At 46.4% G+C, this 57,671-nt stretch carries 52 protein-coding genes (2 of these 52 running past the window's edge); 32 read left to right on the plus strand and 20 right to left on the minus strand.

The window, feature by feature from the left end; translation table 11 throughout:
• The 4 genes in view from topA to Q320_RS0103395 are tightly spaced (at most 53 nt apart) and all read right to left on the minus strand, a layout consistent with a single transcriptional unit that may run on beyond the window.
• Positions 1 to 195: the 5' portion of a type I DNA topoisomerase gene (gene topA / locus Q320_RS0103380; RefSeq protein ID WP_027467839.1), read on the minus strand. Its footprint begins 2,106 nt before the window's first position; the window shows 195 of its 2,301 coding nt (coding positions 1-195); its start codon is at positions 193 to 195; the stop codon falls past the left edge of the window.
• A gap of 53 nt (positions 196 to 248) precedes the next feature.
• A complete protein-coding gene (locus Q320_RS0103385; RefSeq protein WP_027467840.1) occupies positions 249 to 707 on the minus strand; it encodes a DUF494 family protein in 459 nt (152 codons plus the stop codon).
• 8 nt (positions 708 to 715) lie between these two features.
• Positions 716 to 1,825, minus strand: coding sequence for a DNA-processing protein DprA (gene dprA, locus Q320_RS0103390; RefSeq protein WP_211251160.1), 1,110 nt, complete (start codon positions 1,823 to 1,825; stop codon positions 716 to 718).
• A 2-nt stretch (positions 1,826 to 1,827) separates the two neighbouring features.
• Positions 1,828 to 2,901 (minus strand): LysM peptidoglycan-binding domain-containing protein, encoded by a 1,074-nt coding sequence (locus Q320_RS0103395; protein ID WP_027467842.1) that lies wholly within the window; start codon positions 2,899 to 2,901, stop codon positions 1,828 to 1,830.
• Positions 2,902 to 3,069: 168 nt separating this feature from the next.
• On the opposite strand from Q320_RS0103395, the gene def reads away from it, so the two are divergent.
• From def to Q320_RS21465, 8 genes are all read left to right on the plus strand, one after another.
• A complete protein-coding gene (def, locus tag Q320_RS0103400; RefSeq protein ID WP_027467843.1) occupies positions 3,070 to 3,573 on the plus strand; it encodes a peptide deformylase in 504 nt (167 codons plus the stop codon).
• Between the two features lie 146 nt (positions 3,574 to 3,719).
• Positions 3,720 to 4,646 (plus strand): methionyl-tRNA formyltransferase, encoded by a 927-nt coding sequence (gene fmt / locus Q320_RS0103405; protein WP_027467844.1) that lies wholly within the window; start codon positions 3,720 to 3,722, stop codon positions 4,644 to 4,646.
• 35 nt (positions 4,647 to 4,681) lie between these two features.
• A complete protein-coding gene (gene htpX, locus Q320_RS0103410) occupies positions 4,682 to 5,533 on the plus strand; it encodes a zinc metalloprotease HtpX (protein WP_027467845.1) in 852 nt (283 codons plus the stop codon).
• Positions 5,534 to 5,633: 100 nt separating this feature from the next.
• Positions 5,634 to 6,932 (plus strand): 16S rRNA (cytosine(967)-C(5))-methyltransferase RsmB, encoded by a 1,299-nt coding sequence (gene rsmB / locus Q320_RS0103415; protein ID WP_027467846.1) that lies wholly within the window; start codon positions 5,634 to 5,636, stop codon positions 6,930 to 6,932.
• Positions 6,922 to 8,451 carry a tyrosine-type recombinase/integrase gene (locus Q320_RS0103420; protein ID WP_027467847.1) on the plus strand — a complete coding sequence of 510 codons (1,530 nt, stop codon included), beginning with the start codon at positions 6,922 to 6,924 and terminating at the stop codon, positions 8,449 to 8,451. The genes rsmB and Q320_RS0103420 overlap by 11 nt, the downstream gene beginning before the upstream one ends.
• 183 nt (positions 8,452 to 8,634) lie before the next feature.
• Positions 8,635 to 8,973, plus strand: coding sequence for a hypothetical protein (locus Q320_RS0103425; protein WP_027467848.1), 339 nt, complete (start codon positions 8,635 to 8,637; stop codon positions 8,971 to 8,973).
• 210 nt (positions 8,974 to 9,183) lie between these two features.
• Complete coding sequence (locus Q320_RS21780) at positions 9,184 to 9,558, plus strand: hypothetical protein (RefSeq protein WP_027467849.1); 375 nt, start codon at positions 9,184 to 9,186, stop codon at positions 9,556 to 9,558.
• A 184-nt stretch (positions 9,559 to 9,742) separates the two neighbouring features.
• On the plus strand, positions 9,743 to 10,087 hold the full coding sequence (locus Q320_RS21465; RefSeq protein ID WP_156938965.1) for a hypothetical protein: 345 nt from the start codon (positions 9,743 to 9,745) through the stop codon (positions 10,085 to 10,087).
• A gap of 241 nt (positions 10,088 to 10,328) precedes the next feature.
• Here Q320_RS21465 and Q320_RS0103435 read toward each other — a convergent pair whose 3' ends face one another.
• The 3 genes from Q320_RS0103435 to Q320_RS0103445 all read right to left on the minus strand — a co-directional run bounded on the left by Q320_RS0103435 (position 10,329) and on the right by Q320_RS0103445 (position 12,432).
• Complete coding sequence (locus Q320_RS0103435; protein WP_027467850.1) at positions 10,329 to 11,207, minus strand: hypothetical protein; 879 nt, start codon at positions 11,205 to 11,207, stop codon at positions 10,329 to 10,331.
• Positions 11,204 to 11,566 carry a hypothetical protein gene (locus Q320_RS0103440; protein WP_156938966.1) on the minus strand — a complete coding sequence of 121 codons (363 nt, stop codon included), beginning with the start codon at positions 11,564 to 11,566 and terminating at the stop codon, positions 11,204 to 11,206. Before Q320_RS0103440 ends, Q320_RS0103435 begins: the two co-directional genes overlap by 4 nt.
• Before the next feature lie 278 nt (positions 11,567 to 11,844).
• A complete protein-coding gene (locus tag Q320_RS0103445; protein ID WP_035852054.1) occupies positions 11,845 to 12,432 on the minus strand; it encodes a recombinase family protein in 588 nt (195 codons plus the stop codon).
• Between the two features lie 484 nt (positions 12,433 to 12,916).
• Between Q320_RS0103445 and Q320_RS18275 the strand changes: the two genes are divergently transcribed.
• The 6 genes from Q320_RS18275 (at position 12,917) to Q320_RS0103475 (ending at position 20,583) form a co-directional block, all read left to right on the plus strand.
• A complete protein-coding gene (locus Q320_RS18275; protein ID WP_051534426.1) occupies positions 12,917 to 13,528 on the plus strand; it encodes a DUF4390 domain-containing protein in 612 nt (203 codons plus the stop codon).
• Positions 13,525 to 15,651: a sensor histidine kinase gene (locus Q320_RS0103455; RefSeq protein ID WP_027467853.1), complete on the plus strand. Its 2,127-nt coding sequence runs from the start codon at positions 13,525 to 13,527 to the stop codon at positions 15,649 to 15,651. The genes Q320_RS18275 and Q320_RS0103455 overlap by 4 nt, the downstream gene beginning before the upstream one ends.
• Positions 15,644 to 16,945: a sigma-54-dependent transcriptional regulator gene (locus Q320_RS0103460; RefSeq protein ID WP_027467854.1), complete on the plus strand. Its 1,302-nt coding sequence runs from the start codon at positions 15,644 to 15,646 to the stop codon at positions 16,943 to 16,945. The genes Q320_RS0103455 and Q320_RS0103460 overlap by 8 nt, the downstream gene beginning before the upstream one ends.
• A gap of 86 nt (positions 16,946 to 17,031) precedes the next feature.
• Positions 17,032 to 18,408, plus strand: coding sequence for a Trk system potassium transporter TrkA (gene trkA, locus Q320_RS0103465; RefSeq protein ID WP_027467855.1), 1,377 nt, complete (start codon positions 17,032 to 17,034; stop codon positions 18,406 to 18,408).
• Positions 18,409 to 19,878, plus strand: a complete 1,470-nt coding sequence (locus tag Q320_RS0103470; protein ID WP_035852057.1) for a TrkH family potassium uptake protein — start codon at positions 18,409 to 18,411, stop codon at positions 19,876 to 19,878.
• A gap of 60 nt (positions 19,879 to 19,938) precedes the next feature.
• Positions 19,939 to 20,583, plus strand: coding sequence for a LysE family translocator (locus Q320_RS0103475; RefSeq protein ID WP_027467857.1), 645 nt, complete (start codon positions 19,939 to 19,941; stop codon positions 20,581 to 20,583).
• Between the two features lie 59 nt (positions 20,584 to 20,642).
• On the opposite strand, the gene Q320_RS0103480 is transcribed toward Q320_RS0103475, so the two are convergent.
• Positions 20,643 to 21,614 (minus strand): GGDEF domain-containing protein, encoded by a 972-nt coding sequence (locus Q320_RS0103480; protein WP_027467858.1) that lies wholly within the window; start codon positions 21,612 to 21,614, stop codon positions 20,643 to 20,645.
• Positions 21,615 to 21,860: 246 nt separating this feature from the next.
• Here Q320_RS0103480 and mpl point away from each other — a divergent pair, with 246 nt between their 5' ends.
• Positions 21,861 to 23,249 carry a UDP-N-acetylmuramate:L-alanyl-gamma-D-glutamyl-meso-diaminopimelate ligase gene (gene mpl / locus Q320_RS0103485; protein ID WP_027467859.1) on the plus strand — a complete coding sequence of 463 codons (1,389 nt, stop codon included), beginning with the start codon at positions 21,861 to 21,863 and terminating at the stop codon, positions 23,247 to 23,249.
• Positions 23,250 to 23,321: 72 nt separating this feature from the next.
• Here mpl and murB read toward each other — a convergent pair whose 3' ends face one another.
• From murB to ppc, 3 genes are all read right to left on the minus strand, one after another.
• Complete coding sequence (gene murB, locus Q320_RS0103490; protein WP_027467860.1) at positions 23,322 to 24,338, minus strand: UDP-N-acetylmuramate dehydrogenase; 1,017 nt, start codon at positions 24,336 to 24,338, stop codon at positions 23,322 to 23,324.
• Positions 24,339 to 25,301: 963 nt separating this feature from the next.
• On the minus strand, positions 25,302 to 25,805 hold the full coding sequence (locus Q320_RS0103495) for a hypothetical protein (RefSeq protein WP_156938967.1): 504 nt from the start codon (positions 25,803 to 25,805) through the stop codon (positions 25,302 to 25,304).
• A gap of 230 nt (positions 25,806 to 26,035) precedes the next feature.
• The gene (ppc, locus tag Q320_RS0103500; RefSeq protein WP_027467862.1) at positions 26,036 to 28,798 is read right to left on the minus strand and encodes a phosphoenolpyruvate carboxylase; all 2,763 of its coding nucleotides are present in this window, start codon (positions 28,796 to 28,798) and stop codon (positions 26,036 to 26,038) included.
• 111 nt (positions 28,799 to 28,909) lie between these two features.
• Here ppc and Q320_RS0103505 point away from each other — a divergent pair, with 111 nt between their 5' ends.
• The 3 genes from Q320_RS0103505 to Q320_RS20575 all read left to right on the plus strand — a co-directional run bounded on the left by Q320_RS0103505 (position 28,910) and on the right by Q320_RS20575 (position 32,244).
• Positions 28,910 to 29,752 (plus strand): PhzF family phenazine biosynthesis protein, encoded by an 843-nt coding sequence (locus Q320_RS0103505; RefSeq protein WP_035852062.1) that lies wholly within the window; start codon positions 28,910 to 28,912, stop codon positions 29,750 to 29,752.
• Positions 29,753 to 29,811: 59 nt separating this feature from the next.
• Positions 29,812 to 31,434: a methyl-accepting chemotaxis protein gene (locus Q320_RS0103510; RefSeq protein ID WP_027467864.1), complete on the plus strand. Its 1,623-nt coding sequence runs from the start codon at positions 29,812 to 29,814 to the stop codon at positions 31,432 to 31,434.
• 138 nt (positions 31,435 to 31,572) lie between these two features.
• Positions 31,573 to 32,244 carry an outer membrane lipoprotein gene (locus tag Q320_RS20575; protein WP_051534427.1) on the plus strand — a complete coding sequence of 224 codons (672 nt, stop codon included), beginning with the start codon at positions 31,573 to 31,575 and terminating at the stop codon, positions 32,242 to 32,244.
• 61 nt (positions 32,245 to 32,305) lie between these two features.
• Here the strand turns inward: Q320_RS20575 and Q320_RS18285 are convergent, their stop codons facing one another.
• Together Q320_RS18285 and Q320_RS0103525 are read right to left on the minus strand one after the other, a co-directional pair.
• Positions 32,306 to 33,403 carry an AI-2E family transporter gene (locus tag Q320_RS18285; protein ID WP_051534428.1) on the minus strand — a complete coding sequence of 366 codons (1,098 nt, stop codon included), beginning with the start codon at positions 33,401 to 33,403 and terminating at the stop codon, positions 32,306 to 32,308.
• Positions 33,404 to 33,542: 139 nt separating this feature from the next.
• Positions 33,543 to 33,842 (minus strand): hypothetical protein, encoded by a 300-nt coding sequence (locus Q320_RS0103525; RefSeq protein ID WP_027467865.1) that lies wholly within the window; start codon positions 33,840 to 33,842, stop codon positions 33,543 to 33,545.
• Positions 33,843 to 34,128: 286 nt separating this feature from the next.
• Between Q320_RS0103525 and glmS the strand changes: the two genes are divergently transcribed.
• Entirely contained in the window at positions 34,129 to 35,952 is a 1,824-nt protein-coding gene (gene glmS, locus Q320_RS0103530) for a glutamine--fructose-6-phosphate transaminase (isomerizing) (protein ID WP_027467866.1), read from the plus strand.
• Positions 35,953 to 36,212: 260 nt separating this feature from the next.
• Here glmS and Q320_RS0103535 read toward each other — a convergent pair whose 3' ends face one another.
• Positions 36,213 to 36,902, minus strand: a complete 690-nt coding sequence (locus Q320_RS0103535; RefSeq protein WP_027467867.1) for an NUDIX hydrolase — start codon at positions 36,900 to 36,902, stop codon at positions 36,213 to 36,215.
• A 208-nt stretch (positions 36,903 to 37,110) separates the two neighbouring features.
• Between Q320_RS0103535 and prs the strand changes: the two genes are divergently transcribed.
• From prs to Q320_RS0103550, 3 genes are all read left to right on the plus strand, one after another.
• A complete protein-coding gene (prs, locus tag Q320_RS18290; RefSeq protein WP_051534429.1) occupies positions 37,111 to 37,977 on the plus strand; it encodes a ribose-phosphate diphosphokinase in 867 nt (288 codons plus the stop codon).
• Entirely contained in the window at positions 37,974 to 39,443 is a 1,470-nt protein-coding gene (locus tag Q320_RS0103545) for a nicotinate phosphoribosyltransferase (protein ID WP_027467868.1), read from the plus strand. Before prs ends, Q320_RS0103545 begins: the two co-directional genes overlap by 4 nt.
• A 203-nt stretch (positions 39,444 to 39,646) precedes the next feature.
• Positions 39,647 to 40,093, plus strand: a complete 447-nt coding sequence (locus Q320_RS0103550; RefSeq protein ID WP_027467869.1) for a 5' nucleotidase, NT5C type — start codon at positions 39,647 to 39,649, stop codon at positions 40,091 to 40,093.
• A gap of 238 nt (positions 40,094 to 40,331) precedes the next feature.
• Here the strand turns inward: Q320_RS0103550 and Q320_RS18295 are convergent, their stop codons facing one another.
• From Q320_RS18295 to Q320_RS0103575, 4 genes are all read right to left on the minus strand, one after another.
• Complete coding sequence (locus Q320_RS18295; RefSeq protein WP_084282327.1) at positions 40,332 to 41,267, minus strand: tetratricopeptide repeat protein; 936 nt, start codon at positions 41,265 to 41,267, stop codon at positions 40,332 to 40,334.
• Between the two features lie 295 nt (positions 41,268 to 41,562).
• Positions 41,563 to 41,970 (minus strand): MAPEG family protein, encoded by a 408-nt coding sequence (locus Q320_RS0103560; protein WP_027467870.1) that lies wholly within the window; start codon positions 41,968 to 41,970, stop codon positions 41,563 to 41,565.
• A gap of 533 nt (positions 41,971 to 42,503) precedes the next feature.
• Complete coding sequence (locus Q320_RS21170; protein ID WP_084282329.1) at positions 42,504 to 42,758, minus strand: hypothetical protein; 255 nt, start codon at positions 42,756 to 42,758, stop codon at positions 42,504 to 42,506.
• 507 nt (positions 42,759 to 43,265) lie between these two features.
• Positions 43,266 to 43,835 (minus strand): hypothetical protein, encoded by a 570-nt coding sequence (locus Q320_RS0103575; protein WP_027467872.1) that lies wholly within the window; start codon positions 43,833 to 43,835, stop codon positions 43,266 to 43,268.
• A gap of 582 nt (positions 43,836 to 44,417) precedes the next feature.
• On the opposite strand from Q320_RS0103575, the gene Q320_RS0103585 reads away from it, so the two are divergent.
• The 7 genes from Q320_RS0103585 (at position 44,418) to Q320_RS22080 (ending at position 50,531) form a co-directional block, all read left to right on the plus strand.
• Positions 44,418 to 45,080 carry a hypothetical protein gene (locus tag Q320_RS0103585; RefSeq protein WP_027467874.1) on the plus strand — a complete coding sequence of 221 codons (663 nt, stop codon included), beginning with the start codon at positions 44,418 to 44,420 and terminating at the stop codon, positions 45,078 to 45,080.
• A 284-nt stretch (positions 45,081 to 45,364) separates the two neighbouring features.
• A complete protein-coding gene (locus Q320_RS0103590; RefSeq protein WP_027467875.1) occupies positions 45,365 to 46,801 on the plus strand; it encodes an RNA-directed DNA polymerase in 1,437 nt (478 codons plus the stop codon).
• A gap of 207 nt (positions 46,802 to 47,008) precedes the next feature.
• Entirely contained in the window at positions 47,009 to 47,635 is a 627-nt protein-coding gene (locus Q320_RS0103595; protein WP_156938968.1) for an SLATT domain-containing protein, read from the plus strand.
• A gap of 80 nt (positions 47,636 to 47,715) precedes the next feature.
• Positions 47,716 to 48,864: an XRE family transcriptional regulator gene (locus Q320_RS0103600; protein ID WP_035852066.1), complete on the plus strand. Its 1,149-nt coding sequence runs from the start codon at positions 47,716 to 47,718 to the stop codon at positions 48,862 to 48,864.
• Positions 48,861 to 49,355 (plus strand): DUF4411 family protein, encoded by a 495-nt coding sequence (locus Q320_RS0103605; RefSeq protein ID WP_027467878.1) that lies wholly within the window; start codon positions 48,861 to 48,863, stop codon positions 49,353 to 49,355. The genes Q320_RS0103600 and Q320_RS0103605 overlap by 4 nt, the downstream gene beginning before the upstream one ends.
• Positions 49,356 to 49,487: 132 nt before the next feature.
• The gene (locus Q320_RS0103610) at positions 49,488 to 50,018 is read left to right on the plus strand and encodes a hypothetical protein (protein WP_027467879.1); all 531 of its coding nucleotides are present in this window, start codon (positions 49,488 to 49,490) and stop codon (positions 50,016 to 50,018) included.
• A gap of 381 nt (positions 50,019 to 50,399) precedes the next feature.
• A complete protein-coding gene (locus Q320_RS22080) occupies positions 50,400 to 50,531 on the plus strand; it encodes a hypothetical protein (protein WP_281174222.1) in 132 nt (43 codons plus the stop codon).
• Between the two features lie 515 nt (positions 50,532 to 51,046).
• Here the strand turns inward: Q320_RS22080 and Q320_RS0103620 are convergent.
• Both Q320_RS0103620 and Q320_RS21175 read right to left on the minus strand, forming a co-directional pair.
• Positions 51,047 to 52,480, minus strand: coding sequence for a TniQ family protein (locus Q320_RS0103620; RefSeq protein WP_084282331.1), 1,434 nt, complete (start codon positions 52,478 to 52,480; stop codon positions 51,047 to 51,049).
• Positions 52,481 to 52,759: 279 nt separating this feature from the next.
• On the minus strand, positions 52,760 to 54,493 hold the full coding sequence (locus Q320_RS21175; protein ID WP_027467881.1) for a TnsD family Tn7-like transposition protein: 1,734 nt from the start codon (positions 54,491 to 54,493) through the stop codon (positions 52,760 to 52,762).
• Positions 54,494 to 54,668: 175 nt separating this feature from the next.
• On the opposite strand from Q320_RS21175, the gene Q320_RS18305 reads away from it, so the two are divergent.
• The 3 genes from Q320_RS18305 to Q320_RS20580 all read left to right on the plus strand — a co-directional run.
• A complete protein-coding gene (locus Q320_RS18305) occupies positions 54,669 to 54,905 on the plus strand; it encodes a helix-turn-helix domain-containing protein (protein WP_035852072.1) in 237 nt (78 codons plus the stop codon).
• A gap of 307 nt (positions 54,906 to 55,212) precedes the next feature.
• Positions 55,213 to 56,187 (plus strand): PDDEXK family nuclease, encoded by a 975-nt coding sequence (locus tag Q320_RS0103635; RefSeq protein ID WP_027467882.1) that lies wholly within the window; start codon positions 55,213 to 55,215, stop codon positions 56,185 to 56,187.
• 1 nt (position 56,188) lies between these two features.
• Positions 56,189 to 57,671, plus strand: the 5' portion of a protein-coding gene (locus Q320_RS20580; protein ID WP_051534430.1) for a TnsB C-terminal domain-containing protein. 536 nt of this gene lie beyond the right edge of the window; only the first 1,483 of its 2,019 coding nucleotides appear in the window; its start codon is at positions 56,189 to 56,191; its stop codon lies off the right edge, out of view.

Genomic DNA, 57,671 nt, shown 5'->3' on the forward strand with positions numbered 1-57,671 from the left:
ATCGACGTGCTTTTTGTTTTTATCGATAACCTGGTACTTCATTTTGAAGTCTTTCTCAGGATCAACCGAACCCGACTTGCGAACTAATCCGCGCACGTGTCCGTAAGAGGCAAGGATTTGAAAATCCTTGCCTAAGTATTTTTGCAGAGTTTTCGCTTTCGAAGGCGACTCAACGATAAGTAGATTGGCCGGCATGGTTCCCCAAGGCAGCAGAGATTCGAAAACTGGAGTGTGTGGCGCAGCTCACCTTAGTGTAAGGCAAACCCTTCGCGACCAAACAACAACTCCTCGATAAGGAGATTGGTTAAAGCATCACGCTTTTGCCAAATCACCATTAAAACTATTAATTTAATCCGCTCCAGCACGACCTCACCATCCGGTTCACGCCAAAGTCGATCTAGCACCAACTCACGCTCACCTGCACTTAACACTCGCGTGGCATCCAAAGAGTGTAAGAAAGCAGCAGCCTCTTCACTGAGGCGCTCTAATTCAATCGGATGCAAAGAGCGAAAGCCCAACTCTTTAGAATCCAACATTTGATACGGCGTGATATCGATTTGCTTTAATTCAGATAACCAAGTCAAAGCGTCGTGAATATCTTCACCCTCAAAGCCCGCCAAAGATAGTTTTTTGGCCAGCAAAGACATATCTGGCAAGCCATCTGCGTTGTAAAACTGCTCAAAAAGGTAAGCAAGGACTTCTAACATAATCTAATTTAAACCCCACCGCCAATGCGTTGATAGCGTCCGCCAGGCAAAGAAGCCAGCTTCCCTTCTAATTCCAAACCCAACAGAATCTCGCACAGCGCCGCATTCGTCAAGCCAGTCTTTTCAATTAACGTTTCTAAATCGATCGGATCCCAGCCTAATACATCCCATATTGCTAAATCACTACCGCTCTGTTCGACCTGATTTTTGGCTACTGTTGGTACAGTAAATAAATCATTCCCAAAACATAATTCAGCCAAAATATCATCCGCCGACTCGACTAACTTGGCTCCATTTTTAATTAAAGCATGGCAGCCCTTCGCTAACGGAGAATGAATTGATCCAGGAATAGCGAACACTTCACGCCCAATATCGACTGCCTGACGGGCGGTGATTAAAGAGCCGCTCCCCAGAGCGGCCTCCACCACCAAACAACCCAAACCCAGTGCCGCAATAATCCGATTACGCTGCGGAAAATGCCCAGCTAGCGGCGGCGAACCCAGCGCAAACTCAGATAGAATCAAGCCTTCTTTAGCCAGTTGGTGCGCTAAGTCACGGTTGCTGGCAGGATAAATTCGATCCAAGCCAGTGCCAATGACAGCAATGCTCGATCCCTGCCCTACCAAACCACCACGATGCGCTGCGGCATCAATCCCGCTGGCCAAACCACTGACAATACACAAACCACCACCCGATAAATGCTGAGCAAACGCTTGTGCATTCGTAACGCCTTGCGGGGTGGAGTTACGACTTCCTACAATACTGAGTGCGGGCTTTTTCAATAAATTCAAGTCACCTTTCGCATACAGCAGCGTTGGCGGATCAGGTAAAGACAATAGTTGAGAAGGATATCGGACATCATTCAAAGTCAACAGGACGTGATTTTCATCTTCCAACCAATCCATTGTTGCTTTAAGTTCTGGGTAATCAAGGCGCTGAGCCGCATTAATAATTGCATCACCCAGCACGGGCGAGACCAATCCTTTCAACTCCGCGCGTGATGCAGCAAAAATAGCTGCGGGCTCACCCAGAGCCCGCAACAATAACAATTGGCTACGAACTCCCAAACCTGAAATTAGGGAGAAGCGTAGCCAAGTTTCTAATTCAGCATCAAACAATATTATTCTGCTTCTACCGCCGCCTCAGCCCGAACTTCATCACCAATATTCACTGGCAAGGTGCTATCAAGCACCAGCGCATAAGAGACTTTTGGGAAAACGCGGTAAACAAATAAATTCCCACTCCGAATTGGCGGTGTGAACCGAGTTGGCTCAGAACTAACTTCTTTTTTGATTTCACGCGGTGCTTTATAGCTAAATAAAACAGTCCCCACATCCACGCCGTGCAAGGCGCCACGATTCAGAACAACGGTCGTTAAGGAGCCTGCTTCAGTCACACCGCCATAAGTTGAAATCACTTTTCCGGAAATCGCCTGCGCTGGCAGGTGAGGGACATAATTAATAAATTGCTTTTCCGGCGCACGAATTAAACGATCACCGACAGTGATTTCTTGGCGGCTGCTCACAACCACTAAAGTTGAAACATCGCCTTCGCGTGTCACACGCACATCGCCCAAATAGTTCACTTCGATACCGATGACTTCTTTCGGATCATCCGGATTAATTAATTCTTTACCTTTACGAAACACCTGCCAAGTTTCCCCAGCAGCCGCATCCATAAAATCTACCGAATAAATTTGCTCACCCGGACCAAACAACAAGCGGTTATCTGGGCCCGCAGCAATGCGCGGCGCAGCCGTGAAGTCCTCAACGCTCATCACCAGTGGCTTCGATAAAAACGGCTCAATCGACGTGTATGGGATACTCGCAATAGCGCCACCCGAATTTGGGATTTCACGAATTCGTGGGCTCAGTTTGCCTGTGCCACTACGTCCGTCCACTTTCTGGTTTTTAAGTAGCTTTAAACGTGGCTGCCCGCTGGATGTATCCAGCACGATGACATCACCAGGGTAAATCCAGTGCGGATTTTTAATGTCTTCTTTATTGAGTTGCCAGATTTCCGGCCAGCGCCAAGGCTGGTTTAAGAATTTCCCAGAAATTCCCCATAAAGTATCACCCTTCACCACGACATAGCGGTCAGGGGCATTCTTAGCCAATTTAAGTTCATCAGCCAATAGTGGAGCAGAAAGAAAACCTGCCACGAGAAGTAGCGATACAATGGATTTACGCATCATGATTTGAGCCCAGTTCTTGCGGTTAATCGATCCACAAGCAAAAATTCAAAAGAAGTTGATTGATATGGCCTTGATATCACAACCAAATCAACCCATATCCAATATAATATATTCTATAGCTTATCTATTATTAATTCTGCATATAAACTTTTGGTCTAGCAAGCAAACATGGCAATCTTAAACATTCTGCACTATCCCGACGAGCGCTTACATACAATTGCGCAGCCTGTGACTGTTTTTGACACAGTCCTGCAACGTCAAATCGACGACATGGCAGAAACCATGTACGCCGCACCAGGTATAGGCTTGGCCGCGTCACAAGTCGACTTTCATCAGCGATTGGTCGTTATAGACATTTCTGAAGAGAAAAACGAACTACTGGTTCTGATCAATCCACAAATTATCAGTGCTGACGGTCATACCACATACGAAGAAGGCTGTTTGTCGGTGCCTGGTATTTATGAAGAGGTTGAGCGCGCCGAAACGCTCACGGTGCAAGCCTTGGATCGCCACGGAAAACCTTTCACCTTGCATGCAGAAGGTCTACTGGCCATTTGCATTCAACACGAAATCGATCATTTAGACGGTAAGATTTTTGTCGAAAAACTCTCTCGCCTCAAGCTCAGTCGTATTGTGCAAAAAATCAAAAAAAATCAAAAAAAAACCATGTGAGTTGCGATAGCAGTCGCTCAGTCTAACGTAACAAACTATCGCAAACACTGGGCAACTTATAGAAACAGGTTCTCAAACGGACTTTTAGCACCACGCAAATCCCTTGCTGACTTGTCCACACCTCACACTTTGATACCGCACATACGATGAAAATTATTTTCGCAGGAACTCCCGATTTTGCGGCTCAAGCACTCAGTGCGCTGATCGCTGCGGGGCATGAAATCGTCATGGTGCTCACTCAGCCTGATCGCCCGAGTGGCCGTGGCATGAAGCTCACGCCTTCTGCCGTGAAAAATGTCGCTCTAGAGCAGCAAATCCCAGTGTACCAGCCTGAAAAATTACGCAGCGCAGAGCAACAAGCACCTTTAATGGGTATAGACGCCGATGTCATGGTGGTTGCTGCTTACGGCCTGATACTACCGCAAATTATTTTAGATTTACCGCGCTTTGGTTGCCTGAATATTCATGCTTCATTGCTGCCGCGCTGGCGCGGTGCTGCACCGATTCAGCGCGCGATTTTGGCTGGTGATCAAGCCACCGGCATCACCATTATGCAAATGGATGTAGGGCTAGATACCGGTGATATGTTGTCGGTGCATGTGACGCCGATCATGCCAGATGACAATGCCGCCACCTTGCACGACAAACTGGCAGCACAAGGTGCAGAGGCGATTGTCGATGCGCTGGCTAATTTAAGCAGCCTAGAACGCCGCGTGCAGCCCGCAGAAGGCGTCACTTACGCTGAGAAATTAAGCAAAGAAGAAGCATTGATTGATTGGACGCAGACAGCCACGCAGTTGGATTTAAAAATCCGTGCCTTTAACCCCTTCCCTAGCGCACAAACCTCACTCGATGGCGTTATATTGAAATTATGGCGCGCCACGCCCATCGACGGAACAGGCGTGATCGGTTCGATTATCGCCATCGATAAAGAAGCCATCACCATCGCCTGTGGCAGCGGCGCTTTGCGCGTCACTGAATTACAAAAATCCGGCGGCAAGCGTTTGAGTGCTAATGCGTTTTTAGCCGGCTCTCCACTTGAAGTTGGCACGCAATTTGCAGTTAACGTTTAATTTCATCGCGCAGCCCCACGCAAGGAATCAGCCTCATGGATAACTGGTTTAAAACGACGCTACTGATGGCCGCCATTTTGGCGCTGTTTATGCTGATGGGTGGACTCATTGGTGGCCGTAGCGGCATGTTGATGGCACTGATTTTGGGTGGCGGAATGAATATTTTCGCTTACTGGAACTCGGACAAGATGGTGCTCAAAATGTATAACGCGCATCAAGTCGATGCGCGTACTGCACCCGAACTCTATGGCATGGTCGAAGAACTTGCGCGCAACGCCGGCTTGCCGATGCCTAAAGTTTTCGTTATTGATGAAGACCAACCCAATGCCTTTGCGACGGGGCGCAATCCAGAAAATGCCGCCGTTGCGGCCACTACGGGCATTATGCGCGTGCTGTCGTATCGTGAATTACGCGGCGTAATGGCGCATGAATTAGCCCATGTGCAACATAGGGACATTTTGATTTCAACGATTTCGGCAACGATGGCCGGTGCAATTTCGGCACTCGCCAACTTTGCGATGTTTTTCGGTGGCCGCGACAGCAACGGCAATAGCATCAATCCAATTGCCAGAATTGCTCTCGCGCTGCTCGCGCCACTTGCTGCTAGCGTGATCCAAATGGCGATTTCCCGCTCACGCGAATTTGAAGCCGATGCGGGCGGCGCACGGATTTCGGGAGATCCAGCAGCACTGGCCGATGCCTTATTAAAAATTGAAGCCTTTGCGCGTGGCATTCCACTCCATACCGCTGAAGCGCATCCAGCAACGGCGCAAATGATGATTATCAACCCCTTGCGTGGCGGCGGCCTGCAAGATTTATTTCGCACTCATCCACGCACCGAAGAGCGCGTTACGCGGCTCAGAAACATGAGCCACGGCAGAATTTAACCATTAAGGGTATTTAGTTGCATGCCTTAGCCACTAAAGCCCACAGATCAATACCCCCAAGCCCGACTTTTGGTCGGGCTAATAATTTGGACAATACATAATGTTTATCACTCAGAAATTAGCCAGCCAAACGGTCGCTCAAGTTTTAGCAGGAAAAAATCTCACCGAAGCGCTCAATGCCGTTTGGCGAAATAACCCCGACCTCGAATCAGGTCAACGCGGCGCAATTCAGGATATTAGCTATGGCACTTTACGCCAACTTGGTCTAGTAGAAGGCGTTTTAAAACAATTATTACGCAGCCCTTTGCACGAAGCTGAACTTAAATCGCTACTACTGATCAGCATCTACCAACTACAATTCTCACGCGCTGCACCCCACACCATCGTGGATCATGCGGTCAAAGTAGCGGCGCAAACCGGTAGTGGCTTTGGCAAAGGCCTGGTCAATGGCGTATTGCGTAGCTTTTTACGCGGAAAAGACGAACTTGTTCGCCGTGCTCAAGCCAACGAAGTGGGTCAATATTCGCACCCAGCTTGGTGGATTAAAACCATGAAAGCGGCTTACCCAGAGCAATGGCAAGACATCCTGAACGCCAATAATCAGCATCCGCCGATGACATTGCGCGTCAATCCACAGCACACCACCGTCAATGATTATTTGAATTTACTGAGCACTAGCAATATCGATGCCGTCGTATTGGATGACAGTGCGATCTGTCTCAAACGCCCAACAAGTGTGGATTCTTTACCACACTTTTTTGATGGTTGGGTTTCGGTACAAGATTGGGGCGCACAAGCGGCCGCAAAGTTACTCGACTTGCAAGATGGGCAATCCGTGCTGGACGCTTGCGCGGCGCCAGGCGGTAAGACTGGGCATATTTTAGAAACCGCTAAGGTCACTTTAACCGCGCTAGATAACGATGCAATGCGCCTTAAACGCGTTGAAGACAATCTAAAACGACTTAATAAATCAGCGACCTTACTGCTTGGTGACGCATCAGAACCTAATACTTGGTGGAATGGTCAGCAATTTGATCGCATTCTTGCTGACGTGCCTTGCTCAGCGACCGGTGTGACGCGCCGCCATCCTGACATCAAGTGGCTGCGCCGCAATGAAGACCTGGCTAATTTTGCTCGCCAGCAGGCAAAAATGCTCGATGCGCTCTGGCCGCTCGTAGCGCCAAACGGCAAACTCCTGTACGCTACGTGCTCTGTTTTTCCTATAGAAAATGCCGCTTCAGCCGAAGCTTTTGCACTACGCCATCCAGATGCAAAACGCTTGGATCTACCTGTTCAAGCGCTGCCTCATGGTCAATCTATAGATGGTCAGTTATTACCCACTGCGGAACATGATGGTTTTTATTACGCTCTATTCGTAAAGACCCCGCATGAAATCTAATATTCCATTGAATCAACCAGTTACTGCTACAGAAAGTGCTACACGGAGTGCTACAGAGGACAGCTCCGTGCAACTGGTTTTCAAACGCCCTACTTCAGCAAATTGGCAAACCCGCTACCTAATTCCCGAAGATGTGAAAGGGGCATTCCCAGATTCGCCCAACGGTCAAAAATGGAAATCAACAGAAACTGAAGACAAGGGTCAGGCAGAATTATTTGCCGTCCAGTTTCTAGCGGACTGCCTGCGTCAATCAGAGATGTACCGCCACTTCAAAATTTGGGCTGCTATTGAAGTCACCCGTCTACCTCAAACAGAAGCAATCCAATTCGCACTACGACTAAAAACAGGTTACGCATGGGAGCTTTACCAAGAGCAACGAGAAACCCAAGGTCAAATTATGCGAGTCGCTGCGGAGGCTTTGGGACTACCGATAGGGGAGAGTAATTCTTTCGTCGTTACAGCACCAGAAACAACCCATAGTGACGCTACACCTCTGCACACCAGCGGAACTACGCGAACTCAGCAAAGCTCAGCACCAGCGGTTAAAACGCAAAGCAAATCTACGGGCAGCAAGAAACTCACGCCTGATGGGTTCGAGAAGCTACTAACGCAATTACAAAGTGAACGCGCTCGTAATGGAAAGCCGCGTAAAGCGTCCTCACTGTCCTCTTGGGAAACCGTTGCGCGTGACTTTATGAAGTTTGTAGTTGATACGAATCAGACAGAAGTGCATGAAGCGCTGGGGCTGGATTACAGAGACTGGCTGCGTGAGAGGAACTTATCCGCCAACACTCAAACGACACGCCTAGGTGCTTTGTCTGGCTGGTTCGACACAGGTAAACAATTGCGTATTGTGACGCTAAATCCCTTTATTAAAGTAAAAGGACTGGGAGCACCTCAACAAGACCGCGAATGTTGGCAAGCCCCCGATATGCGTACTATTCTAACCAACCTTCCGAGCGCAGAGGAAAACCCTTTGCTGCATTGGGCTGTGCGTATTGGCGCGGTAACGGGCATGCGAGGTGGTGAAGTAACGCAGCTACGCCCTCAAGACGTCATGAAGTCTGACGGCTTTGTTTTCGTTTATGTCACACCTGAAGGCAGTAAAACCGAAGTACCCCGCTGGATACCCTTGCATACATCCGTTGCTGATGAGTTCTGGGGCTGGTTTCAGGAAGTAGGCTCAAAGCAACCAGAACGTATATTCAACGGCGTATCCTTAAAGGCTGGCTTATGGTCGCACAACTACAATAAAGCTTGGCGAAACCTGCGTAAAGCCTGTGGTTTGTATCGCAAAGGTATGGACTTCCATAGTCTTCGCCACTCGGTTGAAACATGGCAGCGTGGTATTGAAGGAATGCAAGATTCTTATTGCCGAGCAATGACTGGGCGCGCAGAAAAAGGCTCAAGCAATGGTTATGGAACGATTGCCGATGCATTGACATTTGCCCATATCATCACTAAGGCGCAGCTATGGTATGACATAAAGACCAAAACATTAGCAGCCCCCGTTGATTAACACCTAATTCATCCGCCTAATTTCATCGGACGCCACCCGCTTACCAATTTAGCCACAGCCAAACTTGGATTGCAGCCCACTTTGATTGAAGGGTTTAAACTATGCGACAGGCAGCAGTCGGCCAGAAGCGGAAACTCCGAGTATTGCCTCATTTGTTCAATGAAACAATTTAAGTGAGTGGAAATGAACTTCTCTGAATATTATCTTGCTTTTCAAAAGTACTTAGATGTGCCAGAAGGAAGTTACTTTCCCAAAGAAATTGCAGCCTGTTTAGCAGCAGGGTATGAACTAAATCTTACCTTTGAGCAAATGAAATTATTTTTAGCAAAGCGCACTGAAATAACAAGTGTAACCGTAGGTTTGATTTCTCGAACCACATCCCCAGAGGTAATTGAACAAATTCAACAAGCTAGGAATGCTGGCTTAGTGCATCCAAAAGAAATCTTAGCAACATTCCAGCCTAGTCAGGTTCGCAGTGAGTTGCATGAAAAAATATTCCGCTTAGACATCCTAAGTAAATAGAGCTGAGTAACTAGTAAACGTTAAGAATTAACATTTCCGCTTTGGGTCGGGTGCAGTAGCTCAAGTCGGCCAGAAACAGACTTGTGGTAGTGCCGTAAAGCATTCACTCGTGCATACAGCCATGAGAATATTGGTGGCGTCGGGTGTTATTCATTCACGCTCGACTCCGCCATTCTGGTGCACGCCGATTAACTCAAACATTAGGCCGCTATGCCTGAGCTATTGTGGAATCCCGTCGAATTTCTTGAAGCACTTAATGTCGTTCCAACTGAAGGCGAGTATGGAACTTATTATCTCTATCTTGTTGAACAAGCTGGGTTGCGACTCGAACTTTCTGTCTATCCTCTTGATAGTGATATTTCTGTCAAGATTTATGCGGGCCAGCAAGCAGAACCAATTATCAATCTTCAGTTGCTAGATTGCCCTGCAGCTAGAGTGGCGCAAGACAAGCGTGGACAGTACATAGAATTTGCTGCGGCAAATGCCTTTACCGGGCGCTATGATGAAACTTCTGCCGCTCCATATGGCTTTCGTCTCTGGCTAAATCCATATCTACAGATTGAACCTTACTCTTATCCAAGTTAGTCAGACAAAATGCGGTCTAATTATTTGGTCAACGTGACGACTCAAAGATACGCTTTGGGTGGCCTAAAACGAGAATAACTAAGCACGTTCGGCGTCTGCTTCTTGCACAATCCACTTTCCGCTATGGGTCGAGTGCAGTAGCTCTAGTCGGCCAATAGCCGTCATTTAAATCATAGGTAATACCGTGAATTTCCCACCAAAACACATCCTCATTGACGCACTTCTAACAGACAATTTTTATAATGTCGTCAGTCGTTTCCTTGATGGAAAATGGGGGGAACTACCTTCTGTTTGGAATTTATCATTTGATGAAGTAATTCAAGAAGGAATACGTCGGGGTGTTGATTGCTTCATTATTGCCCGCCCCATCCATGAAGGCTATTGGCTATCTAAAAACGAAGATAAATATGTAGTGCAATATTTTGAACGTGGCACAAACTTTGATATCTGTGAGTTCATTGATTTGAACTGTGCGTTTAAACACTACCTGCAATGCAAAATTAATTATTACCAATTGCAGTGTGCTTAATTCTCTCAAGTCCGCTTTGGGTCGGAGGCGGACTTTCCATCTCAACGTCACGCATGCGTAACTTAATTATTGATTACCTTTGCTGAGCCGTTTCAGACATCAGCAGATGAATCATCTAGCGCATAGTGCTTACCTGATACAGGATAACTCAATGAATAACGCCAGAAGCCTTGTAAATACTGACTTTGAAGCACACTGAGTCAACACCTGTAGACCATCAAAAAGAACACCCTAAGCAACCTTAGAACTCATCAAGCTCATTGACCACTTCTTCCATTTCCCCATCCTCAGCAAACCTGATTTGCTTGGGCGTAAAGTCTTGGAATGAGACCGTATTTTCACCTGCCAACCTAGCTAACTCGCGGCCGATGGCATGGTACACACTCTCAGCGCCAACATCAGGGTCGCTAATGAGTTGATGCACTTCATTGTTGGCACAAACACGCTGAGCCAGCTTTGTGAGTTCACTTTCAGATGAATCACGGAAAGGCATCTCGCGTTTTTCACCTAGGCGACTTTGAGCTTGCACGGCATTCCAACATTGCCAATACTCTGACTCACATCCTGCCGAATCAACAAGAGCCCACTGCTCCTTCGCCAGCTTTACCATTCTTCGCGCTGTCGGCTCGCTCCAGCCAGTAAATGCAAATTTCTCATACAGAACCTTGCCAGTTATCTTTAGGTCGGGCTCTCCGCTCCCCAGCCACTGCCAAATGACATGATTGACCTCACTACTGGACATACCGAGTTGCTGCGGTAAGTTGGCTCTGAGCTGTGCGGTAATAATTTCTTCAGCACTCGCCTCGGAGATAATCTCAGCGTCCACCATACGAATTTGCCGATTGCTTGGCCGAAACTCATTCGCCTTCTTAATACCCGCAAGACGGTAATAGCCATCAAGCAGAATATAGCTGCCATTGTCATCCAGATAAACAAGAAGTCGTCCAAGCTTGTCCTTCAGGCTTGGTTCCAAGTTCAGCCTGCGGGCGAGTTCTTTAGGAAAGCGTTCTTCATGCTTGACTCGCTTGGGCTTCAGATACCAAGTCCATGCATCTGGCTGGTGGACATTATGAATCATTGTGATGCTATCAATTTTGATGCGCTGGTAACTGGATTTCATTTTTCCTCGACAGGGAAGGGAAACTTTATCGTGCTCAAGTCAACGTGCCTGATAACTACGGTGTCGATTTCATGGCGCTTGGCGCGTTGCTCAGTGGTCTTATTGAGGCGCTTCTTCTTGTATAACTGAGGTTCAGGCAGTTCCTTGGAGTGCCCTGCCAGTATTCTCTCGGCCAATTCAATGGCTGCTTGCCGCAAGAGTTTAGCCTCGGTGGTTTTCAGTTTGAGGGCTGCTGAACGCAAAATGCCGCGCTCTTGACCATCCATGTAACACGACACACGTTCTGTACGCTGCTCCATAGGATGAAGCTTGGGGCGACCATGTGGCAGACTAAAAGGGTTTCCGAATGGATTGCTCATTATTTAGGCACTGTAATAGGTTTAAACGTACGAAGACAGAATCATGGATTTTGCTTCAATACTTGATGCCGCCCCTTTGCATTGCCTTTGCGAGCTTTCATCAGGAGTCGAGCAGAAACACTTAAATAGGATTTAGGCCACATTCAAACAAATTTGCTCATCTGGCAGCAAGGTAAATAGTTGGTTTAATAACCCCAAACAATATTCACCAAGCTCCCCCAATTTTACATCCTGCCCCTCGGATTTTTAAAAGCACTGAAAATACACCACAGCATCAATCAAGCATTTACTAAGTCACTACATGCTCTCTTCACGCTGCTGATACTGATACTGAAGTAATCCGCAGTGGCCTTGATGGTTGCCCCCTGCTCAGTTCGCCAAGCTTTTACTTCAGCGTCATCTATGGTCTTGGGTTTACCTTTATAGCGCCCCTCTTCCTTGGCAATGGCAATGCCACGACTCTGCATCTCACGACGATTCTTGTAGTCCGCTTCACCTTGAGCAGCCATGAAAGCCAGCACAGCGTCTCTTACTGCCTTCTGCATGGGGTCTGTGGTTCTACCGTCAAACTCCATTCCATTCATGGTGCAAATTACTTTAACGCCCTTCTCCATTAGGCCACGCATAGTTACATGCAGTTCATCGTAACGGCGGCTTATGCGGTCTAGCCAGCGTACATATAGCGTATCTCCTTCACGAACCACCTTTAGCAGCTCTTGCCAGCCCGTACGCTCCACTGGGGCTACGTGATAACCAGACACACCCTCATCAATAAAGGAACGCTCACAACCAAGCTCTGAGGCTTCGCGGCGTTGTTGTTCACTATTCTGTTCCGATGTAGAAACTCGACCATAGTAGAAGTCCATGATGACTACCCTTTCATAAGCTCAATTAAGTTATAGCTCAATAATGCCATGTAGCTCAAAATACATCAACCCTAATGAACCAATATTTACGAGTATTCAGAGCGACTTTGAACGGGCTCTTTACGGTATAGGCTAATGAATCATTCATTCACGCGACATAGTGACTTGAACAAAGGAAAACTAAACGGGAAAGGCTACGGCAGGATTGAAGATAGAGATTGCATAAGCCTTGAGAATGCAAGCTTTGTAGGCTGAAGCACACCATTTTCGTACATTTAAAAAAACTCAAAGGGGCATGGGGGGATACAGGAAGACCCTAATACATCAGATACCCTCACGAAATTTTGCGGCATAACCCTCGACCCTGTTACCATCTGCCAACAGCAGCGTATTCTCGCTCCAAATAATGCTACATAAAATAATATTCCGTGAAACTCTGCCCACAGATAACACATTGATTTAAAAGAATAATTAGAATTTATAGATGATGGTTTTTATTACGCACTTTTTTCAAAATCGTAATTGGCGGCAATTGATTGCTGCTGTGCTGCTGCTATGCGCGATGAGTGCGTATGCCGGCAGCATCAAAACCATCAAATCCGAAGTTGAATTTAACGGTAACCGCATTGAGCTGGCAGCACGTTACGCAGTGACCCTCTCGCCAGAAATTGAAACCGCGCTGAAAAATGGCTTATCACTGCCATTTACCTACGACTTCAAACTCACCCGACCGCATTTCTATGCTTGGTATCGTAGTGTCGCCGATAGCTTTAATCCAACGGCCAGCATTACCTACCGTCTGAGTTATCAGCCGCTCACGCGCCAATACCGCTTGAATACCGGAGGCTTAAGCCGCAGCTTTAATACCGCCGAAGAAGCGCTGCTTGCGCTTACTATTATTCGCAGTTGGGCAGTCTTAGAAAGTAGCAATATTACGCCTGAAGACTTTGCTGGCAAAATCCGCTTTCGCCTTGATCATTCACAGCTACCAAAATCGTATCAGCTCACAGCCTTGGGCGATGAAAGTTGGGTATTAGATTCTGGCTGGCAGGAATTACAGCGTAATGCACCGCAGCCCGTTGAGGCCGCGCAATGAAAAAGTTACTGATTTTTCTGGGTGTTTTAGGCACGATCCTACTGTTTTTGCTGGCCTCGGCGTCCGGCAATACCTCTGAATTATCACAATATTACAAACTAATCCTAACGCTGAATGGCGTTTTGTTGTTGGCTTTGGCGATTCTAGTTGGCTCCCGCCTAGCCCAGCTCTTAAAACGAGTTAAAAGCAAAGTATTTGGTTCGCGGCTCACGATGCGTATGGTGCTGATGTTTTCCTTAGTCGCCATTCTACCCGGCGCTTTGGTGTACACCTTATCGGTGCAATTTTTAAATCGCTCAATTGAAACTTGGTTTGATGTTCGCGTTGACAATGCACTCGATCGCGGCTTGAATTTGGGGCATAACGCGATTGATTATCAGCTTAATGATTTGCAACGCAAAGCCAGCGTCATCGCTTGGGATATTCACGATAACAGTATGAGCGCGCTGCTGGAGCGCCTGTCCAAATTACGTGATCAAACTGGCGTGCAAGAGATCACCTTATTCGATAATAACAGCCAAGTTCACGCCCATATCGGCAATGAATACGCGGGGCTTGTACCCAATCTGCCCGAGCGAAAAATCATTACCGAAGCCGAGCGCGGCTATTACAAAGGGATTGAAAACGACCCCGAGCATGGCTTAATCATGCGCGTTATTGTGCAATTGCCGGGTAGTGAATTTTCTAATCGCGTCAAATTACTGCAATTGCTACAACCTGTTCCCAAACAGCTCGCTCAAGACGCTGAACTGGTTGAACAAGTCCGCAGTGAATACAAACAACTCTCGCAATCTCGTGCTGGCTTAAAACTGATTTTTAGCCTGACGTTGACGATGGCATTGACGATGGCGCTACTGGGCGCTCTGGCCTTGGCGATTTACCTATCCGACAAACTTGCCGCACCGCTGTCGGTCTTAGCCGCCGGAACGCGCGCGGTGGCGCAAGGTGATTTTACGCAGCAACACCCCGTCATTAGCCGCGATGAACTCGGAATTTTGACTCATTCGTTTAATCGCATGACGCGCCAGCTCTCTGATGCGCGCGATACGCTAGAACAAAATCAAGCCGAGCAAGCCGAAGCCAAAGCCTATGTTGAAGCGATTTTAGGCTCGCTATCGGCGGGGGTGTTGTCGCTGGATGAAGACTGGCATTTACAATCGGCCAATCACAGCGCGCTACGGATTTTAGGCTTAGATCCAAATCGAATTGGCACGCTGCCCTTGTCACAATGGAATGAAGCCTACCCGAACCTCACCGCATTTTTTGCGCATACTATCCACGGTTTCTTATCAGATGACGAAGTCTGGCAAAGACAAATTGAGCTGGATGCTGAAAAACGCGTGCTCTTGGTGCGCGGTACACGCCTCACGCAAAAAATTGATGGTAGCGAAGACTTGCATGGCTATGTAATGGTATTTGATGACATTACCGAATTACTGTCCGCACAGCGCGATGCCGCTTGGGGTGAAGTGGCAAGGCGCTTAGCCCACGAAATCAAAAATCCACTGACGCCAATTCAGCTGTCTGCCGAACGGATGGAAATGAAACTGGTTGATAAACTTGACGCGACAGGCGCAGAGTTTTTAAAGCGCAATACGCAAACCATCGTCAAGCAAGTCGCGGCACTTAAACAAATGGTCGACGCTTTCCGCGATTATGCCCGCAAGCCTTCCGGCAAAAAGCGCCCGCTCGATTTAATCCAATTATTAAATGAAGTGCTGGTTCTGTATGAAGCGTCGCCGATTGCGCTCGACTTCAAAGTTCATGGTGCACTCATGGTCAATGGTGACCCAACCCATTTGCGGCAAGTGATTCATAACTTGCTACAAAATGCCCAAGATGCAATCACCGATGCTCCCGAGCAAAGGATTTGCCTTTTGGTAGAAAAAGACGAAAAATGGGCGCGTCTTTATATTGAAGACAGCGGCAAAGGCTTTCCCGCCGAACTATTGCCTCGTGTTTTTGAGCCTTATGTCACATCAAAGGCCAAAGGTACGGGTCTTGGTTTAGCGATCGTGAAAAAAATCATCGAAGAACATCACGGACGCGTTCAGGTGGGTAATGCCACCGGTGCTTACGTTAGGATCGAGCTGCCGCTCTGGGAGGAAACAACTAGTGGCTAATCAAGATATTTTAATCGTCGACGACGAAATCGGCATCCGCGAGCTTTTATCTGAAATCTTGCTGGATGAGGGGTATAGCGTTGCACTCGCTGAAAATGCAGAGGCTGCACGTCAATACCGTAACCAAGGCGAACCTCGCCTCGTGCTATTGGATATCTGGATGCCAGATACCGATGGGGTGACACTGCTCAAAGAATGGGCCCGCAACGGCCAACTCACTATGCCAGTCGTCATGATGTCGGGGCATGCCACCGTCGATACCGCAGTCGAAGCCACGCGCATCGGCGCGCTCGATTTCCTCGAAAAGCCAATTGGTCTGCAAAAATTGCTGTCCACGGTAAAACGGGCACTCTCTCAGCCTGCTAATCCGGTAAAGCCGACTCAGGGTTTGCAGAGCCTCGGCAATAGCGCAGCAATTACTTCGCTGCGTGAGGCGCTTGACCAGGTTGCAAGCCAAACCCTGCCTATCACTTTAACCGGCGAACCAGGATCCGGTTTTGAAACCTGCGCGCGGCATTTAACTCGCCCCAATACGCCGTTTATTTCGCCTAGCGCAAATGAAGAACTCGCGCTACCGCCGCAAGACATCCTCAATCGTGCGGCAGGTGGTACGATTTTTGTTCGGGATATTGCGTGGCTAGATCGTAAAGCCCAAACGGGCTTGCTTAATCTGCTGCCAAAGCTCGAAAAATACAAAATCCGTCTAGTGACAGCATCGAGTCGGCCACTGGATCAGTTGATTAATCAGTGCGAGCCAGAATTACTGCGCCAGCTGACCCAAATCATTATTGCGGTGCCGCCGCTGCGCGCGCATGCCGAAGACGTTGCGGCCTTGGCTGAAGTGCTTTTGGCACAAACAGTCAATAGCAATAAACTCGGCGCAAGACGCTTTTCAAAATCCGCCTTGCAGCTACTCAGCCAGCAAGATTGGCCGGGTAATATCGACCAACTGGCCAATGTCGTGAAAAGCTTGGCCTTGACGGGTCGTGATGGCGATATTGATATTTTGCCAGTGAGCCGCCTGCTCACGCAGCTGTCGCCCAATTCGCAAGAGGCCACTTTGGGCGTCACGCCGCAAGCGATGCCTTTGCCGCAAATCGATTTGGATTTGCCATTACGCGAAGCGCGAGATCAATTTGAGCGTTTTTATCTGGAGCGCCAAATTGAACTCTCCAACGGCAATATGAGCCGCGTTGCTGAGCGTATCGGTTTGGAACGTACGCATTTGTATCGCAAGCTTAAACAGCTCGGGATTCAAATGCCACGCAAACAGCGCGTTACTGAAGAGCAATAAGAAGTAATGCAACACTAAAAAAATCGGCCCAGTCATTCGGCCGATTTTTTACTTTAATCATTTCATATCGGTCACAGAGGTCTATCTTGCCCAATATTTTAATTTTAGGTGCGGGGCGAGTTGGCTCCTCGGTGGCTGAACAATTGGTTCATGAGCGCTACAACGTCACAGTCCTAGATAACGACCCCAGCTTGCTCAAACCGCTCGCTGATCGTTTAGATTTACGTACTTCGCTTGGCCTCGCCAACAATCCCAAAGCGCTGATCGCCGCAGGCATTCAAGACACAGATTTACTACTTGCCGTCACGCCTTATGATGAAGTGAATATGGTCGCGTGCAAAATTGCGCATGATTTATTCAATGTGCCCACTCGCCTGGCGCGGATTCGCGATCAGGATATTTTGGAATACGCCGGTCTATTCACTGAAGCTGGCTTTGCCATCAATCATGTGATTACACCCGCACAAATTGTCACCAATTACCTAGTAAGCCTGATTGAAACCCCAGAAGCCTTGCAAGTGCTTGAATTTGCCAGTGGTTTAGCCAAAATGATTGCCGTTCGTGTCGAGGCGGGCGCGCATATGGATGGCAAAGATCTAGCAACACTGGCTCAATATTTAGAGAAAATTGATTGCCGCGTTGTGTCGATTTACCGCAAAAATAAACGCGTTCGCCCCGATGGCAAAGTGGAATTACAAGTCGGGGACGAAATATTTTTCCTTGCCGCATCCGAACACGTCAACCGAGTCGTGAGTGAATTTTGCAGCAATGATAAACCCGTCAAACGAATCCAAATTTGTGGTGGCGGTAATGTAGGCTACCGCTTAGCCAAGCAAATTGAAACGCGTTACCAAGTGAAAGTCATTGAAAATAATCGCGACCGCGCACATTGGCTAGCTGAACAACTCAACGATAGCCTCGTGCTACACGGCGAAGCGACCGATGAAGATTTACTCGAAAACGAACAAATTGATCGCTGCGATTTATTTCTCGCGCTGACGTCCGACGATGAAGACAACATCATGTCGTCGCTTCTGGCCAAGCAAATGGGCGCGCGCCGCGTGGTATCGATTATCAATCGCTCACGTTATGTTGATTTATTACAAGGCGGCAAAATCGATGTTGCGCTTTCACCGGCTCAAGTCACGATTGGCGCCCTACTCGCTCACGTTCGCCAAGGCGATATCGTTGCAGTGCATAGCTTGCGCCGTGGCGAAGCCGAAGCCATCGAACTGATTGTTCATGGCACACAAGACACATCGAAGGTGATTGGCCGGAGAATCGAAGAGATTAAATTGCCGCAAGGTGCTGATCTCGCCGCGCTGGTACGCGGTAAAAAAGTCATCATGGCGCACCACGATACGGTGATTCAAAGCGACGATCATGTGATTTTATTTATCGATAACAAAAGCCATATTCGAGATGTCGAGAAATTATTTGCGGTTTCGGTGGGATTTTTCTAAATGCAAATCGCCCAAAAATTACTGCCAACGGTCAATGTCGTCGCGCGCGTGGCGATGCTGTTTTCACTCAGCATTATCGTGCCCATTATCGTTGCTTGGTGGAATAATGATGCCGGACTATGGCCGTTCATTGATGCGCTCATCGGCCTGCAAATATTTAGTGGGTTGCTATGGCTGCTGACTCGTAATTACCGCCGAGAGCTATTACCGCGCGATGGTTTTATCTTGGTCGTCGGCCTGTGGACGGCGCTCGCCGCCGTTGCCGCTGTACCGCTGATGCTGTTCGATCCGAATATGTCGTTCACCCATGCCTACTTTGAAACCATGTCAGCGCTCTCAACCACCGGTGCGACAGTGATGACGGGCTTAGATCACTTACCCGCATCGATTAACTTATGGCGACACTTACTCAATTGGCTAGGGGGTATGGGTATCATCGTCTTAGCAGTCGCTATCTTCCCGCTATTAGGGGTGGGGGGTATGCAACTCTTTAAAGCTGAAACCCCTGGCCCGATTAAAGACAGCAAACTCACGCCACGCATCCACGAAACAGCGCGCAATCTGTGGCTGATTTATGCGGGGCTCACTGTCATCTGCGCTTTGCTCTTGCGTTGGGTCGGTGGTATGTCTTGGCTGGATGCGGTTTGCCACGCCTTTGCCGCAATGTGTTTAGGTGGTTTTTCAACGCACGATGCCAGCGTTGGCTTTTTTAATTCCCCCCTCATTGAAATCATTTTGATGGTGTTTATGCTACTAGCTGCGACCAATTTCGCGACGCATTACTTTGCGCTATCGGGCAGGAAACTCTCAGTCTATTGGCACGATTCTGAATTTAAAGCGATGCTGCTATTGATCGCGACCAGCATTATCGGCCTAAGTTTTTTCCTGCTGTGGCAAAAAACCTATCCCGACTTTTTAACCTCATTGCGCCATGTGTCATTTAATCTGATTTCAATTGCCACCGATTGCGGCTTTGCCAGCGTTGATTTTGGCCAATGGCCGATTTTTGCACCCTTGGTAATGCTCTTACTCTCCTGCATTACCGCGTGTGCTGGATCGACGGGCGGCGGGATTAAAATGATACGTACGATTATTCAGACTCGCGAAGTTGGGCGGCAAATGTCGCTCTTGCTGCATCCACAAGGCATCCACCCTTTGCGCGTTAATGGCCAAATTATTCCCACGTCGATTCTGGCTTCGGTGATGGGCTTTATCTTTTTATACTTCAGCAGCATCGTCGTGCTCACGTTCACGCTTTTGCTATCAGGCATGGATTTCATTTCCAGCTTTAGCGCAATTATCGCGTGTATCAATAATGCAGGACCAGGTCTAGGGCAAGTCGGCCCCGCAAGTAATTATGGTGGTTTAACCGACTTTCAAATCTGGGTATGCAGCTTTACGATGTTGCTCGGGCGTTTGGAAATTTTCTCGGTGCTGATTTTATTCACCAGTGCATTTTGGCGCAGTTAACACTGAAAACTGCCAATTTCCCCAATTTGGGTAGCACGGGTTTTCCCTTAAACTGCCGTGATGGAAATCTTCATCACTGGCTTTTTACTTTCTCTGTCGCTGTGCCTTGATATTGGTATGGTCAATGTGGCAATGATTGATGTCGCAATGAAACACGGGCGCCGAGCAGGATTTTTTCTCGGTTTAGGTTCATGTTTTGGCGACTTATGCTATGCGATTTTGGCTTTGCTGGGCATGCGCTATTTATTGCAATTCCCTGCGGTGCAATGGCTCACTTGGCTAGGTGGCGGCAGCCTGCTGATTTGGCTGGCGTGGAAAATGGCGCGCGAAGCATTGCAAGACGCACAGCTCGAAGAATCTGAACATCCGCCCTTGCCGCCCAAGCATCACCTATTTGGCCGCGGTTTAGTGCTGGCGATGGCTTCACCAACGTCGATTTTATGGTTTGCCGCAGTCGGCGGCTCATTAATCGCGCAAGCCACCGATGGCTCATTACGCAGTAGCGGGATATTCCTCTCTGGATTTTTTATTGGCGGCATCGCTTGGACACTGGGCATCGTTTGCGCCAGCCATCAAGGCGGCAAAGCGATGGGCAATAAATTTAAACAAGGCTGCCATTTCATCTCGGCCTTGCTGTACCTCTATTTTGCAGGTTTGGTACTAACGAATGGTTACCAAGCTTTATGGTTAAAAACCGCAATGTAAAATCATAAGCATAAAAAAAGCCGCCCGATGAATGGGGCGGCTTTTTTATGCCAATACAATTACTCAGCGATTTCAGTCTTACCACGACCACTCTGTTTAGCGCGGTACAGCGCCTCATCAGCGCGCAGCAATAATGCGCGGCCATTTTCATCGTCTTTTAACTGCGCAATCCCCGCCGAAAAGCGCACCTCAATCCGTTGATTGTGATGAATATACGGCGTGCGACCTGCCACTAGCTTCAAACGATCAATCACATAGCTCGCGCCGCGTACATCGGTATCCACCAGCAACAGCAAAAACTCTTCGCCGCCGTAACGCACCAAAATATCTGATTCACGCAGCACCGCTTTGGTCAGATTCGTCACATGAATCAGCACTTGGTCGCCGACCAAATGCGTGAATTTGTCATTAATCTGTTTGAAGTCATCCAAATCAATAATCGCCGCCGTCAAACGCCCATCAATCCGCTGCGCGCGTTTCACTTCACGCAGTAATAAATGATCCAAACCTTGGCGATTGAGCGCGCCGGTCAGTGCATCTTGCTCTAACACTTTGCGGTTAAACGCGAGATCTTCTTCAATATGGCGGATTGAATCACGGATAGTTTGTAATTCACTATGCGACGTGGTTACCGTTGAATGCACATTATGCGTGGTGCTAATCACCACATTGAGCATATCTTCGAGCGAAGCATGCGTTTCTTCAGCACTAACAGTCTTTTCAGCGTGGGCTTGGCGAACTTGCTTTAAATCGCCGAGTTTTTGCTCAAAAATCACCGTAGAGTCGGCTAGGTTATCCAATAAACTTGACGTCAACTCAGCGGTATCGCTCACCGCATCATCAAGCTTATATAAAACTTGCCACGCCAATTGCATCTCGGTCGCGGTTTTCGTTTCAGGGGCTTTGATCGTCAAAATCGCATTATAAAACTGCGCGTAGTTTTCGGGCGTTGGCGGCAAGGCCCGTTCAGAAAGCCGCTTAAGTGCAATGCGGGCAATTTCCACCGGATTCACAGGGGTGGACATAGTCATGGAATTCAAGCCTAATTAGTGTAAGTGCTTCAGCAAAAGTTGTCTGTCATCTTTGTCTTACCCTGTCGTACTCAAGTACGGCCTGCGGTTTCGACGCCTTGCATAAAAATTTTGCGCTAGTGCTTAGTTTTACGGTTTGATCTGATTGTAAGGACATGTGGATAATCCGCCAAGTACCTTAGTCAAATAAGTATTCAATAACTCAATTTCATCCCTACTTTTATCAGCAATACGGTTATATCTACTATGCATATTCATATTTTGGGCATCTGCGGTACTTTTATGGGCGGCATTGCGGCGCTCGCCCGCGCCGCAGGCCACACCGTTACTGGCTGCGACGCTAATGTTTATCCGCCAATGTCCACGCAGCTTGAAGCGCTTGGCATTGAGTTGATTGAAGGCTTTGGCGCAGAACAGCTCAGCCTCAAACCTGATTTATTTGTCATCGGTAACGTCGTGAAGCGTGGTATGCCGCTGATGGAAGCGATTTTAAATGCTGGCCTGCCCTATACATCGGGGCCCCAATGGCTGGGCGAGCAAATTCTGCACGATAAATGGGTGTTGGCGATTGCTGGCACACACGGCAAAACCACCACCACTGGCATGCTGGCGTGGATTTTGGAATACGCCGGACTCGCGCCCGGATTTCTGGTTGGCGGCATCCCAGAAAATTTCGGCGTTTCCGCACGTTTGCCACAAACACCGCGCCAAGACGCCAATAGCACCTCGCCGTTTTTTGTTATTGAAGCGGATGAATACGACACAGCATTTTTTGATAAGCGCAGTAAATTCGTTCACTACCGCCCCCGCACAGCGGTATTGAATAACCTCGAATTTGATCACGCCGATATTTTTGCAGATTTAGGCGCGATTGAAACGCAATTTCATCACCTCGTTCGCACTGTACCGAGCCAAGGCCGCGTGATTTGCAATGGCCGCGAAGCCAGCTTGCAGCGTGTGCTGGAGCGCGGTTGCTGGAGCGAAGTGGAATACTTTGCTATCAGTCCTAGCAGCGCCTCGTTAGCAGCGGGCTGGCAAGTTGGCGAGGTATATGCCGATGGCTTTGACGTCATTTTTGAAGGCCAGCCACAAGGCCGTTTAACTTGGGCGCTGATGGGCGAACACAACGCGCACAACGCACTCGCGGCAATTGCCGCCGCACGCCATGTTGGCGTTACACCCGCAGTGGCAATTGAAGCGCTGGGACAATTTGCCAATGTGAAACGCCGTATGGAAGTGAAAGGCTGCGTCAACGGCATCACCGTGTTCGACGATTTCGCGCATCACCCAACGGCGATTTCCACCACGGTGGCAGGTTTGCGCAGCAAAGTCGGCAGTGCGCGTATCTTGGCCGTGTTAGAACCACGCTCGAATACGATGAAGCTCGGCACGATGAAAGCCGCGCTCGCTGGCAGTTTAGTCGATGCGGATTTGGTGTTTTGCTACGGCGCGAATTTAGGCTGGGATCCAGCGGAAGCACTCGCCGAATTAGGCGACAAAGCCAACTGCTTTAGCGACATTTCTGAATTAGTAACTGCAATCAAATCAACGGCACAAGCTGGCGATCAGATTTTGGTGATGAGTAATGGTGGATTTGGTGGGATTCACGATTTATTACTGAATGCTTTAGCTTAAAAGAAAAGGGCAATACCCTTGGGTATTGCCCTCTAGTCATTTATAGATAATATCTAGAGCTAAATACTCCAACTACCATTTCACTGGCTCGGCTTCTAAAAGCACGCCAAATTGTGCTAATACATCCGCCTGTACAGCACGCTCTAAAGCCAGCACATCCGCCGCCGTCGCCCCGCCGTGGTTCACCAAAACCAAAGCTTGTTTTTCGTACATACCAACCGGCCCCAAGCGCTTACCCTTCCAACCCGCTTGTTCAATCAGCCAGCCCGCCGCCAATTTGAACTGGCCATCCGGCAAAGCATAGGCCACGACGTTCGGATGCTTCGCCAGCACTTGCTGATGGATTGCTGCGCTAACGATCGGATTTTTAAAATAACTGCCAGCATTGCCAATCTGCGCCGGATCGGGCAATTTTCGCTGGCGTACATTAATGACCGCTTGCGACACTGCACTCGGTGTCGACCCCAAATTCAGTAGCGCAAGTTCTCGTTCAATATCGCCATAATTCGTCTGAGTTTGATGATTTTTAGCTAAGCGGAATATCACCTCAGTAATCACCCACTGCCCTGCTTCAGCCTGCTTAAACACGCTATCGCGATAGGCAAACTGGCAATCGGCCAAGGTAAACACGCGCTGCTCACCCGTCTTCAAATGCATCGCAGTGAGTTGCTCAAACACGTCTTTGATCTCAACACCATAAGCGCCGATATTTTGCACGGGCGCAGCGCCAACCGTCCCGGGAATCAAGGATAGATTTTCCAATCCGCCCCAACCTTGCGCTAAAGTCCATTGCACAAACGGATGCCACGGCTCGCCTGCTGCAGCCGCGACATACCACGCCGTATCATCTTCACGCGCGAGGCGTTTGCCCAATAAACCCACCTGAATCACATTATTGGCGATGTATTCAGACATCACTAAATTACTGCCACCACCGAGCACCAAGCTCGGCAAGTGATTGAGTTCCGGATCAGCGCACCATTGGGCTAACTGCGCTAATTGAGTGAAATGCAACACCCGTGCGGCGGCAGATTGCAGACCCAAGGTATTCATTGCAGTCAGATTGAATGGATTGATGGATGCAGACATAGAATTCACGACAGCGCACGTTCACGGTAAAAGCGCAATTATCCACCACTTTGCGGCAGCCAGAAAATAAAAAACCCTCCCACATAGTGGAAGGGTTCATGGTCTATCACTCTAGCGATGAATGATGCCGGGTTTGAGTACCGAGCAAAAGTCGAGCTACATTGGCTCGGCACATTTTATGGGGTAAAACTTAGGTATTACGTCTTCCTCTCGTACCCCAATCATAACAATCCGTCGGGGTTTTTATATTGCAACAACTCCACCGTCCTCTCGCACCCTTGTCATAACAATCTGCTCGGGTTGCGGTACAACTTGTCTTCCTCTCACGCCTCGATCATAACAATCCGTCTCGGCTTTTTGTTACACACTGTCTCCATCCTCTGTATTTTTGGCTTTACCCGCGCAATGCGACTGGTCTTGCCACAACACAGCAAAAGAAAGATTAATGAAAGAAACCTATTTTTTGCTCTGCTGTTACGACCCGAAATTATATTTTCGATCTCGTTGAGTTCTATTAGCAGCTAAAGCCATTTTCTTGTCAAGCGTGATTTAGCAGAAAAACAAAGTCAAACCGAGCTCAAAATGTAGTCGATAAAATCACTACATCTAACCGACTTAAAACCATAATCGCAACGCAACAAACAAACCAAAAAACACCATTTTATTAAGCATATTCAATATAAATTTAATTATGCACTGCAATATAAACAATTAATTATGTAGGATACACAAAATTATTGTCGTAGTAATTTGTGACCTACTACACAAATATTTGCAATAAAAGTGAAAAACCTTAGAGAGGAAAAAAGTATCTCGCAACAAATAATTACACGAAACAAATCAAAAAATAACAAACAAGAAATTTACACTTCAATGATTTTTATGGGAATTCAGTGCTCGTTTGTGCTCTACCGTGTCAGCAACTGGTATCAAGCACTCATGCAAACTGAATGAAATTTTTACTTAAGGGCGATTTCCCAAATTCCAGCGCGCGCAATACCACTTAGTTTGCTCTTCGGAAACGCGCACCAAAACACTGCCAAATTGAGAGAGATAACGGGGATAGGGGCCAGGCAGCTCGACAAAACTAAAACCCATACGGGTTTCAATATTTTTGCGAACCGTTGCTACAGGGGAATTAATCAGTACACCCACCATCAGTGCACCCGATTCAGGCGTATTCACAAACACTTCTTGCGCACGATTACCGGCCAGCTCGGCATTTTTGCCATTAAACCACTCGGCCTCGCCCCAGACACGAATCGGCGCTTCCAAGTGCAAGCGAAAATAACTACGCCACCAGATCGTCGACCATTCGCTGCGGCAAGCGAGTGCCGCTTCGACCTTGTCGCTAAAGTGGCTAGGCAAGGCATACGCTGGCGTTGCCAGCAAGCCTGCAAGCAAAATACCGCAGATAGGCTTAAATTGGCTTTTCAATACGGTATACATGTATTTAGCTGTAGACATCAGAATTCATTACCTAGGTAAAGATACCCCAATAGTATTCACATTCGCCACAATAGAAAAAAGGAGTTGGGTTAGGATTAATTGATCCTTTCCCTTCTCCTTTTTCACTTCGCGCTACGCAATAAGTATTAGTGCAAAAGTTTTATGGCAAGACAGGCAAGCCCAAGACAGTACATTCAGTACGACAAGGCGAGACAACGATGCAAGAAAATTTTTGCAGACTACTTAAATTAGCCGCTATTACGCAAGCCTGCTGATACACCATTAATCGTCAAATGCACTGCGTGACGCAATTCTTCTGAATCATCACCGCCACGAATGCGTTTGAGCAACTCAACTTGCAAGTGATTAAGTGGATCAAGGTAAGGTAGGCGGTTATCCAAGCTTCGAGCCAGAGTTGGATTATCGCCCAACAATTGCTCGTGACCAGTAATCGCCAAGACTGCATCGACTGAGCGCTGCCATTCGGCTTTAATTCGGCCAAAAATACGCGCGGCAACCGCTTGATCTTGCACCAATTCAGAATAACGCTCAGCGATTGCGATATCCGATTTTGCCAATACCATTTCCATATTCGAAATCGTCACTTGCAAGAAAGACCAATTTGCATACAGTTCACGCAAATTTGCAAGGCCATCATCGCCCGTTTCTGCTAGATATTCCGCAATCGCAGTACCAAAACCATACCAGCCCGGCAACATCAAACGGCATTGCGACCATGAGAATACCCAAGGAATCGCACGCAAATCGCCAATGCTAGTGGTGTTTTTACGTGCAGCTGGGCGCGAACCGATATTCAGATTCGGAATCTCAGTAATCGGCGTCGCTTCAAGGAAATAGGTAATGAAGTCCGGCGTTGCATACACCAAATCACGATAGAACTGGTAAGCGCGGCTTGATAGGCGTTCCATCAAAGCGCGGCGCGCAATCACGTCATCCGTTTCAACGATGGCGGGTTGGAAGCTTGCATCCAAGGTTGCAGCAACCAATATTTCCAAATTACGGCGACCGACTTCGCGATCGGCGTATTTAGCGGTAATCACTTCGCCTTGTTCGGTAATCCGAATTTGGCCGTTCACCGAGCCTGCTGGCTGCGCCAAGATCGCATCGTAAGCTGGACCACCACCACGACCGACCGTACCACCACGACCGTGGAATAAACGCAATTTAATACCGGCGGCAGTAAACACATCCACCAAGGCGAGTTCAGCTTTATACAGCTCCCAATTCGACGTGAGGTAACCTCCCTCTTTATTCGAATCAGAATAACCCAGCATCACTTCTTGCACATGGTTGCGGCAATTGAGCAATTGACGCCATTGTGTCAACGCAAACATCTCAGTCATGATTTTGCCACTATTGCGCAAATCTGGCGTCGTTTCGAACAATGGAATGATATTGACTTTGCTGCGCACTTGTGGTGCCAATGACACTAAACCAACATCATTGAGCAAGACCGCGACTTCCAACATATCCGACACGGATTCACAGTTAGAAATAATGTAATTTGGCAATACAGCCTCGCCATAACGCGCTTGCAATTCAGCGGCGGCATGCAAAATATCGAGTTCTTGCTGTACTTCTGGGCTGTACGTGACGTCATACGGGCAAATCAGCGGACGTGGGCTGGATAATTCGCGCAGCAGCACGGTACGACGCGATTGCTCATCCAGCTTGCTGTATTCCTCAAGACCGGCTTGCTGGAATAATTCGCAAATCATTTTTTCATGAATCGCTGAATTTTGACGCATATCGACTGGCGCTAAGAAAAAGCCAAATACCGATACGGCGCGTTGCAAACGACGCAAACGACCATTGGCCAATTTTGCAGCGCCATGTGCTTTTAATGAACGCGCAATCGTTGCCAAATCAGCCGACAATTCATCGGCATTTTTATACGCAGCAGCATGCGCCACATCATGCAATTCATGATGGAAAGTACCAATTTCTAAGGCAGTAGCAAAAATACGTGACGCAATGGCAGACACCGCCAAACGATACGGTTCGCCAATTTTGCGCGCTTTATCGTCAACAGCGGTTTCAGACAATTCAGACAAGGCTTGATCGACAGCGACTAAACGCGTCGACATTGACAATTCGCCCTCTAACTTCAAGCATTGCTGATAATAATGATCCAGTGCCACGCCAGCTTGACGTGAAACCGCATAGCGCATCACATCCGCTGTCACGTTTGGATTGCCATCGCGATCGCCACCAATCCAGCTACCCACTTGAATAAAATTCGGCAATTGAATGGCTTCACCGCTCATATCCGAGAATTTGTCTTCCAAATCTTGATACAAGCGTGGGATTTCATGCAGGAAGGTATTACGGAAGAACGTCGAACCATTTTCGATTTCGTCTTGTACCGTCAATTTAACAGTGCGCACTTCGCGGGTTTGCCACAACGTCAGCATCACGCGTTCCATCGCCTCTTGATTGGCGCGAACTTCTTCTGGCGTCATTTGGCTGCGATCACGTTCCGTCAACAAAGCGGCCAAAGCAGTGTGGCAATTAAGGATGGTTTTACGCTTCACTTCAGTCGGATGCGCGGTCATCACCGGCGCAATAAGTGTATCCGCCAATAACGCCAACATTTCAGAAGGCTTAACGTTACGCTCCACCAGATCATCAATCACTGCCGAAATACTACCGCGCTGCGCTTTCGAGCCCGCAATTTTGTGAGCACGACGACGGCGATTGTGATGCAAATCCTCTGCTATATTGGATAAATGTGAGAAATAGCTAAATGCACGCACCAAGGCCATTGTCGTTGGCATATCGAGTACTGATAAAGAACGCGCAAGCGCTTTACCTGCATCAGGCTCATGACCTTGTACATAACGGAACGCCAGCTGGCGAATCGCTTCAATTTGTTCAGCCGTTGCAGCACCAGCCTGCTCACGAATCGTGTCAGACAACAAGGCAGCAAGGAGATCAAGATCCCGCTTTAAGGGCTGGTCTTTCTCAGCAATAGGTAAGTTCACAGGCATGGCAGTCCAACAATAGAAGTTTAAGACAATATTTTTTTGCCATTTTACCAAACTATGCCGTTTTCTGCCCCATTATGTGGCAGCCACCTTTTCTTTCAGGGCAATTGCTAAATGCCTCAATTCACCTTTCATATGCTCAATGTATTTGCCGAGAAACCACTGTCTGGCGATCCATTAATTATATTTAGTAATGATGAATTTCCTAACCCTGAAACTTGCCAAGCCCTTGCCTACCAAATGGGTGGCAGCGAAGTCGCCTTCTTTAACCCAAAAACACGCGAGCTCTGCTGTTTTGGTCCGCAATACAGCCTGCCTTTTTCCGGCCGCGCTTTAATCGGTGCTGCGGCGCTCTTGCATCAAAACAATCCTGATTTTCATTCCGCGCAAATCAGCACTAGCATTGGCACTACACCAGTAGAGTATGCAAATGAAGGCTATAGCTTTATTAGCCCAGCGGGCAGTACCCGGCCTTGTGAACGTGGGCATCTTGAAGTCGCCCAAGCACTTGATATTGCCGTCCGCGATATTATCAACCCCATCTTATTTGTCGATAGTGGCCTTGAACAATTAATGATCCAAGTTCGTTCACGGCAAAGCGTTTTACAAGCCAAACCACACCCCACACTGTTGGCGTATTGCTTAGAAAGCCCGAAATCTTTAGTACAGGCCACCATTTGGAGCATGGAAGGCGAGCTAATCACGCTGCGCTGCTTTAGTGCCAATCCATTTCAAATTAGCGAAGATTTTGCCTCCGGCACTGCGGCGGCCAATATCGCCAGTTACTTATTAGCCACCGGTAGCAAAACTCCGCTGCAATTTAAGATTGAGCAAGGCCACACAATTCAGAAATTAATCAGCCGATTATCTATCCTCAACGTTAAGATTGATCTACAACTACAGGTGCATGTGAGCGGGAAAGTGAGTTATTTAGGCCAAGGCATAATTAAACTCTAATATTCAAGGCATAATACGCAGCATAAAAATCACTTGATATTTGATATCCGGAGTAAAAAATGACATTGAAATTTAAAGCATGGAGTCTATCCATCGCCGTCTTGATCTCCTTGATTGGCGTCATGCTTGTCGGTCTTAGCACCATGCGCGAAATGAGTGCGACCGACAATCAAGCACGTATTGAGCAGCTACTCCGCAGCAGCTACTTGACCATCACCCAGTTAGAAAACATGGCGGCAAGCGGCAAACTAACTGAAGCCCAAGCCAAAGAAATCGCAATTCAGATTCTGCGCGAGAATAAATACCACAAGTCTGAATATGTCTACGTCACCGATGAAAAACTCAATTTCATCGCGGCTCCAGGTGATCCGCAAATTCATGGCAAAGCATTTAATGAAGTGCTTAAAGATGCAAGCGGCAAAGGCGTCGGTGATATTGTCGCCGCCGCTTTACAAAAATCAGGCGGCGCACTCACGTCCTATCCATGGACGAATGAGCGTGACGGCAAAATTGTAGACTTACTCTCAGTCGCACAAAAAACTCCGCGTTGGGGTTGGGTCGTTGGTAATGGGGTTAGCTTTGCTGAAGCCGATGCCCGTTTTTGGAGTAATGCACGCTGGCAAGTGATTGTGTGCTTGATCGTCGCCGGTATCGTCGGCTTCTTTATGCTCACTACCGTGCGCCGAATCTTGAATGATCTGGGTGGGGAACCTTCTGAAGTGCTGAAGTTAGTGCAAAGCGTGGCCGATGGTAATTTACAAGGCAACACTGGTATTGGTAATGCATCGCCGCAGAGTATTTTTGGCTCGGTCATCCGAATGCGTGAATCACTGCGTACCGTGATGACGCAGCTTTCCCAAGCCGTAAATACCCTACATCACACCAGCGATGACATCGTCTCGCGCGCACAAGACAGTAATCGTTTAATCGAAGCACAAGGCAATGCAGCAAGCCGCATCGCCCATACCGCCGAAGTTTTTGCCGACCAAACCCGTGCCGCTGAACAACAAGCCAACACCGCACGCCAACAAAGTGAATCGGCGACTGAAATCTCTGCCAAAGGTTTGAATGTTTTGTCTTCTGCTGTGAAACGCTTTGCCGATATTGAGCAAGCCGTTGGTGATACACAAAGCAGCATTGATGATTTGGCGCAGCGCGTGACGAGCATTTCTGCGGTGATTGCCGTGATTCGCGATGTCGCCGACCAAACCAATTTACTGGCCCTCAATGCCGCGATTGAAGCGGCTCGAGCAGGCGATATGGGCCGTGGTTTTGCTGTTGTAGCCGATGAAGTACGTAAATTAGCCGAGCGCACCAGCTCAGCAACACAAGAAATTGGCCTGACCATTACCGCCGTACAAGGCAGCGGTCAAAATGCCAAAACACGTATGGATGAAATGGTCGTGCAACTGAAAGAAGGGATACGCCAAGCCAAAGAAGGTGGCGAAGCCGTCAAAGCCATCCGCCAAGAAACTGAAGCGACCGCTGCTGTCGTTGGCCAAATTGGCCACTCGCTTGCAGAACAAGTCACTTCCAGTATGGCGATTCGCAATGACGTCGATGAAGTTGCCCAATCGTCCAGCGGCACCATGTCGGCCGCACAAGGCACCGTGGGCGCAGCGCAATCGATTAAAGTTGTTTCTGGGCAACTGGCCTCTTTGGTACAAAAATTTAAACTCTAATTCAGCGATTTTCAAAACACACAAAGCCCAAGCCCGTCTTGGGCTTTGTTATTTTTACACCCTCGCAATGTGCGTCGGTTAACAGTCCGTTCAGCTTTAATAGAGGAAGATATCCATATATTCATCGGAGCAATAATTATGTCAAATACCAGCAATACTCCCCACCCCCTTATTTTAGCCGCAGCCGGCTCAGTGATTCTTGCCTCGGGCGTTGGTATTGCAAACTGGTTCGGCCTGATTGGGCAAGCCACCCCAATTGCTAGTGCGCCGATTGTGGTCATCAGTGCCACAGCAACACCTAGCCCAACTTTAACGCCATCACCAAGTCCGACCGCAACACCAACTGCCACGCCAACGATCAAACCAACATCGGCACCAACGCAAAAACCCAAACCTAAGCCGACACTACACGCCGTAGTGACCAGTAATCCAGTCAACCTCATTACTCCCATGCCAGTACCGATCAAACCAATTTGCCAAAACTGCGGGCGCATCGTGAACATTCAAGCAATTGAAGTTGCCGGTGAAGGTGGTCCTGGCGGTGTAATTCTGGGGGGTGCTGCAGGTGGCCTGCTTGGCAATCAAATTGGGAAAGGCAGAGGAAAAACTCTCGCGACAATTGCCGGTGTAGTCGGCGGTGCAGTGATAGGCACGCAAGTTGAAAAACAAATCAAAAAAGAAACGCATTACGATGTGACCACCCAATTTGATGATGGCAGCACACGAACGATTCAATACCCACAAGCGCCTGCATTGCAAATTGGCCAGCGCGTTAGGCTCGTTAACGGTACTTTAATGGCCGACAACTAAATCGCAGTCGATATAAAAAAGCCGCTGACACAATCAGCGGCTTTTTTATTACACCCTTACTTTACTCAATATCTACATCTTTAGGTGTTGAGGTCGCCGTAGGCGGTAATGATTTTGGATAAAAAATCCAGCTGCGCGCCAATTCATAAAAAATCGTCAATAGCACAGGGCCAATAAAGACGCCCAACATACCGAATGCCAATGCGCCGCCCAATACACCAAAGAAAATCAAAATAAACGGCAATGAACTGCCTTTGCCAATCAGTAATGGCTTAATCACATTGTCCGCCGAACCCACCACAAACAACATCCAACTCACCATGAAAATCGCCCAACCCACTTCACCTTGGTAATACAACCAAGCTGCCGCTGGTAAGCCAATTAGCGCGGGGCCAAATGGTAATAACGCTAAAATAAAACTCGCAAAACCTAAAGATGTTGCATTCGGCACGCCAGAAATCAAGAAAGCAAACCATGCTAATAAAGCCTGCACCACCGCAGTTCCCATAAAACCATACACCACGCCCTTGGTTGAACTGCATGAAATAGCCAACAATTCGGTGCTGCGTTCACCCGCAAGCCGCTCAACAAAACCGCGAATCCAAAGCAATAAATCTTCACCGCTCATATAAATAAAAAACGCAATAAACAAGCTCATCATCAACAGCATCATGCCGCTACCAATTTCTTTCACCAACACCAACAATAATTGTGAAGCGGGCGCCATATAAGTGCGGAACGAATTAATCGTATCCATATCTTTCGCACCGATTTTCATCCAGATCACATCCAAATGATTACCCAAGACTGGAATCGACACCAACCACTTGGGTAATGCCGGCCAGCCATTGCTGAATGCAGCATGCAGCTGAATACTCCACCCAGAAGCCACACTAGAGAAATCACTCGCTGCCAATACGACTGGCAGCAAAATAAAGCAACACAAGGCCGTCATCATGGTGAGTGCAGCTAAAGCACGACGGCCTTTTAGGATTTTCACCAAATACAAATACGGTTTCCAAGTGCTCACAACCAAAATTCCAGCCCAGAGCGATGCCGCCAAAAAAGGCCGAACAATCGCAAAAATAGTCAGCGACAAAAAACAAATCGTCGCCAGTGCAATCAACGGTTCAACAAAATCAGCAGTTTTATTTTTCATCTTGTAAAGCCTGGCAATTAAAGTTCGCCTAGGATAAGCGAAAATGCCTACCGCCTGTATTTCATCGGCACAAATTAAAATCGACCCAACAAAAGTGGGTCGATTTACAAACAATCTATTGATTATTCTGCTTTAAATCTCAGCGACTTTGATTCGCCGTCATCCGTGCTCGATACACCAGCAAGCCCATCACATTCGCAATATCACGCCGTGCTTGTAATGAATCAATACGGCCAAATCGATCACTCAATGCTTCATGCACTTCACATGCTAAATGAAATAATAGTGGTTTTTCGCTGAGCGGTGCACTCACCAGATAATGGTTAATTTCATTCACTACTTGGTCGGCCAGCTCCTCTGGATAAGTCGCCCGAGAGGTCAAAATACAATCCAGCAAACGAACACCAATCACGCCCATAGAAAGCAGCTGAATTGTCATCACATCCTCCCACATAAAGCAAAGCATAACTTCACTGTAGTGAGCAAAAACAGGCTTGGTGGCGCTATCCGTCAAACGGTAATGCGGGTATTCAAGTAGCGACAAGCGTCTTAAATTCTTCTACATTCTGATGATGCAATGCACCATTAGGTGCTGGTGAAAAAATTTTATGGCAAGACGTAAAAGCCGAAAGCAGTACATCCAGTACAGCTAGGTGAAACAACGGAGCAAGACTGGGTGGCCTTAGGCCAAAACTTTTGCTTAACTACTTAACTAGGAATAATTTATGTGCGGAATTGTTGGCGCAGTATCTGATCGAAATGTAGTTCCAATGTTATTAGCCGGTTTAGCGCGGCTTGAATATCGCGGTTATGATTCCAGCGGCATCGCGCTCAATGGCAACAATCAACTCGAGCGCATCCGAGTTGCTGGCCGCGTTGCCGATTTAACGGCACGCTGCACAAAAGCCAATGGCACAAGTGGCATCGCGCACACCCGTTGGGCTACGCATGGCATCCCATCCGAAGCCAATGCACACCCGCATTTGGGTGGCGACTCCATCATGGTCGTCCACAACGGGATCATCGAAAACCACGCCGAGCTCAAACTCGAACTCCAAGCCGCTGGCTATGTGTTTAGCTCAGAAACCGACACCGAAGCCATTGCCCATTTAATCCATTTTGAATTACAACGTCACGGCAATCTACAAGCCGCCGTGCAAGCCGCCATTCCGCGTTTACACGGCGCTTTTGCAATTGGCGTCGCCTGCATTCATGAACCCAACCTGCTGATCTGCGCACGACAAGGCAGCCCTTTAGTTTTAGGCTTAGGATTTGGCGAGCAATTTTTCGCCTCTGATATCGCGGCACTACTGCCACTCACGCAGCGTATGATTTACCTTGAAGAAGGCGATCTCGCCGTTATTCAGCGCGAAGCCATTCAGATCTTCGATATCAACGGCCAAAGCGTCAACCGCCCTGCCCGCACGCTAGATGTAGTGACAGATTCAGCCGATCTTGGCCCGTATCGCCACTATATGCAAAAAGAAATTTTTGCCCAGCCGACGGCACTCGCCGACACCCTTGCCCCTGCACTCAAGCAAGGTTTTTCAGCAGATTTATTTGGTAGCGCCGCAACTGAAATTTTTGGCCACACCACAGCCGTTCGCATTGTTGCGTGTGGTTCAAGCTATCACGCAGGGCTTGTTGCACGTTACTGGATTGAGGAATACACCGGCCTGCCCGTCAGCGTTGATATTGCCAGCGAATATCGTTACCGCAGCGGGCGCGAGCAAGACGGCACCCTGATTGTTGCCATCTCGCAATCCGGTGAAACCGCCGATCTACTCGCAGCACTGCGTTCGGCCAAAGAGCGCGGCCAAGTTCATGTTTTGGCGCTTTGCAATGTCGCCCATTCAACGCTCACTCGTGAAGCGGATCTTGTGGCGCTCACGCATGCGGGCATTGAAATTGGCGTTGCCTCCACCAAAGCCTTCACCACCCAGCTCGCCGCACTATTTACCCTTGCCGGCACGCTAGCTAGCTGCCGCCAAACTTTAGCGCCAGCGCAAATTTCTGAGCTCGCCAACTGGCTACCGCGCCTTCCCGCGATGTTCAGCGATATTTTCCCACTTGAAACCGAGCTTGAGGAATGGGCGCACGAACTGAGCCATTACAATCACGCACTGTTTTTAGGCCGCCACACACTATTCCCAATTGCACTGGAAGGCGCGCTGAAACTCAAAGAAATCGCTTATATCCATGCCGAAGGCTATGCAGCAGGCGAACTTAAGCACGGCCCACTCGCGCTCGTTGATGAAAATATGCCTATCATTGTCTGCGCCGCTAACGATGGCCTCTTTGATAAATTACTGTCTAATCTGCGCGAAGTCGAAGCACGCGGCGGCAAGATTTTCCTGATCGCTGAACCAGGTTGCGAAGCGGCATTTCCCTACTGCCATCGCACTATTACACTACCAAGCCAAACTGGCCCGCTCGCGCCGATTGTCTTCACGCTGCCGCTACAATTTCTGGCCTATCACACCGCCTGCCGCAAAGGCACCGACGTCGATAAACCCCGCAATTTAGCCAAAAGTGTCACAGTTGAGTAAATAGTGATGCAAATGGCCGCTTTGATCAGAATAAATAAAGTCAGTATCAAATAAATAAAGTCTGTTTAGATGAGTTGCACCAAAAATTCTTTCATCACGCATCACGTAAAATTTAGGAACAACTGAAGTACATACTTCGAATCTGAGTCAAAGTATCGATACACAGGCTTGAAAATATCGAAGGCCGCTACCTGATGGTTTGCGGCCTTTCATATTTTAAGCCTTGGTATCAGCACCTCGGCCAAAGCTGACGTTTGCGTTTAAATGCTTAGATTTCTCTCGAAGTTAATGATATTGGCATCTGGCTTGAGTGAATATAACTGCGCCAAACGTCCACCTGATGAAATTTTTTCATTACTGACTTCAAACATTTCAGACGCTTCAATTCGCCGCATTAGGCTTTTACGCTGGATCGGTTTTTCAATAATTGCTTCAATAACCGCCATCAATTGCCCGATCGTAAACTGCTGCGGCAGACAAAAAACGGGGAGCATTGAGTAAAGCGTTTTTTGTTGTAATCGTTGCCGTGCAAGCTCGATGATCTGCAGATGATCAAACGCAATCACCAACTCGGTCAGCTCACTCACAGGTATCCAGCACGCCATTTCTACGGTTTCAATATGAGAGGCTACGGCCTGATATGCGACGAGAGCGTAATAGGCTAGCGTGACACTAAACCCGCGCGGGTCTCGCTCTAGACCTGAAAAAACCTGCAATTGCGCCAAGTAGTTCGGCGCGAACCCTGTTTTGGCTGCCAATTTGCGACGGGCTGTCATGTCTGTGTTTTGATCAAGGTCGATATCAATAAAACCGCCAGGTAAGCCCCACGCTCTGCAATAAGGAGCCTCTGCGCGTTTCACCATGAGCACTTTAAGTACATTGTCTTGGACGGTAAACAACACACTATCAACGGTGAATAGGGGTTTTTTGATGAGATCTGGACTTGGCATTGCGCTCTCTACTTTATGTCTCTAGGACATTCTTTTTATAGCATAAAAATCACACAAAGATAAATGTGCGTATTTAAATTTGACATAGTGTCTCAGAGACACTATATTTGCGTTGTGGTTTGAAACAGAAGATACAAATCACACGCAGAAGCATAGTCAAGCTACTTGGAATCACTTACGCTCTGGTTACTTTCAAAAAGGTCGAGTTATGACAAGCTCCAGTACAGTAATTAGCCGCTATTCCTTACCAAAGGCACCGCAAGAAGATGGCGTGTTGAAGCTATTTCAATTTGGTAGTGGTGAAAATCATGTCCAGATTTCGGCCCCCAATAGCGCGCACGTTGAAATTTTGTTTCGCTATCAAGGTGATCAATCAATGATGCAGCTTTTGCTGCTAACTGATGCACTGCGTCGTCAAGGCGCAACAGAAATTGATTTATTGATTCCTTATTTTCCTGGTGCACGGCAAGACCGAGTCTGTAATCCTGGCGAAGCGCTCTCTGCCAAGGTTTATGCCGATTTAATCAATCAGCAGCAGTACCGCAAAGTTTGCCTGTTTGATCCACACAGCGATGTCATCGTGGCATTACTCAATCAGGTTAGGGTCGTTAAAAATCATCATTTTTTGCAGGACGTACTCAACGAGACTGGCCAAGAAGTCGTTTTAATTTCACCTGACGCTGGCTCAAATAAAAAGATTTTTGAGTTATCGAGCCAGCTTGGCGGACTCCCTGTCGTACGAGCGGACAAAGTTCGTGATGTTCGTAATGGCGCGATCATTGGTACTGAAGTGTTCTGTGATGATTTAAGCGGTAAAACAGCACTGATTGTCGATGATATTTGTGCTGGCGGCCGAACGTTTATTGAATTGGCCAAAAAACTCAAAGCCAAAGGCTGTGAAAAAATTATTCTCGCTGTTTCTCATTATGAGGGTAGCGCTGATGTGGCCAAGTTAGCTGACAGTGGCATTGATGCGGTTTACACAACCAGCAGTTTGCAAGACTGGCCAGCGACTGAATTTCTAAATGTAAAAAATATTTGGCGCTATATGCCAACACAAGGAGAGTCAAAATGAACTTGAATCCCGCTACTGCCATTGATGGCTATAAAGTCGATCACCGCCGTCAGTATCCAGATAACACTGAAGTGATCTTTAGTAATCTGACCGCACGTAACACCCGTCGTGACTATACCGATCAGATGGTGTTTTTTGGGCTGCAATACTTCGTCAAAAGCTTCTTGATTAAAAACTGGAATGAAGACTTTTTTCAGCAACCCAAAGACGAAGTGATTCGCCGGTTTTCACGTCGTATTAATAATTACCTTGGCCCAAATAACGTAGGCACCCAGCACATTGCTGATTTGCATGATCTGGGTTATTTACCGATCAAAATCATGGCATTGCCAGAAGGTTCGGTTTATCCATTGAAAGTACCTTGTCTAATTATCTTTAATACTGACGAGCGTTTTTTCTGGCTGACTAATTATTTAGAAACTATTCTTTCGACTAATGTTTGGGGTATGTGTACCAGTGCCACTACTGCCAATGAGTACAAGAAGATACTCACTCAATTCGCACTGGAAACGGATGGCAGTACCGATTTTGTGAATTGGCAAGGTCACGATTTTAGTTTCCGTGGCATGTATGGCGCTGAAGCGGCTGCAATGAGTGGCGCAGCACATTTATTGAGTTTTACCGGCACCGATACCATTCCAGCGATTGATTTTCTGGAAGACTATTACAACGCCAATAGCGATCTTGAACTGGTTGGCGGCAGCGTCGCTGCGACAGAACACTCGGTCATGTGCGCTGGCGGTATGGACAATGAGCTGGAAACCTTCCGCCGCTTAATCCAAGACATTTATCCAGCAGGCATCGTGAGTATCGTGTCGGATTCTTGGGATTTCTGGCAAGTGATGACCGACTTTACCGTTAAGCTCAAAGCGCAAATCTTAGCGCGTGACGGCAAAGTGGTGTTCCGTCCAGATACTGGCTGCCCAGTTAAAATGATTTGTGGTGATGCCGATGCACCAGAAGGTTCTCCAGAACATAAAGGCGCGATTGAATGCTTATGGGATGTATTTGGCGGCACCTTCAGTACCACTGGATATAAATTACTCGATTCGCATGTCGGGTTGATTTATGGTGATTCGATCACTATCGAGCGTGCTAGAGCGATTTGTGAAGGCTTAAAAGCTAAAGGCTTTGCCTCGACGAATGTGGTGTTCGGTATCGGTAGCTACACCTATCAGTTCGTAACACGGGATACCGATGGCTTTGCTGTCAAAGCCACATTTGCCAAAATTGCGGGTGAAGATCGTGAAATTTTCAAAGCCCCCAAAACAGGGGATGGCACGAAAAATTCAGCAAAAGGTTTGGTTGCTGTGTTCAAGGACGAAAATGGCGAGTTTTACTTAAAAGACCAAGCAAGTTGGGATGAGGTAAACAATTGTGAGTTTATCGAAGTGTTTCAAGATGGGAAATTGTTGAACGATGCTAGTCTTGTGGAAATCAGAGCTAGATTAGCTGCGACGCTCTAAGAACTAGACAACGCCAACTTGAAGTACTGAGTTGGCGTTTTTATTTGCTAGAAGATGTTCTATGTATACCACGGTAGCTTTGCTTTTATGAAAAATGAGTTTGCTTGCCGAAACTGATTTTCGCCCTGTTTAAAACTTGAATTTATTCAGTAAAATGGCGCGAGCATATAGTTCATTTAATTATTAACCCAAGAAGAAAATGAATGATTATTTACATCGATATGGATGATGTACTGTGTGATTTTTCTGGAGCGCATGCAAAGGCTCTGGCGGAAAATCCTGGCATCGCTTTTCCTCAGTCTCAATATGGGTTTTACCAGAGACTACCGCCATTAGAAGGTGCAATTGAGGCGGTAAAAGAACTCATTCATTCAGATGAATATATGCCATACATTTTAACTGCGCCTTCAACTAAAAATCCATTTTCATACACCGAAAAAAGAGTCTGGATAGAAGACCATTTTGGTTATGACTTTGTAGAGCGTTTAATTATTTGTTCTAACAAGGGGCTTCTTAAAGGTGGTATTTTAGTTGACGATAATCATTCAGGCCGTGGGCAAGAGAACTTCGAAGGAAAGTTAATCCATTTTGGAACCACTCAGTTCCCAAATTGGGGCGCCGTTAGACGAGAATTAAGTCTAAAAATTTGACTCTGCTTTTCTATATGACTATAGCGCTACGCATTTTTAACAAGTGACATTGACATACCATTCGAAGGTGCTGCTTTACTTGATGGGTAGCGCCTGCACAGCTTGATATGAAGTTTGGGTATGGAATTTATGCCATCAAGACTGAATCGCCCTGAGTTAACTCGACGCTTTATGTCTGCAAAGATCGATCTGTCGATACCCAAGGCTGTTCGGCTAAAGCGGCCGCTAAGAAGCTCACTTAAATTTTGCTTGTTAGGTATGCTGCAATCGCTTTGTTAAGACTACTTGGTTTTGCCATTTCACTAGTTAATCGCTGGCCTGACTCAATCTGCTTGGGCGTCATCTTTGAGGTGACTACATCCCGATGTTTAATCGCCTCAGCATTACCGTAGACCGCAACAAGATTAAACAGTGCGTAGGCCACTACCCAGTCCTGCGACACGCCTAGTGCATTTTCGTACATCGAGCCGAGCTTAATTTGCGCGTTAACATCACCTTGCTCAGCTGCTTTGGTATACCAGCTCACTGCCTGCGTATAGTCTTGTGGAACGCCATGCCCTTTTTCGTACATCGAACCGAGTCTAGTTTGTGCTTTAGCCTCTCCTTGCTCAGCTGCGCTCCGATACCAGTTTACGGCTTTGGCGTTGTCCTGCGCCATGCCGAGTCCAATTTCGTACGCTATACCTAACAAGCTTTGCCCGGCAGAATTGCCTTGTTCTGCAGACTTACGAAACCAGCTCACTGCTTGAACATCGTCCTTTGTCACACCCTTACCTTCGAAATACCTTATGCCAAGAATGGCTTGCGAATTGGCATCGCCTTGCTCGGCGGACTTGCGAAACCAGTCCACCGACTGCGCATGGTCTTGCGGCACGCCTTGGCCTTTTTCATACATTACGCCGAGATTGGATTGCGCATTGGCATAGCCTTGTTCAGCAGCTTTGCGATACCAGTTTACAGCTTGGACATAGTCTCGAATTACGCCTCGGCCGTTAGCATACATCAGGCCTAAATGATGCTGGGCGGCTGCATCGCCTTGCTCAGCGAGCGGTCGGAATTCTTGCAAGGCTAGTACGTAGTTTTTTGCCTTAAGTGCTGCGATGCCTTCTTCATAGCCTGCATGGGATATTGAAATGCAGCTTGCTAATAAAGTAGCGAAAATGATTCTTCTCATGTGGAGTTGCCGTTGTCTTTTGCGATGTTAGTGCATTGCAGAATTTGTGCGATTAAATGGTACGGAACCTACCGAAAAGACCGCTTCTGGCCGACTACCGCCTGTTATCAACCCAAAACAGTCACCCAGCCGTTTTCGTCATGAGCTGATAGTATGTGTAAGTGGTCGCTCAGCCATTCTTGTTAATCGTTATTACTATGGGCAAAGTAGAGATTTTAAGATTCATTTTTTGGGCGATTTTGTTTTAAACATAGGTGCTCTTATTTAGCTGCGCACCTCACTTTACTAGCTGCTTTTATTGGCTAAGAGCGCTTGCCCCAAGAACAAACCACATGCACATTACCGCAACAAAGTTTATTGTAAATATTGCGCCACGAAGCCGAATATTTGTAGTAAATATTTGAATAGCACAATGAAGTAAACGACCAAGAATAAAGAGCCAAGCGAACCATAAATGTATGTGCTGATAAAATTCAGGGCGAGAAATAACAATTATGCATGCGGCGTAAAATAGTACAGGCCATTCAAATTGATTGGAAAGGTTTGCACTTACCCTTGGTTCTAGCTTAGCAAAAGGATTGCTTCCATCGGGATTAGCTCCAATGCCCCATACTTTAGGTGCGCGCATTACCGTCAGGAAAACATAAAGTATTGCAACCAGCAATATGTGGGATAGCATAGGCAAAAACAATAAGTTATTCATAAAGAAATTCTACTTTTATGGTTCTGAGGTGTGTTGCTAAATATGGAAACCAAAGCGTGGGACAAAATTAACTAAAAATAACTCTTGATATTTCTGCTGTTGGCCGACTACCGTCAGCTGACAGGTCATTGTCGGCGCACAATGAAGCTGACGCAAAAGTAAGTTGCTTGATGTAGTGCTGGGCGCACACGAGTGGCGGTTTTGGCCGAACAGCTTTGGCAGGCAACAGAAATAAAAAAAGTCGCTACTCAATGGTTAGCGGCCTTTAGTTTTTCAGGCTGTGGCATCAACAGATCGGCCATAGCGGACATAACCCGTCGACGAAACTGGGGGCGATTCATACCGTATGAAAAAATAGATTGGCCGCTTTGGCCTAATAAGCGAGTATGTGCAAAAAATGCACATACTTACAAACTGCCCAAACGGGCTTCATGCTGTTCTTAGGCATTCTTGTTGTGAATTGCCCGGTTGGATGCGCTCCAACCGAATACCTTCGGGATCACACTCGGCGGTTAAGCAAAATCGAAGTCGTTCTAGTTGGATAATTGATCCAGCGGTTCGCTAGCATCGGATATTTGTAGCCAAGGTCCAAGAACTTCTGCAACACATTGCGGGCACAAATCGAGACTAATAATATTACCATCCCCAAAAACTGATGAATATCCGGCTTTATATGAAACAGATAATCGTTCCTGCCAATCAAGGTCATCTGGAGTTAATCGACGCTGACAACGATTACAAATACAGGCCGAAATAACCGAGATCGTTCTAGTCGTGTATTCAATCATGGTACTTTACCTTCAAATTAGTGTGCTCTTAGTACACAGAATAGGCCACTTTGCTCTCTTTGCTTTAGTACGCCAGCATCGGTAGAAATTGTATTCCTGTGCGCGCTACCAGAGTTTGATAACTGATTACTCCATTAAGTTTGGTATCGTTTTTGTTCTCGACCCAGTAGGCCCAGGATTTGCCTGCAGTTGGAGCGTAGACCAGCTTATATAGAGCCCCCAGAACACCGCTCATTTTCGTGTCTTGTTGATTTCTTACGCAAAAACTAGTTAGATAATGTATTCGTAGCTACACATGAGCGGCCACTATGGCCGAAGTTTTGATGGCTAAATGTGGAAAACGAAAGGCCGATAACCAACGTGTAGCGGCCTTATTCAATTCGGCCGCCTGCCAAAGCTGTTCGGCCAAAGCAGACAACGTAACGACTAAAAATGTCACATGACGAAGCGACAGCAGACGTAAAACTAGCAAGCGAACTTGATGTTTAAACTTATCGATCCACAACATTATGGCTGTGGAAGCCTTCTGATTGCGTATTCCCTAGCCATATCGGCAGTAAAACGCATTGAAGCGATTTGGCGGTCAAATGACTCTACAGCTTCTCGAGCAATTGTTGCTTCTTTGTTGAATTTCATCACTGCTGAATTCTTCGCATCAGCTCTAGCCTTAACAAGACTAGCATACAGCCTAAAGTGTTCAACAAAGGCAGCTCCAACGATAAAGCTTTTGGCATTTATCTTGTCAGTTATATTTCGAAGTTTTTCATCGATTTTCTGATTGGCCTCTTTAAACTCAGCATTTTCCTTGCTAGCATCTTGGCTTGTCATCTCAGCAAACTTCACCCGAGTAGCAAAAGCTTCAGATCGATCTAGCTCTGCTTCATATTGATACAAAGCAATCCAAATTTCTTGGCATGACTCAACAAAAGCCACAGTTCCCGCAACTCGTTGCGCTTCAATTAGTTTATATCTTTCTATCGATTGATTAGCCACATAGCCAGCCAGCACAAGAATAAGAGCAATCAGCAGCTTCTCGAAGAATATCTCAAACAGCTTATGGTTAATAATTTTTTCCATATAGACTCCACTGGAGCGCGTAGGATGGGTTGAGCCGTGAGTTATGGCGATGCCCATCATCTGGGATTAATGGGTATCATTTCACGCAACCCATTCTACACGCTGAAATTTGTTATTCATCGTTGGCTCCTGTTTTTTTATTGGACTTCCGCTTGTGGCCAACTACCATCTGCTGACAGGCATTGTCTACTCTGAATGAAACTGACGCAAAAGTAAGATTTCGGATGTGGGAGCAAAAGCACATGATCGGCCGCTTTGGCCGATGTATTGATGCCGAAGCTGGAAATATGAAAGGCCGAAAACCATGTGGTTGCGGCCATCTTTATTTTTGCCTCATGCCTGTGCTGTTCGGCCTTAACGAACAGTAAAAACTATTTATTCATGGCCAAAATCAGTGTGTCACTACACATTGAGCCCATGTTCGATGTTGGTCGGCAAAAGCAAAAGAAAGAGACTCGCGTTGTTCAGGCATTACTACCTGCATTTGTCCATAGACGGTGCGCCGCTTGCTCGCCAGACCAACCTACTGTGACAATAGACGGTGATTCCCCTTTTATTCGTTATGCGGCTAGGAGTAATTGAGTGCCCCTGACAACTCAGCAGATCGGCGATCTTCAAAAGTCCATTATTGGGTATGCATTTCCACCCGTCTATTTTGACTTCACAAACAACATGGAAATACATGCAGGCAGCATCGCTGAGGTTGAAGCGCGTATCCGGACGCTGCTTACCTCAAGCAATACACAAGAAATTGAGCACGGTCTTGCTAATGTTATTTACTGGGGGAATGCAAATGCAGGCTATCAAATGCATCGGGTTATGGAATTCAGGAAACATATTACCCAATCACAGCTGCAGGAATTTCAAGCCTTAGTTTCAGGCGGAAAAATTCCAACTCTTATAAATATTTTAAAACTTAAAATGCCCCAGTTCTCTGGGATATCATTCGTCTCTAAAATTATTGCTTTTCTGGATCCAGTCAATTACTGCGTCTTGGATTTGTTGCTTTCAAGGCTTAACGGTATCAATCATAGCAAGGCATTAAGTACACTAAAATTTACCACCCAAATTGGTGTAACAAGCAGTAATAGCCTAGTTTATTACTCTTGGTGTAAAGAGTGCATTGCAATAAGCCATCGCTACTATGGCGGAGCCTATCGAGCTATTGATATAGAACGTGGCTTCTTTAACCTTATTCAAGGCGGTAACTTGTCACTTGCTCAGAAAATATATTCAGCCGCATAACAGTCGTTCAATGCCGACACGCTCCACGTGCAGCCTAAACGCCCACGTTAGATGGCTAAACCTAGAATATGCCAATGACCACAGTCCAACGAAAGATCAAACCAGTGCAATGCGTCTTCTTAGCCATTTAGCCAACCACGTTTACTTATTTGTCCAGTGCTTTTAAGTGATAGCATCTGAACGATTTCGAGATGCAACATCTGCAAGTTAAATTTATGTCTGGAATAATTGAGTCAGAACAGAATTTTCTGCTAACCTAGCTCAGGCTAAATCAGGTTCGATTAATGACAAGAACAATTGCGGAAATATTATTTGGAAATGGCGAAATCAGTGATTCAGCATTATTCGAGTCGCTGTTCGCTCCAGCCACTTTATATAGTGTGTTTGAGGATAAGCATGCAACAAGTACGAGCAAAGGAATAGACCGTATTAATGGATTTCAATTTTTTTCTCGTGCAGAAGCTGAATTTGTTACCACATCAAAAAAATGCATCGCAGGCACGTATTATTTCGCGCCTTATTTGGAAGTATTGAAAGCAAAGGGACGCAATAAACTGCCTCGGCTTATTGGTATCCCGACCATTCGTGATCGTGTCATACTGGCTCAGCTTAATCGTTTTCTTGCGGCAGTATTTCCAGAATGTATTCCACGCAATATCGCCAGCACATATGTACGTTCGATTTCTGAAGATCTGCAAGGCAGAAACCCTGACGATACATGGGTTTGTTGTACCGACATCAAGACCTTTTACGATTCAATTGAACGTGACCGCTTAATAACGGTGCTTGAAAAAAAAATACACAGTAACGCAGCATTGCGCTTGATCCGGCACGCGCTACTGACTCCAACTGTACCAAAAAATACTAAGCGTAATCGCCATGCTGATTACAAAACAGCTACTGGTGTACCACAAGGATTGGCAATTTCTAATATCCTTGCTGCGATCTATATGCAGCCAATTGATGAAGCCATGAAGCAGCTAGATGTAAACTACTATCGATATGTAGATGATGTGATCATGTATGGCGATCACGATTCGGTTAAACGCGCAAAAGAATCACTGACAGGCAGGTTGAAACGACGTGGATTGTCGTTGCATGCCACCAATTCAGGGAAGACACAGGTTGCCCAGCTTTCGAGACCGTTCGGCTACCTTGGGTATTTTTTTGAAGGCACCGCAGTCACCGTCCGAGAAGCAACAATTGAGCGTTTTCTGCAATCAATCGCCGCTAAATTTAGCGATTTCACACACAACAAAAAACATCGGCTAGATAAACACAAATATCTGACTGAAGAGCGTCTAGCTGATATTTTTTTGCTTGAGCTAAACGAAAGAATTACTGGTGCAATATCAGGGCAAAAACGGTACGGCTGGATTGCCTACTTTAGCCAAATAACCGATCTGTCGTTACTACATAAAATTGACCATACAATCAGAGGTCTTTTTAGCCGTTTGCCTGAGTTTGATTTTCGACCGCCAGCAGATCTCAAAACATTACGCAGGTCCTACTGGGAAATGCGCCACAACTCGAATGGTGGCTATGTTAGAAATTATGATGCGATCACGACTCGGGAGGAAAAACTTGCTTTTTTAGAACAGCGTGGCCGTCTTGATCCAGATGAAACACTGACCGACGAACAGATTGATGACAAATATGCGCGCTATGTTCGATATATTTTATCAACAATGCATGCAGATGAAGGGGCGGTTTATGGTTGATTCAGGTACTATAATTCCTGCAGGCTGTATGGCTACGCGCAAGCGAAACCTCCCAAGTTGTTTGGGAGCGGAAGTGCTCCATGCCAGATTTCGATCTGGAACGGTACTTTGTACTGAACCTTCTAATGGCCCAAATGGCGCACGAGAAGAGGATCTGACTGATTTATAAGTTATGCGGCCTGCCCATCACCCCAAAGTCACAACTACATGAAAACATATCTGACTACGCTACGGACTAAAGCATGGAGAACGTCAGGCTCTCGATATAACGCGGCTCGTAGACTAAGGCGGCGTGAATTATTCTCGACAATTAGCTTGGCATTATTTTCATCGTTAAGTGTAGCCATCGCATTCGTTCAACTCGTCTACTTCAAAGACAAGCCAGAAATTAATAATTACCTGACTAGTTTATCTGCCAGCTTAGGCATTTTCCTATTGGCAATTAGTCTGATTGAACAGGGTGCCGCCAACGGAGCAAAGGCTGAGGTACTGCATCATAATGCAGAAGAGTTGAATGACTTTCAAGAGTCGGTTGCATTACTTCTTGCTAAAGTCGATGCGCATGAATCAATAACATGGAGTGACGTAGAAGCTTATCGCTTAAAATATCAAACGATCAAAACCAACTGCAAATTTAATCATGAGCCGATTGATAATCAATTATTCTTGGCTGAACAGCGCAAATCAGACGAGCTTTTGAAAAAAGATGGCTCAGTGAGGATGAACTTCTGGCAAGCAGTTCATATTAGGTGGGAGTGGCGCATCGCTAGTATTCGATATTTCGGTATTTTGTGGCTGATTATTGCACTAGCAATAATATTTACACCATTGTAATGGAGTAACACACTTACTGTTTTAACACAGTTTAATATCTACTAGACGCCTTTAGAGCGTTGATACTACTATTGGGTATCATGAGCACCGCCCTTATAAAACCCTCCTTACTGATATGGTCCCGTCAACGCGCCAACCTGACACAACAGCAGGTTGCGGATACGCTCGCGGTTAAACTAGCCAAGATCATTGCTTGGGAGGCAGGAGAAGAGCAGCCCACATTCAAGCAAGCTCAAAAATGGGCTAATGCCACACATGTGCCATTTGGGTATCTGTTTTTAAGCTCCCCACCACAAGATGAGATAGCAATTCCAGATTTACGGACTGTCGGTGGTGCTGTACTGGACAAGCCTAGCCCAGCCTTGCAAGAAATGGTTAAAGATGCGCTCAAAAAACAGGATTGGTTTAAAGAATACCTAATCGATCAAGGTGCAGAACCTTTGCCATTCATTGGTAAATTCAGCCACACAGCTCGTATGGCCGATGTTGTTGCAGATATGCGTATGGTGCTTGGTTTTGCAGATCCGCAGCAGCATCCTAACCATGACGATTACCTGCGAAAAATCATTGCAAATGCTGAAGTAGCCGGCATTTTGGTTATGCGCTCTGGCATCGTTGGCGCAAATACACATCGTAAACTCGATGTCGCTGAGTTTCGCGGATTTGCAATCAGCGACCCTATTGCACCCATCGTTTTTATTAATAGTGCCGATGCACCAAGCGCCAGACTATTTACTCTTATTCATGAATTGGCACACCTCTGGATTGGCAGCTCTGGAATTTCCAATTTCAGTAGGAATGTAGATCGTAAAGAAGAAGCTTTTTGCAATCAGGTCGCAGGTGAGTTTCTTGTCCCAGAAACTGAAATAAAGCATTTTTGGAATGATGAACTAGTTCTCTGGACCGATAACTTGGCAGGGCTCGCAAGCCGTTTCAAAGTTAGTAAATTAGTCGTTGCTAAACGCGCGGCTGACTTGGGATTTATTAGTGATAATGAGTATGCAACTTACTATAGGAACGAGCTTGAGTTGCATCGACAAAGCAAAAGTAAAGACAGCGGTGGAAGTGGTGATTTTTACGCTAATCTGGGTGCACGTAATGGCAAACGATTGAGCCAAGCTGTTGTGGCTGCCGCGTTAAGTGGTCAGATGTTATTACGTGACGCGGCGAGTCTTTTGGGTGTTCAACCTTCTAAAATAACAACATTCGCGGGTAAGCTCAACATATGAGATATTTGCTCGATTCAAATACTTTTATTCAGGCCAAAAATTTTTATTATAATCCTGCATTCTGTCCTGCTTATTGGGATTGGATTCAGCAAAAACACTCAGCTGCCGTCGTATCTAGCATCTGTTTTGTTGCTGAGGAGCTGGAGAAAGGTAACGATTTTCTTTCCACTTGGGTCAAAGAATACGATCAATTTTTCATTGACGTAGACGATCAAGAAACACAAGAGGCATACCAGCAAATTGTTAAATATGTCGCTGAACATCAAGATGGTATGAAGCCCAACGCGATGCCCGATTTCTTATCTGGGGCAGATCCTTGGCTTATAGCAAAAGCGATTGTGATCGGCTCGACCATCGTTACTCAAGAAAAGAAAGATCCACTCAATAAGAAGAAATTCCTCATTCCAAATATTGCTGCTGTATTTGGAATGAAATGCATCAACACCTTTGAATTGCTGAGTATGGAGTCTGCAGTTTTTAAAGCTCACTGAATGTACTAATTCAAGTTGCGTGCTGTTCTGCTGGTTAATGCCAATGGAGGCTATGGCTGAGCAGCGCCAGCAGGGTGCTAAAATATTGAAGACAACTATCGCGAACCAACGTTATGTTCTTCTAAGGCCGACATGATCCACGAGTCCAGTTATTGGAAAGATGATCTTCTCAAACTCGCGAGCAGACTTGAGCGTAGGCTTATCCAAACACGTTGGGGCGAAAAAAATCTTTACACCATTGAGAAAGAAATATTCCTCGGCTTCTACTCAATCAGAAAATTAATTGAATCAAAGAAAATTTCCGACAAAATATCCCACAAGAAATATTCAATCCATGAATTTGCTTATCGTGGAAATGCTGTCTCTCTCGCAACTTTTTTTAAAGAATCAGAGTACGATTTAAGCAAGTCAAAAGTCACTGAAATATCAATATCAGCACTTTGCAATCAATTTATTCACAGCCATCATTTTTTACCGTTTCTCCCAAATAATAAAAACCTTATAGGCTTTTTCTTTTGCTCAGACCACAAAAGGACTAAGGGGCTTTATCTGATAACTCTCTTTGACGTGGTTGATATTTACCGCACAGTGGGAAATAATTACCCGCACACCATGTGTATAAAGCAGTTACCGAATGGTAAACAGACTACGACCATTGAGTAGGCACATAATATTGCTCCTCATCTTTGTTTACTGTACCGTCCGCTTTTGCCGAACTGCCGCCGTTGTGTGAAGTTAACTGAGCGGCAGCTTTACTTCCCTTACCTGTTACTCACGCTGCCGCTGGCTCGGCATGTGCCACGTCGCTACAAGCAGGCTATCCCTAAATTTTACCCAGTCGTTTTCGGTGAAGGGGGGCGCCCTTGATAGTCGTGCTGGCGTTTAGATGTAAAGATTGAGGTTTGGTGGAGTGTCAAGATTCAAGTACAATCTTGACAGATTCTATCGCCAAGTCACGAGGGCAGATGTAGTGACTTGATTCATTTGGGAAAAGCGGAATCTTTACAAGTTTACTGCGCTTAATTTTTTTGGGGAGGAGTGATAATGGAACAACTCTGGCAAGCAACATTTCTCATTGCGGGGACATTTGTTGCGTTTGGCCTTCTTGGGGTAGTTGTGCATCTCTTTACCAGAAAGAAAGATGCAAAACATAACCATTTGCCGCACGCACACTGAATTTAAGCACTGAACCTAAACCTGTTTGCCTCTACGGATGTTCGCGCCGACGCGATTTTAACCCAGTTGCCGATATTTGCTTGACCTAGGCACATGCTTTGGAGTCCATTGAAATCTATCGAGATATTGGCTTTTGATGTGGGTCAGCTGAATATCGGCAGTTGGGTCAATAAAACATCGGCGACAACAGCTAGAGCTTTATTCTATTGAAAAAGTTGGTCGTTTGCTGCTGGGAGCGAGAATTCATGCAAAATTCAAGTCAAACTGCCTGTTATAGAAGCGAATCCATGTCAATTTGCTGAGTTCATGAGCAAATTTTAGGCATATTAATCATGGTGCAGGAGAAAAATTTAGATTTTCAACAGTATCGCTGAAGTCAAGACACATCATAGACGATGCGCAGTAGCAGCTTACACATTTGAAAACACCCACTTGGAGTGAGTGCTGGTTTAAAAAAATAATTTAGGCCGCTTTTGTCGGTAATTGCTAAATCGATTTAAACCGCCCCCAAATTGTTAATCCTTTAAGAGACGCTTTACACGCACCCATCTTAAATCAGCAGTTTCAGCTTCACGAACCAATTCCATTAACTCCTGAAGTGCTTTTTTGCAAAAATAGCGAGTAGATGGAATACCTACTTGGCGCATATGATTAATAACCGTTGCTATATTAAGGTCTAGCGATTTGGCCATTTTTGTAATATCCCCATGATTAGCAAGATATGCCACTTTCATTTCAGGTCGCATAGGCATAAGCAGTGTTTTTGGTATTTCAGATAAACCTCGGCTGTCCTTTTCAAGCGCAAGATCTTCTTTGGAAGGGGGTTTAGGTTTAACAAAAATATCAGCATCACGAACAATCTCAAAAATAACATGCCGTTCAGCTTCATTTAGCAATACTGCGGATGGAACACCAGCCTTCTTCATATGGCGTGTCACCGTCGACATATCCTTTTCCAAAAATTTAGTCATTGCGCTGAAGTTACCCTCGCACTGCAAGTATGCATTTTGCATATCCGATCGCATTATTACTTTCTTAGGGAAAGACAGTTTATGCAGATCAAGTGGTAATTCAAAAAACTTAGAAACAGCATAGTCCACATCATCGTGGCACAAAGCCAAAGTCAGGGCATGCGCCAACCCCGTGCAAACTTGACTTCCAACAACTCCATCCAAAGCAGAAAAAGGCACCCCTTTCAGCTTTTTGGCTAATTCAGGCCAATGTGTGGCTAGCCAAAGACTAGGTAACTCTTGTTGCACCCGATCACTAATTCTTGTTGCACTACCACGCAGCACAACCTTCAAACCCATTTGACGTAATGCGGTGCTATGAAAAGCAGACGCAACGTAGCGACACTGTCGTCGTTGATTGAGGAAACGGCTTGAAATTTTGATATATCGCGAAATAACAGGATGATACTGAAGTTCAGCAAGTTCTTTTGGAACTGTTTCAGCAATTGCACTCCATCGCTGAGGTGGCTCGTCAAATGCATGTTGTTTGTGAATATAGCTCAACGCTGCGCTGTGAATTGGACAGGCATCAACTCCCGGTAATTGATGAAATCTACGCCAATAGGAGAACCCTAGATCACGCTTATCACTATCCACGCACTCATCGCAAAAATATGCGGCATCACGCTCATGCTTTAAAGCCGCACGTTGGCGACTTTTTGCAACCGACTCAAATTTTCGCGGCTCTTCTCGCTCAAAAGTTGTGACCCAATAGAAAGGGAGCATCGTATGCTTCTGCAAATACTCCTCGGATTCCATTCCTAGATGCGTCGTAATTAAGCGATCAACTGATGGAGGTTCCCAATCTTTTGCTCCACTTCGAAAACATTGATCCAATTCACGAATAAGCTGCGACGAAGAATTATAGCCATTAACTCGGCCCAATCGACCGAAGTGCCCACCCACAAATTCATCGGGTAGTGGTTGTACAAAAAACATGAAATTTACCGATACTGAAAAATTTAGAACGAAAGGATTAAAGTGCGCGATTAACTGAAGTCAGGGCGAAATCGTGGACATCACGACGCTCCCAAACCGAGGCTATAGCAACCTACATTAATTGTTGATTGCCACGAACTTTGATAGATTCACGCGGCAGTGTGTGATTGATGCATTGATTGCGCGGGGTCATTCAATTTGAGAAATGCCAACTGCTTTGACCTTGGCTTCGATAACGACATCTTTTTCTATTGGATAGCAACAGATACAAATTATTATCTAGTCCCCATGAACTACAGAATTTATTGCTTTGCGAGTTAATGGCAGTTTATTAAGTTGACTTAGTTTTGGTCGTAACTCCGGTATCTGTTGGTAAATCAACTGAACTGTAATTCTGAACTCTGGCGCATCGCGTGTTGCCTCTTGGGCAACACGCAACACTGCTTGAGAAAATTCTATGTCCCTCGCATTCCAGTCGACACTTTTATGATTACTACGAGGCGGCTTAGGTAAATACTGGCATTTCTGTTTTAACCAGCTAGGGTCATTTCGATACAACCACATATAGGTCGCTGGAGCCAAAGTTCGTAAAGCCTTGCAGCTCAAAGTAGGACAATTCTCCATAAGTGCGCTCCAACATGCTCGATTGATATTCAGCGCTTTAGCATCACGTGCAGAATGCCACGCTTCTGATAATTTGGGCTCTGTTCGCATAACTGTAGTGATTGCCTGTACCGAGACCCCATAAATTTTAGCCAATTCATTTTTGTCCTCGCCCTTACGCAAATCTTCTATCAACTGAGTTCTTGCATATGGTTGCAGGCGCTTTGGTCGTCGTTTGGGTTTTAGCCCTGCCTTTGCAGCCCATACCATGGCAGTTGTCGTATCAATGCCAATCTGCCGAGCTGCGTTTCGATATGAACTACCATTTTTAAGTAATTCAATTAATTTTACAGGAAGTTCCTGGCTTAACATTTCACCGGGGGATAACTCTGAATCAGGGCTTAAAATAACTGTCGGATCAATCGAAACTGATCCAACCATTTTATAGATTTCTTGAAAAGCATCCCAAGTCTCGAACAAGGTAAAAATAATCAAAAGATGCCACAACGGATGACATCCGCTACGTGGTTGATACAGTAAACGATTCATTTGCCGTGCAGCTTCATCTTGCGAACTAGGGAACGCATTTAAAGCAGGAAAATATCGCAAGTGCACACTACGAGCAAAGATCAAATCAGCTATTTTAGATATGCGTAACCGTTGCGACTGGTAAAGCCCCATTTCTGCTAATTGATATCGGTAGCTCTCCCACATCACATTTGGATCGATAAAAAATGCCGATGGTAACGAAGCTACCTTACAACAAAGGCTACTAAATGCTAAAGAATGCTTCATTACTTCGTTCGACACTGCCGACGACAAGCCTTCTTCAAAAACTGAAGGCGGTACGAGAGTATTCAGTGTTGGCAGACTCCATTGAAATCGACCTACACCATTCGATTTCAATGTGGACTCATACAAAATTTGATTGTGTTTATTGCAAACACATACCCCAGGATACTGGTGAATGACATGCCAGTAAGCGACACCATACTGCTCAATATCAGCTCGAAAACATGCCAAGCAGGCTTTGAGTGGATGATGAGCACGAAAACGACTTGTGAGCAAACCAAGTCTATATTTCAGCGACCCTAAACCATCTATTTGTATGGTGTTAAGCACCAACGTTTGCAACTCGATACTTTTCCATGGCAAATAAAATGGCAGCAACGTATGTCCATAAATAATATCAATCGAAGAACCCAACCGACCATACGTTCTTTGAACAAACTCACCTAGTCGACATGGGAAATCATGTTGGCTACCACGTTGCAAATGGCCAAACAACTGTTGGCAGGTCAAGCTCGACACCAAATGACCAACGATCTGGTGATAACGGCTACACCAGCTAAATAGAGTCTCCTCTGGGAGCCAACACAGCGAAGTTTCAAATATTTTCGACTTGGCCATCTGTCCCTCTCAGTTAATCTCTAACACTCAGTATGAAGATTTCAGGGCGTCTTTTGATACTGATAGTATTCATATTTAATGTTTATATTCAACAACTTAAATTATAAACCTCTATTGAAATATCAGACAAAAAATGTCATAGTACAAATATTCTTACGAATTTGGATGTTTAAGCATGAGTCATTTGAAGTCAGCTGAAGAAGCCAGAAAAATGCTACAAGCCCATGGGCTTAGAATCAGTTCATGGGCAGATGCGAATGGATTCCAGCGTGCACATGTGTATGCATTACTTGAAGGACGTGCTCGTGGTACGTCAGGAGAAGCACATAAAATTGCTATTGCCCTTGGAATGAAGGCGGAGCCAATAGGCCCAAGTCCACTACCAACGACAGCAGAAGCAACTTCGACCTGATTTACGGAGATAAAGCACGAATTAAAACATTGGAAGTTGATATGCAAAAAATAAATGAAAAGGAATTATAAATGCCAACTTTTTAACATTTTTGTGACAGGTTAAAGCAAAAAAGCCGCGCACTCTGGCAGGAGTACACGGCTTTATTGAATATGCAGATCGCTTTGCTGGCCGATCAAATCTCATATTCATCTCCCGCAGCCTCTTTGTCAAGAGGCTGCGCGGAACTGCTTGAACCTGCAAAGTCCTTTCACCGCTACCAAGCAACAGTCTTGGCGGCGGCAAATTGAATTTTCGGAGAGTAGCGATGAATAAAACCCAAAATAAAGACCGTTTACTGATTAAACGTTACTTTGAACGTCAATCCCAGTCAAAATTTGGTAAAGACTATCAACCCGCCATCAAGGCTGTTCCATCCGAAGCACCTAGCATTTCACGTTGCTCCAGACTTTACTGGCCACGTTTTGAACGCGAGCTTCATTTGTTATCCGAAGTGGAGCGTTGTGCATGTTTATTAGCTTTATATAATCCTTGCCTGTTTGAGCTCAATGAGCAACGGGTTTTATGGACACAACCTAGACCCCATCCGCTTTCAGAGCATCCATTGATTCGTGAAACAACACTCCCCCCGTTGCCCGGTTTGTATCACATTGCCAAGCGTATTGGAGTCGAACGGACCTTGCGCACCGTTTGGTTAACAGATGACGCCGACTCTCCGCATGTAAAACTGCCATACGTGGGCGATCTGTTGCTATTTTTAACAGACGAGCAAGGTCCATTTCTCGTTAATTGGTCGGTCAAATCGACAGACAGTGGCTTCGAACAACAACTGGGACAACGCCCAAGCGCACGACGATCAGAAAGAAGTCAGGGGCGTGCAAAAATCAGGCATCAGTTAGAGGAGCTGAATTACTCTGAAGCCGGTATACAGACTATTCGTATCACAGGAACAAAACTCGACAAACAACTGTGCGCGAACTTAAGTCAACTCTATCCCTGGGTAATAAGAAAAATGACTTTGCATGCAGATTCGCGAGCCAAGATTATTGCTGAATATCAGCAAATTATTGGCACCCCTTCTTCACCGCTAGATATATTACCAACGTTACTGACACGCTATCACTGCACTCGCGAGGAAGCTCAGAACACACTATATCGAGGAATCTGGGAGCGAATACTTCCTGTCGACTTATTTAATCCGATATTGTTTGATCGTCCCTTGCGTTTCGCAAAATTAGACCCGCTTGTGCACTATGCAGACTGGTTCAGAAGGGGACAATAAAATGCAAATTGGAACACAACTTCGTGCACCTCATGGATTTTGTGGTTTTGCTAAAAACATTGATTATTTTTTCCTCAAAAATGACCACACTACCGGGCTGGTAACTTTAATTGAATTTGTCGAAAACAAAACTTTTTCGGCAGAAATATGCAGAATTACAAAAAAAGACTTTGAAAACGCTTTATTGCAGCAGCATTTCGTGATTTCAGCTTCACAAATGACAATGCCGCCTTGGCTAAATGAGTTGCAGGGTATTAATTTATCGACAGTCGAGCTGAGCCGGATCAATTCACGAGAATCGAATATAGAAAAGGCTGAGCACCGCTTGCTACAAATTCAGCCTCTTATTTTACGCATCGATGATTTATTAAGTAGTAATAACCCGATCGCAGAAATAGCACGATTTGCTCGGAGTTGCACACCAAAACAAAACCCGCGTCGTTTGCAAACTTGGTTATTTACATACCTCGTATTTGGTCGAAATCTATGGTCACTATATCCCGCCTATCATCGTATAGGCCTCTGGTCACGAGAAGATAACATTTCAAGTATTAAGCTGGGACGACCAGCACTTGCGACCGGTCCCCAGGCGGGATTTCGAGTTGATGCTGAGATGATACAACTCATTGAGCAATCGTATGTTAAGCATGCTGATCTTGGAATCACACAAAGGAAAATTTATGTAAAAGCAATGCGAACGGCCTTTGAATGTCGAGTTATTGATCAAAAAGGGCCCCTGAAACTATATCAGCCCGAAGGTCGACCTTACCCGTCAATTGGCCAGTATTGGTATTACGTTAAAAAAGCCTTTAAGCCCGAAGTACTCGGGGAAACCCGCTATGGCTCTCAAGGCCATCGTGGACATGTTCCAAGTCTTGGACGTTTCAGTGAAGGTGTCGCCAATCTGCTCGAGAAGGTCGAAGCTGATGGCTATTATCTCAAACAGCAATTACAAACATTCACTGGCGAAGCATTAGATGAGATGTTTTGTATCATTCGGATCACAGACGTTGCGTCTGGCGCAATTGTGGGAGTTGGTTTTGCTGTTGGTCGCGAAACTGAAAAAGCATATCGTTTGGCTTTATTCTGTATGTCACTCCCAAAACACCACTTCGCAAAATTATTTGGCATTGATCTAGGTGCTGAAGAGTGGCCTTGCATTGGCCTACCTGGTCGCCTAACTGTAGATCGAGGTCCAGGGGCTGTTATTAATTGCCCAGATGTGAAATGGCGAGAATATAGTACCGATTTAACTCCATCATATGCGCCACGCAGCAAGGCAGGCGTTGAATCCTCACATCCACGAACGCCGCAAATCGAAGGTGCTCCATCAACTGTAATAAGTGACTTCAATCCAGTTGCTGCAGCTAAAAGAGAAATATTAGCCGCTGTACGCGACAACAAGATATCAAATGCCAGCGACCGAATGACACCTGCAATGATCGCAGACAAGGTGATGCCAAACCCTGTGGGAATTTGGAATT

The organism is Deefgea rivuli DSM 18356 (genome assembly GCF_000620145.1).
GTDB classification, from domain to species: Bacteria; Pseudomonadota; Gammaproteobacteria; order Burkholderiales; family Chitinibacteraceae; genus Deefgea; species Deefgea rivuli.

Coding starts and splice junctions, on each gene's coding strand:
- Q320_RS0103385 (WP_027467840.1), bottom strand. CDS start 707: ATGTTAGAAGTCCTTGCTTACCTTTTTGAGCAGTTTTACAACGCAGAT.
- Q320_RS0103395 (WP_027467842.1), bottom strand. CDS start 2,901: ATGATGCGTAAATCCATTGTATCGCTACTTCTCGTGGCAGGTTTTCTT.
- def (WP_027467843.1), top strand. CDS start 3,070: ATGGCAATCTTAAACATTCTGCACTATCCCGACGAGCGCTTACATACA.
- fmt (WP_027467844.1), top strand. CDS start 3,720: ATGAAAATTATTTTCGCAGGAACTCCCGATTTTGCGGCTCAAGCACTC.
- htpX (WP_027467845.1), top strand. CDS start 4,682: ATGGATAACTGGTTTAAAACGACGCTACTGATGGCCGCCATTTTGGCG.
- rsmB (WP_027467846.1), top strand. CDS start 5,634: ATGTTTATCACTCAGAAATTAGCCAGCCAAACGGTCGCTCAAGTTTTA.
- Q320_RS0103420 (WP_027467847.1), top strand. CDS start 6,922: ATGAAATCTAATATTCCATTGAATCAACCAGTTACTGCTACAGAAAGT.
- Q320_RS0103425 (WP_027467848.1), top strand. CDS start 8,635: ATGAACTTCTCTGAATATTATCTTGCTTTTCAAAAGTACTTAGATGTG.
- Q320_RS21780 (WP_027467849.1), top strand. CDS start 9,184: ATGCCTGAGCTATTGTGGAATCCCGTCGAATTTCTTGAAGCACTTAAT.
- Q320_RS0103435 (WP_027467850.1), bottom strand. CDS start 11,207: ATGAAATCCAGTTACCAGCGCATCAAAATTGATAGCATCACAATGATT.
- Q320_RS0103440 (WP_156938966.1), bottom strand. CDS start 11,566: ATGAGCAATCCATTCGGAAACCCTTTTAGTCTGCCACATGGTCGCCCC.
- Q320_RS0103445 (WP_035852054.1), bottom strand. CDS start 12,432: ATGGACTTCTACTATGGTCGAGTTTCTACATCGGAACAGAATAGTGAA.
- Q320_RS18275 (WP_051534426.1), top strand. CDS start 12,917: ATGATGGTTTTTATTACGCACTTTTTTCAAAATCGTAATTGGCGGCAA.
- Q320_RS0103455 (WP_027467853.1), top strand. CDS start 13,525: ATGAAAAAGTTACTGATTTTTCTGGGTGTTTTAGGCACGATCCTACTG.
- Q320_RS0103470 (WP_035852057.1), top strand. CDS start 18,409: ATGCAAATCGCCCAAAAATTACTGCCAACGGTCAATGTCGTCGCGCGC.
- Q320_RS0103475 (WP_027467857.1), top strand. CDS start 19,939: ATGGAAATCTTCATCACTGGCTTTTTACTTTCTCTGTCGCTGTGCCTT.
- Q320_RS0103480 (WP_027467858.1), bottom strand. CDS start 21,614: ATGACTATGTCCACCCCTGTGAATCCGGTGGAAATTGCCCGCATTGCA.
- mpl (WP_027467859.1), top strand. CDS start 21,861: ATGCATATTCATATTTTGGGCATCTGCGGTACTTTTATGGGCGGCATT.
- murB (WP_027467860.1), bottom strand. CDS start 24,338: ATGTCTGCATCCATCAATCCATTCAATCTGACTGCAATGAATACCTTG.
- Q320_RS0103495 (WP_156938967.1), bottom strand. CDS start 25,805: ATGTCTACAGCTAAATACATGTATACCGTATTGAAAAGCCAATTTAAG.
- ppc (WP_027467862.1), bottom strand. CDS start 28,798: ATGCCTGTGAACTTACCTATTGCTGAGAAAGACCAGCCCTTAAAGCGG.
- Q320_RS0103505 (WP_035852062.1), top strand. CDS start 28,910: ATGCCTCAATTCACCTTTCATATGCTCAATGTATTTGCCGAGAAACCA.
- Q320_RS0103510 (WP_027467864.1), top strand. CDS start 29,812: ATGACATTGAAATTTAAAGCATGGAGTCTATCCATCGCCGTCTTGATC.
- Q320_RS20575 (WP_051534427.1), top strand. CDS start 31,573: ATGTCAAATACCAGCAATACTCCCCACCCCCTTATTTTAGCCGCAGCC.
- Q320_RS18285 (WP_051534428.1), bottom strand. CDS start 33,403: ATGAAAAATAAAACTGCTGATTTTGTTGAACCGTTGATTGCACTGGCG.
- Q320_RS0103525 (WP_027467865.1), bottom strand. CDS start 33,842: ATGACAATTCAGCTGCTTTCTATGGGCGTGATTGGTGTTCGTTTGCTG.
- glmS (WP_027467866.1), top strand. CDS start 34,129: ATGTGCGGAATTGTTGGCGCAGTATCTGATCGAAATGTAGTTCCAATG.
- Q320_RS0103535 (WP_027467867.1), bottom strand. CDS start 36,902: ATGCCAAGTCCAGATCTCATCAAAAAACCCCTATTCACCGTTGATAGT.
- prs (WP_051534429.1), top strand. CDS start 37,111: ATGACAAGCTCCAGTACAGTAATTAGCCGCTATTCCTTACCAAAGGCA.
- Q320_RS0103545 (WP_027467868.1), top strand. CDS start 37,974: ATGAACTTGAATCCCGCTACTGCCATTGATGGCTATAAAGTCGATCAC.
- Q320_RS0103550 (WP_027467869.1), top strand. CDS start 39,647: ATGATTATTTACATCGATATGGATGATGTACTGTGTGATTTTTCTGGA.
- Q320_RS18295 (WP_084282327.1), bottom strand. CDS start 41,267: ATGAGAAGAATCATTTTCGCTACTTTATTAGCAAGCTGCATTTCAATA.
- Q320_RS0103560 (WP_027467870.1), bottom strand. CDS start 41,970: ATGAATAACTTATTGTTTTTGCCTATGCTATCCCACATATTGCTGGTT.
- Q320_RS21170 (WP_084282329.1), bottom strand. CDS start 42,758: ATGATTGAATACACGACTAGAACGATCTCGGTTATTTCGGCCTGTATT.
- Q320_RS0103575 (WP_027467872.1), bottom strand. CDS start 43,835: ATGGAAAAAATTATTAACCATAAGCTGTTTGAGATATTCTTCGAGAAG.
- Q320_RS0103590 (WP_027467875.1), top strand. CDS start 45,365: ATGACAAGAACAATTGCGGAAATATTATTTGGAAATGGCGAAATCAGT.
- Q320_RS0103595 (WP_156938968.1), top strand. CDS start 47,009: ATGAAAACATATCTGACTACGCTACGGACTAAAGCATGGAGAACGTCA.
- Q320_RS0103600 (WP_035852066.1), top strand. CDS start 47,716: ATGAGCACCGCCCTTATAAAACCCTCCTTACTGATATGGTCCCGTCAA.
- Q320_RS0103605 (WP_027467878.1), top strand. CDS start 48,861: ATGAGATATTTGCTCGATTCAAATACTTTTATTCAGGCCAAAAATTTT.
- Q320_RS0103610 (WP_027467879.1), top strand. CDS start 49,488: ATGATCCACGAGTCCAGTTATTGGAAAGATGATCTTCTCAAACTCGCG.
- Q320_RS22080 (WP_281174222.1), top strand. CDS start 50,400: ATGGAACAACTCTGGCAAGCAACATTTCTCATTGCGGGGACATTTGTT.
- Q320_RS0103620 (WP_084282331.1), bottom strand. CDS start 52,480: ATGTTTTTTGTACAACCACTACCCGATGAATTTGTGGGTGGGCACTTC.
- Q320_RS21175 (WP_027467881.1), bottom strand. CDS start 54,493: ATGGCCAAGTCGAAAATATTTGAAACTTCGCTGTGTTGGCTCCCAGAG.
- Q320_RS18305 (WP_035852072.1), top strand. CDS start 54,669: ATGAGTCATTTGAAGTCAGCTGAAGAAGCCAGAAAAATGCTACAAGCC.
- Q320_RS0103635 (WP_027467882.1), top strand. CDS start 55,213: ATGAATAAAACCCAAAATAAAGACCGTTTACTGATTAAACGTTACTTT.